The following is a 57,671-nucleotide window of genomic DNA, read 5'->3' as shown; positions in this document are numbered from 1 at the left end:
CCGTCATGAGCGCCTTGGTCTCCGGATCGGCTGACAGCGACACCATGTCTTTCCTCCACGCTTCGGAGAGCAGTTCCTCACGGCCGAAGGTGGAAGCCAGCGCGAATGCCCGTCGCGCCGAGGCGACCGACTCCTCATACCACGCGGTCATCATCTCCTTCCGGATGACTTCATCCACCGACTCGCGCACCAGTTCCAGTTCATCCTTGCGATCGAGCAGTTCAAGCGCCGCCGCGTAAGTCGAGATGCCGATGCCATCCAGGAATTCGTCCGGATTGATCGCATTCATCAGGCTCTCCATCCCGGCCTTGTCCCCGTTTACCAGCAGCGCTTCCATGGTGGTCCCATAGACCGCGAAGCCGAGCCGGCTCATTTTCTTGGCATCGGCGATGACCTGCGGCACGTCCACTGGATCTCCCGGCTTGAAGTCGCGAAAGGCCTTCCAGAAAGCAACCAGGCCTCCCGTCGCTTGACCCTTGTTTGCCTTCAACCCGCTATCGATCACCGCATCCACTTCCTTCCAATTCCCCCCGGCCGGACGATCCAATCCCGTGAGCGCATCACTCAGCGCCAGAGCCGCGACAAAGTCCTCCTTGATCCCCAGCGCCAGCTTGAAGAATTCCAGCGCCTTCGCCGGGTCCGCCGGCTTGCCTCCCGGACAGAACCAGAAGGACGGGGCCTTGAACCAATGCACATTCGCGGTGGCATCATGCCCGGACGGGGCCATCACGATCGCCGCGCGCACACCTTCCGCCTGCCATTCCGTCAGATCATTCAGTCGCTCCGCATCCAGCCGCTGCTCCCAGTCTGCCGGAGCCTCCTTGGCCACCCGTTGGAGCACCGGCAGGAAAATCTCCCGTATCGACCGATCAAGCTCGATCGCTGGCTTCGCGGAGTTCGCCATGCGCATCCAGCTGAGGCGGTTGGTGAGCATGCTCCCGGAGGTCCCGGGAGCCAGCTTCCACGATTTCGTCGCATCGCGCATCGCCTCTGCCTCCTCGATGTCACCCAGCGTGAGGAGCATCGCGTGATACATCGCGGCCAGCCCTACTTCCACGGTATCGAGATCCTTGCCCGTGAAGCGATCCATGATTTCCTTCCGCGCTCCGGCGTCTCCCTTGCGCGCCCGGGCAATGTCCTTCAGCAGCGGATAGTAGCGCTTGGCGTAGGCCTCGTTGTAAGTTCCAAAGACCGGCTTCTCGCCCAACTTCGTGACCAGGTCCACCCGTCCCGAGACCGTCGCCATCACCGCGGCCTTCCACAAAAAGGGCAGGCGCAGCGAGGGAGGCAGCGCCTCGTCATCGAGCACATGCGACCAGATCGCATAGGCCTCCGGCCAGGTCCGCGAAGATTTCGCCGCCTCCGCCAAAGCCTCCCCATACGCCTGCTCGCGCACGGCCGCACTGGCCCGATCACTCAGCGCGATCAGCAGTCGCAAGCGCAGCTGCTCGGCAGGATGGAAGCGGGAGAGGTCACCCGCCAGGATCTTGTCGAGATCCCCGACACGCGGGTCATCCAGATCCTTCGGCCCCACGTGCGCATACCACCGCGGTGCCAGCTTCTCGATGAAGACCTTGACCGACGCCTCCAGTCCTTGCTGCTGGTCGGTCGCTTGGGTCAGGCCATCCAGCTTGGCAGTCACAATCGCCAGCGACTTCTCGTCCGACTTGATCGCCGGATCTGCCGACTTCTCCTTCAGGAAGGTGACTGCCTCCGCCTGCTTGCCGGACTTGATCAGAAGCTCGGCATGCAGCGAAATCCACGAGCCAAGGTTCACGAAAGCCGGTCCCTTTCCGATCACCGCCGTGGTGATGCCAAGCGCATCCGTCAGCCTCTCACCCGTATTCGCCGCCGCCAGCGCGAAGACATAGCCGGAGCGCTCGCGATGCTCGTCATCGCGGCCCGGAGCTTCCTTCCATTGCCCATCGAGCACCTTCAGCGCCACCTTCGGCTCACCCCGGTCCACCGCCATCGCTGCATAGAGCCGCTGGCAATGCGCCATCACCGCAGGCTTGGCGATCGCCACCGCCGCGGCCCCATCCTCTAACAGCCGCAGCTGGATCGAGACCGACTGCGGGCGCAGCGGCCGCACATACGTCGTCACCATGCTCTGCAGGCCGAAGATCTGGCCGGGCAGCCAGCGGAAGGAAAGCGCCACCGAAGCGAAGTCCTTCCCCACCGCAGCTGCATCCTTGTCCGCCACCGCCTTGCGGCACCGCACATCCATCGCCGCCCCCTGATCCGGGAGATAAGGCCGCACCTTGGAGATGTCTTCGAGGCCGAGCGTTTTCAGAACCGGCAGGAAGCGTTCCTTCCACCATCCGTCCATGCGCTTCCATTGCTCCAGCGTGGCCTTCTCATCCCCCGAAAGCACGATCGCATCTGCAATCGCCAGCGCCAGCGGCGAGTCGTCATAGGTCGTCTCGGGGACATCCGCCAGCAGCTTCCACATTGCCAGCGCCTCCTCCCGCTCTCCCGCATGCGCGAGCATCAGCCCGGCACGCAGCAATCCCTCCGCCACCACCTTGAAGCCATGGCGGTCTTCCTTGAACTTGCTGTAACACGCGGCCGCTTCCTTCCACCGCCCTTGAAGCTCGTGCACCTCGCCCAGCGCTTCCCAAGCTGACTTCACAAAGTCCGCCGGGATTCCTGCGTCTTCCGTCATCGCCCGGTCGATCGCCTCGGCCTCCTTCAGCTTGCCGGTATCGCGCAGCTTCCAGGAATGGGTGAAGCGGCACTCCCAGTAGTGGTCATCCGACTTCGGCAGCGCCGCGGTCACTTCCGCCAGCTCATCGAAGATCGCCGCATCATCCTTTCCTTCCGACGCCCTGAAATAACCGAACAATTGCCAGACGACGCGCGAAAACTGCGGCGTCGGCTCGTAGGCGCGCAGATAGGCCGCAGCCAGCGCGATCCACTTCTTGCGATCCTTCCCATACAGGCTGTCCAGCTTGGCCTCGGTCGCCGCCGCGGTTTCAGCCGGCTTGGTTCCATCCAAGTACGATGAACCTAGTTTTCCCAAAACCTCGAGAGTCCGGGTCCTCACCGTGCCATAGGCCTGCCCGCGTCCCACCCAGCTTTCCAGCGCGGCAGCAGCCGTCGCGAGCTGCTTCTTGCGCTCTTCCTCCTGCGCCAGGTCGCGGGCACGGGTCAGCCACGGCAAGAGTTCCCCAGCCTTCTCCAGGGCAGCATCGGTCACCTTCTTGAGAACGGCGTCAGCATCCTCGTCGAAGGAATCCAGCTCATCACCTTTCGCCAGCATCTCCGCCAGCCCCTCTCCCTCCCCGGCCGCAATCATCGCCGGAATCAAAATCTCCAGCGCCTTCTCGCCGGACTCCCCGCCGAGGGCCACCGACTGCTTCAGCAGTTCCAGCGCCTCCTTCGGCACCGGCTTGACCTCCGCCAGCCATTCACCGGCGAAACGAGCCGCCCACCCGCGACGGAATTCCGACACGCTCCCATCCGCCGCCAGTTCGCGCATGATCTGCAATGCCGGTTCTTTCTCGCCGGTCTCGTCCAAGGCCACCGCATGCAGGTAACGTCCCAGCGCGAAGCTGTCCGCATCCACCCCTTCCGGACGACGCGCCGCCAATGGAGCAAACTCCTTCACCGCCGCGGGGTAATTGTTCTCCAGCACCCGCAGATACGCCATCTGCACCCGCACGTCATAAACCGTGCCCGGGTCATTCGGGAAATAACTCAGCACCTTCTCCAAAGCCGCACGACGCTTGTTGGAATCCGACCCCGCCGGGAACAAGCGATTCACCAGGTTCATCTGTCCCTGGCCGGTCGGCATCAATGGCATCTCCACCTGACCCGCAGGCACCGCCGGCTTCTCCGGAGCCTTGCCTTCCGCCTGCGTCAGCATCAGCGGCACGCCCAGCCATGCTGTCAGCGAGCGGTTCGCCTGCGACGGTGCCGCCACCGCTTCCGCGGAAATCACCGATTGCCGGCAATCCAGCAGCAGGCTTGCCGTACACTTGCCATCACCATGGGACCACGATGCCTCCGCGAGATAGGCCGGTGTGTCCAGCTTCAGCGGCGCCGGCAGCGACTCCGGCCGCCAGCCCGCTGGCAAGCGCACCGTCGCCTCCACCCGCGTCCGATCACGCCATTGGAAGTACGAGGATGTCCGTACTTTGCTGTCCCCATAGTCGTTGAATAGCGAGGAGGACGAGGGAAACGGCAAGCTCAGCCGCCCGCCCTGGTCGCGCTGGCGCGCCGGACCGGTGAGATACGCCTTCACCGTCACCTCATCCACCACGTCCTGCTCGGCAGGCAGCACCACGTCCACCACTTCCGCACCATCGATGAACTCCTCCACCAGGCTCGTCAGCCGGTCGCGGGCGCTTTCGCGGTCGACGCCGCGGTAGGCATTCGCCAGCCGCACCGCGTAGTACCCCTTCGAGGTCATCGAAAGCCATCCCGTCAGACGCCCTTCCTCATCCACCGCTAGGTCGAAGTGATAGAAATCCTCGCCCGCCTCCACTTCCGGCGTCTTCAGCCACTGCGCCTTCCCGCCATTGATCGCCAGCACATCCCGGCCTCCGGACGATGGACCTAACAATCCCGGCCGCCCGTGGCGGATCGTCGCATCGCAAAACACCTGCTCCACACCACCGCCCTCCACCGGCAGCTCCGCCACCGCGATCGCATGGTTGAAGTGCCGGAAGTCGGGGATGCCCCGGTGCACGATGCCCGCGTCATCTGTATTGACCAGCACCACCTTCGCCGGAATACCGCGGTCACGCAGCATTGTCACCAGCAGGTTCGCCTTGTCCTTGCAGTCGCCATATTGGTTCTTCCAGACAGTCCCGCACGTGTAAGGCTGCAATCCGGAGACACCAAATTCCAAGCCTTCATAGCGCACATCGTTCGCCACATGATCGTAAAGGATCCCCAGGATCTCGCGCGGCGACTTCGCCTCTTTCGTCCACTCCGCGACCTTCGCCTTCAACTCGTCATCGAGCACGTCCTGGCCGGAAATCAGTCCCTGATACCACGCCGCCATTTCATCCCAGTTCGCAAACGTGCCGATCCACGTCGCCGGGCCCACCTGCGCCGCCGGTGCGGGGTTCGGTTCATAGGCCGGACGCCCCGCAGGCCCCCGCTTCCACTCGCGCCGCAAGCGTCCCTCGGGAGCCGGCAGTTCGGCCGTCTTCACCTCCTTCGCCGCCACCGGATAATCCTTCAGCTTGCCCTTCCATGCCGCGGGGAAATCCAGCACATGGCGGATCTCGCCGACCGGCCAACCCGCCGACCAATCGATCACGTTGCTATAGCCACCTTTGACCTGCGGCTCCTTCCGCTCATACACCACGATCGCCTCGCACAGCACGCCGGGCTTCACATCGGGAAAGATCACCACCAGATCCTGCGCATCGTCATAGGTGCTCGCGGAGGCGCGGTTGCCCTTCTGCAGGAAAGCCGCATTCGGCCCCAGCAGCTTGCTCGTGCCATCCGGCAATACCGTTCGCGCCAGCGCGAGGTGCACCGTCTCCTGCCGGGAATAAAAGCGATAGCGGTCGTTCGCCGCCGCGTCCGCACCCTTCGCCGAATACGGCTGCACCACATAGTGAACCGCACGCAGATAAGTGCCGTCCTCCTCCACACGAGTCACCTGCTCGCTCAGCCGTACCGTCCCCGGCTCATCCTTCCCCGCATGCGGATCCTTCCTCGCGGACAGCTCGTCCAGCGGCGTGAGCAGCGGACGCATCGATGCCTCGTAGGCCGGCGGCGGGGTCGTCGAAACCTCCGCCCGCAGCACTGCCGCGGCGACCAAGTTAATCAGGAGAAATGCGATCCGCTTGCCTCGAGTCATCATGACGGTGCCAGCCCACCGAAAATCCCCTGGCCCGGCAAGCACGCCATTACAGCTGATCCGCCACCGCCTCCGCAATCGGCGCCACCGGATCCGTCGTCTCCTCATGCCGGATCCGCTTTGAGGCACTGAAGTCCGGCTGGAAGATCTTGTTCTCCATCTCCCGGATCGCTCCCGGATCGGAGAAAGCGAGGCACAGCTCCCGGTTGATCCGCATGCTCAGCGTGTCGAGGTTCGCCGAGCCCACCTGCGCCCAGCCATCGCAGAGGATCACCTTCATGTGGTTCATCTTCGGATAGCGATACACCTTCCCACCGGCCTCGATCAGCCCGCGGGCCGTTGCCAGATTTCCCGCATCCATGATCTTGGAATCACCCTTGGCAGGCAGGATCACCCGCACATCCACCCCGCGTCGCGCCGCAGCCTCGAGCTCCCGCGCGATGTCATCATACGCGAAATAAGGGTTCTCGACCCAGATCCGCTTCTTCGCCGCACGAACGCCTAACAGGGTCGCCTTCAGGATCTGCTCCTGCCCTTCCGCCGCATCGGTGCGCAGCATCCGCAGCGGATAGCCCCCATCCACCGGCGCAGGCCTCCGGAAAAACCCCGGCTTCCGGAACAGCGCCAGATCCCCCCACGGCCCCGCCTTCCGCCACGCCCGGCCAAACTCCCGCGACAGGCTCTCCACGATCGGCCCGTCCACTTTCACCATCAGGTCGTGCCACTCCGAGTAATACTCCCGCCCCATGTTCATCCCACCCATCATCGCCACCTTGCGGTCGAACACGACCAGCTTGGTATGGTCGCAGACCAGCCACGGATTGAGCGAACGCCGGACTTCCACCTTCGATCCGCTCTTCAAGTATTTCGCGATATCCGCCGGTGGCGAGAAGCCATCCGGCCGCGGCGTCTCCGGTGCCGCCGTGTGGGCGAAGGCACTCCCCATGTCGTCGAAAAGAATCCGCACCGGCACCGTCTCCGCCTTCCCCTTCAGCCGGTCGGCATACTTCACCGCCACATCGTCGTTGTCGTAGATGAAGAATTGCATCCGCACCGACTCCTTCGCCGCCGCGATCTGCCGGTCGAGTTCGGGGAAGAAACTGCGGCCATCCACCAGCCAGCTCAGCTTCCCGGACTCGCGCCCCGGCAAGCGCCGGCGATCTAGCAGCCGCTCGAATTCCTCCGTGCCCGGCACCTCGGCGGGCAGCGGCGACAAGTCCGTGGGCACCGGGAGAGTCCCGCTCACCAGTCCCAGCGGCCGGTGCCACAGCACCGCCAGACCGGTCCGGATCGTCGTGTAAGGCTGCCGCACGGCGGACAGCCCGGTCGACCTCACGACGCTCGCCACCAGTTGAGTATTCCCCGTGGCCGTGTCACTCGCCTGCGGCAGGCTTCGCGCGGAGCGGTCGGAAAGGGATCCGCAGGCGGAAAATAGCAGCGGAATCACGGGCCACATCATCCGGGTCGCTGCCTGCCGCTTGGGGGTCTCCATGGTTTCGACAATGACGCCGCAGCACCGCTTCTTGCAAGCGACGGATTTTGTTGGAAAACGGACCTCCCGGGAATTTTCGCGTCATTATCGAGCCGATCATCCCCACAGGGACGGGCGGTGACGGCCCTGCCACGCATTCGGCTTCCCGCCCCGGCATCCCGGCTGCTTCACTGGCCGCGCCGATGACCGAACCGCAGCCGACCCGCGAACAGCTCCGCCTTGAGGGCTTCGAATTGATCGATGACACCCTCGCTTTCCTCATTGGCTGCCTCGGCGATGCCTTGAAGAGCCTCGGCGAAGACGACCTCATCCCCTACCTCCCCTGGTCCGGCACCGTCCCGGATGAACATCCGCCCGAGGGCACCCAGCAGCTTTACTCGATCGGCTTCCAGCTTCTGAACATGGTCGAGGAACGCGTCGCCGCCGCCATCCGCCGCGAGCGCGAAAAGGTCATCGGCCCGGATTCCATCCGCGGTCTCTGGCCCCGCGCCCTCGGCGAAATGACCGCCCTCGGCCTCGGCCCGAAGGAAATCCTCGACGTCCTCGCCGATGTCGACGTCCAGCCCGTGCTCACGGCCCACCCGACCGAGGCCAAACGCGCCTCCGTCCGCGAACGCCACCGCGCTCTCTACGAGGAACTCGTCCGCAACGAGTACCCGAAATACACCGACCGCGAACGCCGCCGCATCCGCGAGCGCATCGTCACCGCGCTCGAAACCCTCTGGCGCACCGGCGAGATCCACCTCGTCCGCCCGGACATTTTCCGCGAGCTGCGGGACGCGATCCACTACCTCCGCGACCTCTTCCCGTCCGCCCTCAATCGTCTCGACCTCCACTTCACCGAGGCCTGGCGCGACGCTGGCTTCCCGCTGGAAATGCTCCGCGCTGCCGGAAACATCCCGCGCATCTCCTTCGGCTCGTGGATCGGCGGCGACCGCGACGGCCACCCGCTGGTCACCCCGGAAGTCACCGCCAAGGCCCTCGGCATGATGCGCCGCGCCGCATTCCGGCTCCTCCGGCGCGAGATCGAGCAATCCGCCGGGCAGCTCACCCTTTCCCGCCAGCTCAATGAAATCCCGGATGCGCTGGAGCGACGCATCGATGAACTGACCTTCTCCCTCGCCAACGAAGATCTGACGAATGATCTCCACGACCGCCATCACGAGGAACCCTGGCGTCACCTCGGCGGCCTCATCGCCGCACGCCTGCAAGGCCAGGTCGAGGGCAAGGACGGCTACAAGACCCCGAAGGAACTCGATGCCGACCTCGAGCTGTTAGCCTCCGGCATCCGTGACGCGGGTTGCGTCCACGTTGACGAACAGATCCTCCGCCCGCTCCGCCAGAAGCTGGAAATCTTCGGCTTCCACCTCGCGCTGTTGGACGTTCGCCAGAATTCCGAATTCCACGACAAGGCCATCGCCCTCCTGCTCTCCGCCGCCGGCATCCCCGAAGGCGAAAGCTACGCCTCATGGCCCGAGGAAAAGCGCCTCGCCTTCCTCAATGAGGAGCTCAAGTCCCCGCGCCCCTTCCTCCACGATACCGCCCGCATCGGCGGCGAGGCGGATCTGGTGCTCGACTGCTACCGCGTGCTTGTGAAGCACCGCGCCGAGTGGGGCGATGCCGGTCTCGGCGCGCTCATCGTCTCGATGACCCGCCAGCTTTCCGACCTGCTCGGCGTCTTCCTCCTCGCCCGCGAAGCCGGTCTCATGGAGCACGATGCCGAGGGCTCGTGGTGCGCCCTCGAAGTCGTGCCGCTGTTCGAGACCATGGATGACCTCGACCGCTCGCCCACCATCCTCGGCCCCTTCCTCGATCACCCGATCACCCAGCGCACCAACGCCAAGCGCGCCGGCACCGCCAAGCCGAGCCAGCAGGTCATGCTCGGCTACTCCGACTCTAACAAGGACTGCGGCATCCTCGCCGCTCAATGGGCGCTCCATCGCGGCCAGGAAGCGCTGACCAAGACCGGCAACCAACACGACGTGAAGCTCTGCTTCTTCCACGGCCGCGGCGGCACCATTTCCCGCGGCGCCGGTCCCACCCATTGGTTCATGGCCGCGCTTCCCCACGGCGCGATGAGCGGCGAGTTCCGCATGACCGAGCAGGGCGAAACCATCGCGCAGAAATACGCGAACCTCGCCAACGCCACCTACAATCTCGAACTCCTGCTCGCCGGTGCCGCGATCACTACCGCCACCCATCGCCACACCGCGCCAAAGGCCGACCCCGCCGAGCCCTTCCTCCCCTTCCTCGCGGAGAAGAGCCAGCAGGCCTATCAATCGCTGCTCCGCACCGAAGGCTTCATCGACTTCTATCGTCAGGCTACCCCGATCGATGCGCTGGAAAACTCGCGCATCGGTTCGCGCCCCGCCCGCCGCACCGGCAAGAAAGGCCACTCCATCGCCGACCTCCGCGCCATCCCCTGGGTCTTCTCATGGACCCAGGCCCGCTTCTACCTGCCCGGCTGGTTCGGCGTCGGCTCCGCATTGGAAGCCCTGCAAACCAACACCCCCGGCGAGTTCCAGGAACTCAAGAACGCCCTCCGTCACTCCACCTTCCTCGGCTACGTCTTCACCAACGTCGAAACCAACCTCGCCTCCGCGAACCTCGACCTGATGCACGAATACGCCGCGCTCGTCGAGGACTCCGCGCTGCGGACGAAGTTCATGGACATCATCGTCGCCGAGTTCCACCGCACCCGCGATTTGTTAGAGAGCCTCTACGACGGCCACCTCGACGGCCGCCGCCCCCGCATGGCCAAGACCCTCGCCATCCGCGAGGCCCCGCTCAAAACCCTCCACCGCCAGCAAATCGCCATCCTCCGCGAATGGCGCGCCCTCGTCGCCAACGACAAGGAAGCCGAAGCTGAGTCCATGTTTCCGAAGATGCTCCTCTCCATCAACGCCATCGCCTCCGGCCTGCGCACCACCGGTTGACGCATCTACTTTCCTCTGCTTTTTGCTTTCCTGAAAACTGAACACTGAACGCAGAAGTCGCGTTAGCGACCCTATCTCTCCGGCAAAGCCGCTTGCCGCGTGGACCGGAGGTCAAAACTAGCAAACTTCAAGTCCCACGCATGCTCAGCCTGCCGACACGGCATTAGCCGCCCGCCAAATCCATGGCAGGATGGGCACGTGAAAACAAACACGGACACCGAAACCAACACCGGCCTCACCTTCCGCCGCTCCGGCGAACGCGGCCATGTGGACCACGGCTGGCTCGACAGCCGCTTCACCTTCTCCTTCGCGGACTACTACGATCCCGCGCACATGGGCTTCCGCTCCCTGCGCGTCATCAATGACGACCGCATCGCCCCGCGCGGCGGCTTCCCGACCCACCCGCACCGGGACATGGAGATCTTCTCCTACATCCTCGAAGGTAGCCTCGCCCACCAGGACAGCATGGGGAATGCCCGCACGCTGAAGCCCGGCCAGATCCAGCTCATGAGCGCCGGCAGCGGCGTCACCCACTCGGAGTTCAATCCCTCCGCCGGTGAAGGCGCCCACCTGCTCCAGATCTGGATCCTCCCTCGCCAGCGCGGTCTCCAGCCCCGCTACACCGAGTGGACGCCCACCCCTGAGCAAGAAAACGCCTCCAAGGTGCTCGTCATCTCACCCGATGGCCGCGACCACTCCGCCACCATCGCCCAGGATGCCGACATCTACCGCCTCAAGCTCCAGCCCGGCGAAACCGTCACCCACGCCCTCTCGTCCGGCCGCGGCCTCTGGCTCCACCTCATCCGTGGCAATGCAGAGCTAAACGGCACGGGAATTTTTCCCGGCGATGCCGCCTCCAGCGAGCGCGCCGGCGACTACACCATCACCGCCACCACCGAACCCGTCGAAGCCCTGCTCTTCGACCTCGGCGCCTGATCCCTTCAATTCCAACACCATCTAACACACATACACCGTCACGAATCATGAAAACCAGCATCCTGACCATCCCCGCCGCCCTCTTCGCCTTCGCCGTCATCTCCTGTGAGAATCCGGCCGACAAGACCGCCGCCGCCAACGTGAAGGAAAAGGTCGAGAAGACCACCGACACCGCCTCCGGCACCAAGTATGTCTTCACGCCCGAGTCCACCATCGGCTTCGTCGGCTCCAAGGTCACCGGCTCGCACAATGGCGGCTTCAAGACCTTCACCGGCCACTTCACCGTGAAGGACGGCAAGCCCGTCGGCAACGACCACAAGGTCGTCATCGACATGGCCTCCACCTTCGCCGATGCCGAGAAGCTCACCGGTCACCTCAAGTCCGCCGACTTCTTCGACGTGGAGAAGTTCCCGCAGAGCACCTTCGACGTGACCGAGCTCAAGGCCGGTGAAAACGGCGCTTACACCGTGGCCGGGAACTTCACCCTCCACGGCGTCACCAAGAACATCAGCTTCCCCGCCACCGTCACCCAGGGCACCGACTCCGTGACCATCAAGTCGGAGTTCAATATCAAGCGGAAGGACTTCGGCATCGTCTACGCCGGCAAAGCCGACGACCTCATCCGCGATGAAGTCGTCATCAAGCTCGACCTCACCGCCAAGCCGGAAGCCTGATTCCCCGAAATCATCCCCAGCGTCCGGAGGCCATGCCTTCGGACGCTTTTTCGTGGGGTCATCCCGCGCACTCGACATCCGCCCGCCCTTTCCCCCAGCATCCCGGCAACGGCATGCCCATCGACCTCACCGACCGCGTTCTGCAGTTCCGCCAAGCCGCCCATCAGCTCGGTGCCGCCCCTTCGCCGGAGGACGTGGCCACACTTTTCCGCGCCGTGGTCATGTACCCCCTCCCGGCGGATGCCGCCGAAGTCCCCGGCACCACTGAAGGCGAGGTCCTCGACCGCTACCGCGTCTACCCCGAGAGCCCGCGGATTTCCGCGCTGGTCTCCACCGACATCCCCGCCACCGGCACCTGGGACCACCCGGTCACCCACTTGGACGCCTCCGCCGTCGACCTCCGCCTGATCTCCTTCTTCGACTGGGAAACGGCAGACCTGCGGTATTTCCAATACCTCCGAGTCCGCATCGTCCACGCCAACGACCCCACCCTCGTCGGCCGCGATGCCCTGCTTGAAGCCGCCGATTGCCGGGTCGAGTACGTCGACTGACGGATCTGGAATGGACGCTTGGTCGATCGTCGGCTTCCTCCACAGCGGACTGCTTTGGATCGCCACCGGCGTTTCACTGCTCTGGATTTTCCGCCGGATCGAGGACCCCCACGCCGTCCGCCTCCTCGCCCCGGTCCTGATTCTACAGGCCATCGTCGCCCTGCTCGAGGGCTACGCCCTCGGCATGGAGCCGTTCATTGCACGCTACAGCGGTGCGAAATACACGCCCGGAGCCGAGGCCATGCACCTCCGCCTGACCGGCCCCTACTGGTGGGCCTACGGGCTCTTGGTCGCGGCCAGTCTCGCCCCCATCGCCTTCCTCATCCCCAGGGCCCGGCGCTCGATGCTAGTCGTCACCGGGCTTTCCCTTGCCTGCTTCACGGTCATTTTCGCCAAACAGCTCCTCGCCCTGGCCGTCGGCGCCCCTTCCTGAGACCCGCCCTTTTTCGGGTTTCCGAAGGACTTGGCCAACGGCGCAATCCATGCTAACAGTATTGCCCTCTCCCGTCCCCAGCATGACCACCTCGCTGCTGTCCCGCATCGCCACCGCCACCGCCGGCCTCACGCTGGTAGCCTGTGGCCCCGTCAATATCATCAACAAGGGCCCTCTCGCGCAGAAGGCCGAATACGTCCTCTACCAGTGGCACGACGATGGCGGCCCCGGCGAGGTCAAGGTCCGGATCGACCTCACCGAGCAGCAGGCCCACTACACCCGCGGCGGTCGCGACATCGGCTGGTCCTACGTCGCCACCGGCAAGGAAGGCCACGGCACCCCGTCCGGCACCTTCCGCATCACCGAAAAGCTGGAGGAGAAGTATTCCGGCAGCTACGGCTGGATTGAGGATGAATGGGGCAATGTCACCAATGGCGACGCCACCCCCGGCACCCGCGTCCCTGAGGGCGAGCGCTACGTCCCCGCCCCCATGCCCTACTGGATGCGCATCACCGGCCACGGCATCGGCATGCACGCCGGCGTCATCCCCAAGCCCGGCGAAACCGCCTCCCACGGCTGCATCCGCCTGCCCAAGGAATTCGCCCCCGTCCTCTTCGACGTCGTGAAAGTCGGCACCCCGGTGACGATCTCCCACTAAGCCACGTCCCCGCTTTCCACCACTGATCACTGATCACTGATCACTCGGCACTTTTCTCGTGCCTGAAAACTTCCCACTGAACACTAGCAAACTTCTACATCCTCCCCCCCGTCAGCTTCCACTTCAGCAGCGGCAGGACGACCTTGCTCAATCCTGCCGCTACCGGATGAACCCCGTCCGGGACCCACGACTGGAAAGTGGCAAGGTCGCCCTGCTGCAGCGCCGCCCAGGCCGGCTGATGATCGATCAGCATCAATCCGCGCGTGGCGGCGACGCTACGATACATCTCGTAGTAGGCGGCGAGATTCGGGCGCAGCGTCGCGGACGCATTGCTGCCGGTCGGTGAGTTCCACACCGTGTTCATCGTCTGCAGGATGATCTCGGACTTCGGATTCTGCGCCAGGATCGCATCGATCATCGCATTCAGGTTCGCTCGCGCCTGATCCACGCTGAGCTGCGGCGTCCCATCGCTGTAGAGAAACGCGTCGTTCATCGCAAATTCGATGAAGACCGTGTCCGGATGATGAGCCAGCACCTTCGTCTGGAGCTGCGCCAGGCCCTCCGCCGAGTTCTTTCCGCTCATCCCGCTGTTAATCATCGTCAGCAAGTTTGGATACTTCGCCGATAGCCACTGGCTCATCTGGCTCACCCACGCGCCATTCGCCGTCAGGCTGGTCCCATAGACCACCACCTTCCGCGGCTGCCCCGCCGCAAGCGCCGCGACCAATGCCGTTGGTTCCGTCTGACCCGGCTCCAGCTTCCGCAAGTCGCTGTCATCGCTTTCCGAGGCAGGGGAAAACCCCACCGCATCGGCGACAACATAGCCATTCGCCCCCGCATTTTTCACGATCACCTTTTCCACCCCGTTGAAGGAGCCGAGCAGGTTCCATTTCCCGCCGTCGTTCCGCTGATTTACGGTGATCGTCGTACTTCCTCCGGCACGGACGATCTCTACCGGCACGTTCGTCGCGCGGTTCGCATGAGAGGTCCAGCGCATGAAGACGCGCTGCATCCCCGTCGTCCCGGCCGGCACGGAATAAGCGACCTGTTTGCTCCCTTGGTCCGCATTGCCGTCGTGCACATAGTCCGACCCCACGAAACCCGTAGTCGAGGTCCCGGAAGTCCAGGCACCGGTCACCGCGACGAGCGCGACATCGCTGTTATCCACCACCGACATCGGCGCGGGCATCGCCGCCTCCCCGAGTGCCTGGCTGGCCGCCAGCAATGCCGGGCGGAGCTTCGAGTAGGGAACCTGCTGCACCGGAAGGTTCCCATCGATTGCCAGATCCGCCGCGATCGCCGCCGACTGCGAGAGAATCATGAACACCGGCTCCATCCGGATCGACCCGAAGGCCATGTGAGTGGCTGAAAGACTCCACGGCACCAGCAGGTTCGCGCACTCGCCCGCCTTCGGCACGATCGAGCGATACGATACCGGATAGGGAGTCCCCACCGGCATCTGCACATCCCCTTCGTTTACCACCTGCCCGTTCTTCACATGGCGCTGCGCGTGATGCGAATCCATGTTGTAAGCCGCAAGCCCGATCGAGTCGGGGGCCACCAACGCCCCGCTGCAGTGCGCCTGCCTCATCACATAGTCGGATACCATCCGCCGCGCCTCGCGCACATAGAGCTGCCACGGCCAGTTCCCATTGTCCGTGAATTCATCCGCGGGCAAACCCCACTTGGCATACGCGTCGCGGATCGAAGCCGGCACGCGCGGGCTATTCTGCAGCGCCCAGATCAGACCGCGCTGCCAGTTCTCATGCTCCTTCGCCAGCGCCTGCCGCTGGTCGTGATTGAGCGTCGCCCAATTCCAGCCCGGCCCGTAGTTCTTCCCGATGAAATCCGTCGAGATGCCGCCGGTGTTGTTAGAGTCCGTCTTGCGGTTCGGCATCAGGTCGAGCTTGAAGAAGCCTCCCGTCTGCCCCGCATCGATCGAGCGGAAAAGCAGTTCGTAGTCGGCCTCGTTGTATCCCGGCGGCTTGGCCACCATCACGCGGTTCGCCGCCACGTCCGTCAGCACCATCCGGAAACAATACGCCTGAAGCCGGTCGTCCGCACTCCCATCGCTGCCGCCCGCATCCGCATTCACACCCGGCAGCAGACCGCTCGCCGCATTGCCCGGCGTCACATACGGATCGATGCCGGCACGCAGCTGGTTCTTCGTCGCCCGATCGGACTGGATTCCATTGTAGTTCTCTCCATTCGCCGCATTCGCCTCGCGGCCCACGGTGAAGCTCACTCCCGCACCCGGCAGCAGGTCGCCCTCATAGCTCGCATCGATGAACATCTTCCCTGCGAATTCGCGGCCGTCCTCCAGCTTCAGCCGGTTGATCTTGCCGCCACTCATCACCACGCCGCCATCAAGCTTCAGCCGCCCCGTGATCACCGGCACGTGCTCCTCCGCGATCATCGAGCCAAAGACGGCCTCCGCCACCTTCGGTTCGAACACCGAGGCCACCTGCGTCGTGTCATTGAATGCCGGCCCGCCCTGCCCCGAATTCCCGAAGCTCGCGCGGCTCTGCCAATTCCACGCACCGGCATCCTGATAGCGCTGATAGACCCGGTGGTAGAACTCACGGCTCAATCCCCCAAGAATCGAGCTCTTGCCAAGGTCCGTCCACCCAAGCCCGCTCGTCGTGAGACCGCCGAGATGCACCGTCGGCGAAACCAGCACCACCGATCGCCCCGACTTCGCCACCTGCACCGCCGCAATCACCCCGCCCGAAGTGCCTCCATATACGACCACATCATAGGAAGCAGGCTCGGCAAAAACGGGAAGCACCAGCGCGGCAAAAACGGGAAAAAATCGATTCAAGGTGTATTGAGGTTAAGTCGGAGAAAGTCCCGGCTCCATTGCAAAATTGTCATCCGCCCGAGGGAGACACCGGCGATTTCCTTGGCCGAGTGCAGCGAAACCCATACCGGATTCAACCGCAACTTCGCCATGAAAACCGCCGGCATCTCAGCGGATTGAAGTCACGGATTGGGTTCGGTCTTCACCCGCAGGAATCCCTTGGCGGGGAGACCTTCGGAGGCATTGAGCCGGAAGCGCCGATATTCATATTCCGCGGGGAGTCCACCGGGACCGGTGGCAGGCGAAGCTTCGCTGACTGCACTGGTGGGGAACACCAGATCGAGCGAGCCTTCGATCGTGTATTTTACGCCATCCGAGATGGCTGACAGCGGCGAGCCCGTGAAGACGGGTGAACCGCCGGCCTTGCGAACCGCGAGCGTGATCGTCAGCTCCTTTTGCGCGTTCGCATTGGTGTCCTGGAGAGCCATCACATGATAGCCGCTATCCGCGATGTTGTCAGGCGCACCGTTCATCGCGAACTCGGCGAAGTTGCTGATCCCATCGTGATCGGGATCCGCGTCCTTGCCGACGATGGCAGGATCGGTTTCGCCTGGGAAATAGTTGCCGATCCAATTGTCGAACGGAGCTGCAACATAGGTGGCAACCGAGAGCTTTCCGGTCGATTCGGTGAACGTCCATGCGATCCCGCCATCCACCAATCTCCAGATTCCGGAGTTCACCTCCGTCTCGGCAAAGTCTCCGGCATAGCTAGTCACCGCGAAGGTGCTTCCGTAGGTCACCGTCAGACCGGCGGTATTCACCAGCGTCCATGAATTGCCGGGGGTCGCGTTGGCACCGAAGATGTCGATCCGGAGCGTGCCGTCATATTGAAGGGTTCCGCTGCCGCCCACCGAATTGGTGAGACCGTTGGTCGTCGGATAGCACAGCAGTTCACCGGTCGTGCCGATGGTGAGATGCCCCCCCGCATTGATGGTGGTATCGGCAGTGTAGGTATTGTCACCGGTGAGGGTCTGGGTAGCGGTCCCTCCGACAACGAGTTTGACATTGTCCTGAATGACGCCGGGAAAGCTGCCGGCCGTCGTCGGGTTGAGCGTCAGGGTCGAAAGAGTGAGCCCGGAATTTTTAACGATGGGCGGGTTGAGTCCGTTGGCATTGGCGGCTCCTCCGAGTGCCGCCACGGTTTGGTTGAATCCCGCGAGATCGAAGGTCGGCGAGCCGGTGGCTCCGGCGGTATTCCCGACGATCAGATCGACGGAGGTCGGGAACCTGTCATTGCCGGAAATCATGATGGCTCCACCGTTCGAGTAGAGACGGGTGGGTCCGGTCCACAAGCAGGTGCCCGCGATGGTGATGGTGTCCAAGGCGCTGTCTCCGGCGCGGAAATAAGGACTTATTCCTGCGAGCGCCTCGGAGATCGTTCCGGTTAGAGTGAGGGTGGAGCCGTTCTGCACGCCGATCCGGGTGGTTCCGCCGGTGCCGGTGGTTCCGGACAGGGCGATATTGCCAGCCCAGGTGACGTTGCCCCCCTGCGCTTGGAACGCGCCACGCTGGTTGGCGGCACCGGTGTAGAAGTAGTTCTGGTTGACCTGTCCGGGTCCGGCGATGGTGATGGTCTGGCCACTGCCGTCGGTGATGTTGCCGGCAAGGGCAAAGGTGGCGTCGGTCGCGACCGTGATATTGCCGGTGGTATTGTCCGCAGCTTCCTTGATCACCGCTCCGGCGTTGATGGTGACGTTGCCGGAATACGAACTGTTGGGGGTGGCGAATCTCGCGAGTCCCGAGCCGGTTTTGGTGATGCCGGTGGTACCGGTGATCCCGCCGGCACCAGTGAAGGTATAGGCGGTGGTGTCGTAGTCACCGGTGTTGGTGATATCGATCGAGAATGGCGAGCGATTGGAGTCGAGGGTGACGGTATTGATGCCATCGACCGCATCCGTAATATTGGGGAATGTCACCACGGCTGGCTCGGCATAGGCGGCAGCGTTGGCGTTCCAATTGAGCGAGGAGGTGTCCCAGGTGCCGTCACCTTTCGAGTAGGTGAATGCCACGGCCGAACCGGTGGCCACGGTGATTTGGATGGAGGTTCCGGTATCGACCGGCGGTCCCGTCAGCGTGAGTCCCAGCGGAAGATTGCCAGCGACAGGGGTTCCGGTGCCGTTCTTCGTGGTGTAGTTGAGAAGGGTGATGGTCGTCGATCCACCCGGGATATTGATACCGGTGAGGTCGATGGTATAGTTCGCGTTCGCATTGAGGGTGCCAACAGCGAGCGCGGGCTGGTTGGCCGCGTTGTAGGATCCAAAGTCGAACTCAAGGCCACTTCCCGCATTGAGCGAAACGGCGGGGACGTTTGCCGGAGTGGCCCCGGATGAGTTGATCTTGAGGCGCGCGTTATTGTTGACCGTCGTCGCGCTGATGGAGTTCGGAGCGACGATGGCGAGCTTTCCACCATTGATCGTGGTCGCGCCGGTATAGGTGCTAGCGCCGGTGAGTGTGAGCGTGCCGGTTCCTTCCTTGGTGAGTCCGCCGCCGCCACCGCCATCCAGCAGGGGCTGGGCAATGACCACGTTGCCATTGTTGCCGGTGACTCCGTCGGTATTGATGATGGCCCCGCCGGATTTCACATAGGCAAAATCCAAGCCCGACATGAAGGTGGCCGCCGTCGTGGTGCCGGGTAGCACTTTCACTGTGCCACCGTTGAAATTGAACGTGGAGTTGGTCACACCGGTGCCGGTCTGCGCACCTTGGAAGATGCGGGCGACGGTCATGGTGCCTCCGTCCAAGTTCGCGGTGGCATTGCAAACGGTGCTATTCCCCGCGGTGACCGGACCGAAGCGCAGGCTGCCGTCAACGGTCTGGTTGTTGAGTTCTCCGGCCGTCATATCGAGAACGGAGGTGGAGGTCTGGCCGCTGGTGTTATTGCCGAGCACCAGGGTGCATGCAGCCACGCCGCCATTGGCCATCGTGACCGTGCCACCGGAAATTTTCAGCCGGTGCGTGTTGGTATCCACCACGGTGGAGCCGACGACGCCACTCCGCGCGCACAGCAGAGTTCCACCGGTTTTGACGTCCAGCGTGGTGCCGTTCCGCATTTCGAAGCTGATACCGGTGCCCGGGTTCTGCAGCACGGCTCCGCCGTTGGCGGTGCCTGAACCGACGTTGAGCGTTCCACCACCGAACAAGCCGAGGAGCCCCGGAGTGCCGCCCTTCTTGACGGTTAGATTGTCACCGATGGTGGCGGTCTTCCCGGGAGCGACCCGGATGGAGCAGTCGGTGGTGCCGGTACCCAGCGAGATGGTCTGGGCCGCAGCGGCCCGCAGGGTGTAGCCGGAGTTGTTGAAGGTGAGCGAGGTCACGGACTGGCCCGTCGTGATCGGGTCCCCCACCGTGACGGCGTAAGTTCCAAGATCGTTCGCCGCTTGGAAGGTGGCGGTGTCTCCCGTCGCCCAGGTCGAGTCCGTGGTGCCGTTGTTCCAGTTGGGACCGCCGTTCAGCCAAGTGCCGCTGCCGCCGGTAACGGTGGAACCATCGCCTTGCGTCACATCCCAGATCTGGGCGGCGCCATGGGCACTGGCAGTTAGAACAAACAAGGCAAGAAGTGGAGTTGTTTTGGGTCTCATGGGTCTTGGGTTGGGGAGTGAATCGGGAAACGGTTAGGGAGTGACGTTGAGTCGGAAAAATCTCGTTCCATCGGCCAGCGGAGTGGAGGAGCGGACGGGAATCCGGATCTGCTGGATCTGGCCGTGATCCTCAACCGGGGCGTGCAGGGGCAACCGCGGCGACTCGCTCCAGTGGGACATGTCACTGGATTCCTCGACGACATACTCGAGACCGGCTGCGGCGCGGGCGCGGTCGAACTGGAAGTAGAGGAGATCTCCCTGCGCCAGCAGGGAAGTGCGGGGCATCTTCCCGGTGCCGCTGAAAAACCGGAGGAGATTGACCACGCCGCTGCCATCCGGATCTGCGAACGGGCCGGAGATGGCCGGGTTGCCGAGCTGCGTTGGATTGAAGTGGTCGAAGCGCCAGGAGTCGAAGGCCGTGTCGCGCACGGTGATCGTGACGGAAGTGGTTCCAGCCAGCGAATAGGCGGCGCTGGGGGACAACTGGAGGACGAGAGTCTTCTCGCCTTGCGGAATGGCGGAGGAAACAGCGGCGAGCGGCAGTTCGAATTCACGCCTGCCCGCCGGTATGACGACGGCTCCAGTGGGCTGCGGCGAAAAGCCGGAAGCGCCAGCACTTCCCGACATCTGATAGAAAACCTGCAGCGCGGAAGCAATGTCGCCATCACGGCTGAATACGACGGACCCCGGCACGCTATCGCCGCGGGTGGTGCCGGGGACGGGAGAGAAGATCTGGACTGTGGTCAGCGCGCCGACCGGCGTCCACATCGCGGCGTCGGCGACGACGTATCCATTGGTGCCCGTGTTTGTTAGAAGCAGGTTGCCGGTGGTTCCCGCGGTGAAGTTGAAGACGCCGAGATCGAACCACGTGCCGCCGTTCTGCTGCTGGTTCACCGTCGCGCTGCTGGTGCCGCCGGCACGGGTGATGGTGATCGGAACATTGGTGGCCCGGTTGGCATGGGCGCTCCAACGGAGCGAGACACGATAGTTCCCGGTGGTAGGGATCACGGGAGTGAAACGGACGGATTTCTGTCCCTGCCCCTCATTGCCATCGTGAAGGTAGCTGGCTCCGTTGAAGCCGGCGGTTCCGGTTGACGCGGTCCATGCTCCGGTGATGGTGACGCCGGTGGCATCCTCGGAATCGACGACAATGCCGGAGGCCGCGGACTGGGTGAGCACCTGGCCTTTCACCCTCAGCACCGACGCCAGCTTCGCGTAGGGAACCTGTTGGACGCTGGTGCCATCATTGATCGCCAGTGCGGCGGCCACGGCCGAGGACTCTCCCATCGCCATGAAGACGGGCTCCATCCGGGCCGAGGCGAAGGCCGCATGCGAAGCAGAGAGACACCAGGGAACCAGCAGGTTTTCGCACTGGCCCACCTTCGGGATCAGCGAGCGATAGGAAATCGGATAGGGCGCGGGAACCTCCTCGCCTACACCACCCTCGTTCTTCACCGAGCCGTTGTCGTTGAAGCGCTGGATATGGTGGGAGTCCATGGTATAGGCGCCCATGCCCACGGAATCCGGCGCGACGATCGTACCCGCGCAGTTCTTCGTGGTCATCACGTAGTCCGAGACCATTCGACGCGCCTCGCGCACATAGAGCTGCGGCGGGAAATGGCCGGTATCCGTGAACTCGTCCAGCGGCAGTCCCCAGCCGGAATAGAGACCGCTTGCGCCCACTTTCGCCAGTACACGCGGGTGATTCTGGATCGTCCAAAGCAGGCCGAGATGCCAATAGGCGTGCTCCGCGGCCAGTGCTGCTCTCTGCTGGTGATTGAGCGTGGACCAATCCCATCCCAGCCCCCAATTCCTGCCGATGTAGTCGAGGGAAACGCCGCCCTTGTTGTTGGAATCGGTCTTCGCATTCGGCATCGCGTCCATCTTCAGGAACTGCGTCTGCCCCGCCTCGACCGCACGCAGCACCAATTCGAAATCCTCATCCTTGTAGCCCGCAGGCTTCGCCACCATCACGCGATTCGCCGCATTGTTGGTAAGGCACAGCCGGTAGCAGAATGCCTGGAGCGCTCCATCGCCGGTGCCGTTCGGGGCTACACTGGCGTTGATACCGGGCAGCAAGCCGCTCGCCGGATTTCCCTTCACCTTGTACGGATCGACACCTGCCACGACCTCGTTGGTCACCGGGTTCTGCACTCCGTTGATCGATTCCCCGTAGACCGAACTCGCCTCGCGGCCGACGGTAAAGCTGACACCCGCTCCCGCCATCACATCGCCCTCATAGCTCGCATCGATGAACATCTTCGCCACGAAGACGCGACCATCCTCAAGCTTGATGGAGGTGATCCGCTGGCCGGTCATAGCCACGCCATCGTCGAGATCGAGCAGGCCGGTGAAAACCTCCACCGTCGTCTCGCCAAGCATCTCATCATAGATCTTCGTGGCGACCTTGGGCTCGAAGATATACCCAAGCTGGTTGGTCTGGTCGAAGCCGGAGGTATGCTGCCCGGCCATCGACTTGACCGTGTTCCAGTTCGGCTGCGCGGCGTAGTGAAGATAGACGCGGTGGTAGAAATCCTTGCTGAGCCCGCCGACGATTTTTGTTCCCTGGTTTCTTCCCAGATCCGTCCATCCCAGGCCGCTGGTGGTGAGCCCACCGAGCTGGACGGTGGGAGACACCAGCGCGACTTTCTTCCCCATCTTCGCCGCCGCCACCGCAGCGGTGATGCCGCCGGACGTGCCGCCATACACCACCACATCGAAGTCCTCGGGATGCGCAGATACCGATGCGGCACAAAGCGAAAGAACCAGGAAAATGGCGGAACGGATGGGTGAAACAAGCTGCATGAGAAATCTGGGAGGAGGGCGGGACGCGCCTCCAGTGGCTTCGGGTTGGGAATGGCAGGAGCCGCGCATCACGCGGGATGATTGTGGGTTTTTGCCTCGCCCCCGGTGGGTTCTGCCGGCGAACGATCACGGATGAATGCCCGCTCCCCGCCCGGACTTAGCAGCGGATTTGAAAATTCTCCCTCTTGCTAAGTTTTCTCCGCCCCGGATCATTCTACCCCTGACAGGAACCGATGCCCGCAATGCACGAGGACCCACTCACTCCCGAGGAAGCCCACACCGCCAAGGTGCAGGGCCTTTTCCTGCAGTATCAGCCTGCGGTGCGCGGCTACATCCTCGCCATGATCCCGGATTTCTCGGCCGCAGATGACGTCATGCAGGAGACTTTCCTCACCGTCACCCGCAAGGCCTCCAGTTTCGAAATCGGCACCAGCTTCCCGGCCTGGGTAAAAACCATCGCCCGCTTCAAGGCACTGGAAGCCATCCGCGCGCGCCGCTTCGAGAGTCTCTCGGAAGAAGTCTTGCAGGCCCTCGGCGCCGAGCCACGCGAACTCCGCGGGGATGCCGATGACCGCCTCGCCCTGCTCCGCGGTTGCCTCGATCAGCTCGCCCCCCAGGCCCGCCGCTCCATCGACTACCGCTATCAGAACGACCACCTTCCTCCGCAGATCGCGGACCTCATGGGCTGCACCGTGCAGTCGGTAAACGTCACTCTTTCCCGCGCACGGACTTTCCTTCGCGACTGCGTGCAGCGCAAGATGGCCCCCACCCCTTCCTGACGCCATGTTCGACGAAGCACGACTCGAGCGCCTAATCTCCGCCCACTTCGACCGCGAATTGACGGTGGAGGAAAAGTGCGAACTGGAGGCCATGCTGCTTTCATCGTCAAAAGCGCGCCAACTCTTCCTCGATCACGCCGAGTGGCACGGCCTGCTCCGCGAACAAGCGATGCAAGCCGGTGGGGTCACGCTGTTAGATCAGGTCTCTCGCGCCGAAAAGAAAGTGCTACCCTTCGCCCGCCGCGCATGGATCGCCGCAGGCCTCGCCGCCTGTGTGGCACTCGGCTGGTGGCTTCGCCCTTCGGACAAGCCACCCGGCACCGAAGGCCTCGCCGGGAATGAAGTGATGCACAATGAAGTCGCTCTGCTCGACCGCGCCATTGACGTCGAGTGGGACGGACCTTCCTTTGAAACAGGTTCCGCCTTGCCGAAAGGCCCTATCAAGATCCGCAAGGGCACGCTTCAACTTGATTTCTACAGCGGTGCCCGCGTCGTGCTGGAAGGCCCGGCCTCGCTTGAATTGCTTTCGCCTGACCTAGCCCGCCTCGACAGCGGCAAGCTGACCGCGCGGGTCCCGCCACCCGCTGAAGGCTTCACGGTAATGAACGCCAACCTCCGTGTCGTCGACCGCGGCACCGAGTTCGGCATGAGCGTGACCGGCACGAACGATTGCGAGGTCCACGTCTTCAAGGGCGAGGTGGAACTTCAAGGCGACGTCCCCGAAGCCACCACGCGCGAGCTTTTCGAAGGCCACGCGGTTTCAATCCGCCAGGGCAAGTCGGAAGCCATGACCGCCAACCGTGACTCATTCATCGACTCAACTCGCCTGCTGGAAGCTGCCACTCGCGAGAACGACGCGAATTGGGAGAATTGGAAGACCGCCTCACAGGCGTTCCGCGAAACACCCGGCCTGCGCATCCACTTCGACTTCGAAGACCTCGACCCATCCGCCATGCTCCTTCGCAACCGCGCCGCGGGAGCCGATGAGGATTCAAATGGCACCATCATCGGCTGCGAAGTGCTTTCCGGCCGTTGGGATAGGAAAGGCGCCCTCGGCTTCGCAAAGACCTCCGACCGCGTCCGCTTCCGCAGCGAAGGCACCGCCCCCGCCATCACGCTCATGGCCTGGGTCCGCGTCGATAGCCTGCCGCTCGAACACAATTCCCTGCTCTCCATGGCTCCCGACAAAGTCGGCGAGGTCCACTGGAAGCTCGATCAAACCGGCCGCCTACTGCTCGGCCTGCGTGCCTCCACCGAATACGCCTACAGCTCGTGGGAGCGCCTCGAGAGCCCACCGGTGGTCGGACCAAAGGACTTCGGCCGCTGGCTGCATCTCGCCACCGTCATCGATAGCAGAACGGGAACCATGAGTCATTTCGTAAACGGCAGCCTCGTCGCCACCGGCAAGATGAGTCGCCGCGTCCCCGTCCAACTCGGCCTCGCCAATCTCGGCAACTTCGACGCCTCCAGCCCCGCCTCTCCCACCAACGGACTGGTCCGTGCCTTCAACGGCCGCATCGACGAATTCGCCCTGCTAACCCGCGCACTGACAGCAGAGGAAATCACGTCGATGTTCGAAAAGGGCTTCATCGACTGAAGCCGTTCAACAAGCCTCAGAATTCCTCTCCGCCAAGACGCGCCCAGAGATCATCGAGATTCGTGATGGCCTTGTCATGGGGATATCCTGCTTCCTCCATCACTCTGGCCGCGAGCTTCCTCACCAGCCTCCACTCTTGAGAGCTTCGGAGACCCTGCTTTGTCAGCAATACATCCCTCGGGCTTTCCTTGATCAAATTCAACACCGTGGCCAGGTCGATGACGCTCTTCCAGAATGGGGACCCTTCACGGCCAGCCCGTGGCAAATCGGAGAGACCGGTCCGGAACTGCCATTCATCAACCGCCTCAGATCCCCCAACGTCATCGATGGGAGATATCGAGCGAAAATAGAGATCGATGACCTTCGAAACCCGGTTCTCCCGGGAGAAGTTCCGCTCAGCCGCATTTTCGGGAATGGGATCTAGAAAGCCCGCCTGGGCTTTCCACTCCGCATGCATGAATCTCAAGAGTTCTGCGAAGTTCATGCTCTTAGGATGCGAGAGCCGCAAAGAATATCTCAAGCTTGATCACATCCAGCTGGCCCTGCGTCCTGACACTGCTGCACAAATCGAGACCGAAAGGTTCCACCGCAGCCACCGCCTCGGCAACGTTGTCCGCCTTCAATCCTCCAGCGAGAAACAGCGGCACCTTCACCGACTCCCGGATCTTGCGACTGACCGTCCAATCATGCACGCGCCCCGTGCCACCCAACAGCTTCACCGGCAGCGTCGTATCCCCCGAGTCCAGTAGCAACGCATGCACATGCTCCGCCGCCGCACGCGCGACCTCGATGCTTTCCGGTCCGGTCACATGGATCACCTGCACCAAGGCGATCCCCGGCAACTCTCTCCGCAGCTCACGATACACCGACGCATCCACATAGTCGCACAGCTGCAGCGTATTCGTCCCGCATCGGCGCTGTTGCGCGATGATCGCCTCCGCCGAGGTCTCGCTCGTAAGCAGGAACGTGCCGATCGGCGGCGGAACCCGCCGCGCAATCTCCGCGATGACATCTTCCTCAATCACACCCGGCCCACTCGGCATCGCCGAGACCAGCCCCAGCGCGGAAGCACCCGCCGAGATCGCAGCCTGAGCCTCTTCGAGGGAAGCGATGCAGCAGATCTTGACCCGTGGCTTGGCTTTCATGCGTCGTGAAGAACTCTCCCGAGCTTAGGACCACCCGGTTTCCTTCGTCAAAACCTCCGCGCTGTGCTACACCGAAAGCACCATGAGCGCGATCCCCCAGGGCTATCATTCCATCACTCCTTCCCTCACCGTCCGCGATGGCGCGGCAGCACTGGACTTCTACGCCCGCGCCTTTGGTGCCGTGGAGGTCTTCCGCATGCCGGAGCCTTCGGGAAAAATCATGCACGCAGAAATCACCATCGGTGATTCGCGGATCATGCTCTCCGACGAGTATCCCGACTACGGCTCACTCGCACCCGAGCCCGGCAAGGGCTGCCTCTTCATGATCTACGTGAGCGATGTCGACGCCGCCTTCGAGCAAGCCGTCGCCGCAGGAGCCACTCCGGTGCAGCCGCCCACCGACATGTTCTGGGGCGATCGCAGCGGCAAGGTCCACGACCCCTACGGCTACCGCTGGACCCTCGCCAGCCACGTCCGCGACGTGTCTCAGGAAGACATGGAAGCCGCAGCCAAGGCCTGGGCGGAAGGAAGCTGAGAGAGGAGGCCTTCCTCTTCGCCTCACAGCTTCACCGCATACACCTTCGCGCCCACCACCGGCTCCGCGCGATCCTGCGTCAGATGCGAGCGGCGGTGAATGCCGCACAGCAGTCCCGCCGCGCCGAGGGAGATCATGAGGCTGGTGCCACCATGACTCACGAAGGGCAGCGGCAGGCCGTCGTTCGGCAGCGCGGCCGTGGTCACGGCAATGTTCACCATCGCAGGCACCACCAGCACGCAGGTCATGCCAAGCGCCAGGCAGCGGTCGAAAAGGTTCCCCGCACGGAGCGCGATCGAGCAGCCACACACCGCGATCAGCACATAGGCAAGCACCGTGCCTAGAGTGAAGGCCAACCCAAGCTCCTCACCCACGATCGGGAAAATGAAGTCACTATAGGCAAACGTGAGCGTCCCGAATTTCTCCGATCCATTGCCGAGGCCGACACCCTCGAGACCACCATTGCCGAAGGCGAGCAAGGCCCGCCATTGCTGCTGGCCAATGCCCTGTTGATTGGCCTCCAGATCGAGCCACGCCTGGATACGACCCCAGCGCACCGGATCGGAGTGAATGTACCAGCCTGCTCCGCCCATGCCGGTCAGTGCCGTCGGGATGAGGTAGATCAGCCGAGTGCCCACGCAGAAGAACATCGCACCGATTGCCACGGAGAGCGCCAGCGCCGAACCCACGTCCGTCTCGATCGCGATCAGTCCTGTGGGAATCGCCACAATCATGCCGGGCAGGACGAACCCGCGCCAGAAAGTGTGAACCTCCGTCTGCCATCGCGCGAACCAGCCGGCCATCGCGATCAGAGTCACCACCTTCGCCATTTCCGAAGGCTGGAACTCCCCGATTCCCGGCACATGAATCCACCGGTGCGAGCCAAGGTGATCAACCCCGATGCCAGGCACGAAGCAGAAAACGAGAAGCAGCGAGGCGAAACCGAGTGCCCATGGCCAACCTCGGCGTAGCCAGATAGGGTCCACGCGCGATGCAATGATCGCACCGAAAAATCCAATCACGGCAAATTTCCCCTGACCAATGACAAAGGCATACGGAGTCGCTGCACTCTTCACCCAGGCCCCCGTGCTCGTGAGCATGACCAGCCCGAGCGCGACAAGCGCGGCTACGGCGGTGCAGAGGAGAATGGAGGCGCTGCGGTTCATCGGTCGGGGGCGGGGGGCGTTGGTTTCAGGGACGGCTCAGGGGACCATCAATTGCATGCCGACCTTGAGCTTGCGCGGGTCGGTGATCTTGTTGGTCTTCATGACCACGTCCGCCGTGGTCTTGTGAGCCTTGGCGATCTTGTAGAAGGTATCGCCCGACTTGACCGTATACTTGCGGTTCGCGGCGGGCAGGGCTTTCTGGGGAGCGGGAGTCTCGGCGGAAACAGGCTGCACGGTAGCTTCAGCGCCCGCATCGCGATGAACGCGCGGCTTGATGACCGTGCCTTTGCTCGCGGCAGCGGTCTCCACCATCGGCGCATTGCGGAGGTCATCCGTAGCCACCGGAGTCGGTGCCGGAGCAGCCTCTTCATTGGGGCTTCCATCCGCATCGTTGTTCTCAAGCACCACGCTGCCATTGCGGGAGCGCACAAGCTCCTCCGGCTCCTCGGCCACGATCTTGCGCGGCGGGATCCGCAGGTTGCGGCCGGCGCGGATCTCGACATTGCTGTTCGCCTCGCGCAGCGCCTGCTCGGTCACGCCATTGTCACGGGCGATCGACGCATAGGTGTCTCCGGCCACCGGCAGATACCGTTCGTCGTTCTTGTCGATCTTCGGCACCGATTCACCTGCATCACGTAGCTGCCTGGCCGGCACGATTGCCATCGTATCCTTCGCCACGGCGGCGTCCTTCTCGAACCACTTGCTGTGCGCGAAGATACCCGCGATGGCGACGACATGGATGATCAGGATGACGACCAGGGCACGGGCGATGCCAATGTTCGGCACATCGCCTTCCATGTCCGGCATCGGCGCAGCCACGGCAACGTTCTGTTGCTTGCGGCGCACGTTGGCGAACAGCTTGCGAAATACCGGCTTCTTCGCCAGGCGGCGCTTCACGGAAAGATCGGAGAATTTCATGGGTGAGAATCAGCGGAGATTGAGAACGAGTTCGCGAAAGACATCCCCGCGCTGCTCATAGCCGGAGAATTGATCGAAGGATGATGTGCCGGGTGAAAGCAGGACGGTGCCACCACGTGGTGCGATCTTGCGGGCGGCTTCCACCGCTTCGGCCAGGGTGGTCACCTGCTCCACCGGCACGGCCGCGGAGAAAACCTTGGCGAGCGGTGCGGCGATCTGGCCATAGGTCACGGCGGAGACAGCCTTCTTTTCTAACAAAGGAACCACCGGCGCGTAGTCGAGGCCCTTTTCCTTGCCACCGGCGATGAGCACCACCGGTCGCGTCTGCGAGCGTAGCGCGCTTTCCAGCGCATGCAAGTTGGTAGCCTTGGAATCATTGAGATATTCCACCCCATCGAGCGTGCGCACCAGCTCGCAGCGATGCAGCGGCGGCGCATAGCCATCGAGCGCGGTGCGCGCCGCTTCGAGTGAAATACCAATCGCCTCACACGCAGCGATCGCCGCCATCGCGTTCTCCGCATTGTGCAGCCCGCGCATGCGCGTGCTCACTTCCAGGTCCAGCACTTCCACGCCGCGGCGTGAAATACGGCGTCCATCGGAGAACCAATCCGCCTCCGGATCTTCCGTCGAGAAAGTGACCACCTTCGGCTGGATCGCCGGCAGTTTCTCCCCGGTCCGCACGATCGCAGTATCGTCCGCCGTCTGGTTCATGAAGATGCGGAACTTCGCATCGAAGTACGCCTGAACCGTCGGATAGCGGTCCATGTGATCCGGCGCGAAATTCAGCCAGATCGAAACGTCCGGGCGGAAATCATGGATCGTCTCCAGCTGGAAGGAACTGAGCTCCAGCGACACCGCGTTCGGCATCGGCTCACGCAGCACGATCTCGCACAGCGGATGCCCGTAGTTGCCACACGGCGCGGCATCGTAGCCTCCGGCCTTCAGGATCCGCTCGACCAGTTCTGTCGTCGTCGTCTTGCCATTGGTCCCGGTGATCCCGACGATACGACCCTTATAGTAGCGGTAGCCGAATTCAGTCTCGCCGATCATCTCCCCTGCCCCGGTCGCGTAGGCCGCGACCAGCGGACCGTAGGTATCGATACCCGGGCTGATCACCAGCAGATCGCACTTCACCGAGCTGCCCTTTTCCACCGAGGCGCCCGGATGCACCTGCACCCCGGCAGGCATGCCCTCGATCGCGAAGGCCGCATCGTGCACGTGAACTTCCGCGCCCTCACGCAGGGCGAGTCCGGCGGCAGCGCGGCCACTGCGGCCGGCACCGAGAACAACGACGGATTTTCCAGAAAGGGTCATCAGGCAATCTTGAGCAGGGCGAGTCCGAAGAGCGCGAGCATGATGGAGATGATCCAGAAACGGATGATCACCTGGCTTTCATGCCAGCCGCGGAGTTCGAAGTGATGGTGGATCGGTGCCATCGCGAAGATGCGCTTCTTGCGCAACTTGAAGCTGCCGACCTGGAGCATCACCGACATTGCCTCCATCACGAAGACGCCGCCGATGATCACGAGCAGCAGCTCCTGCTTCACGCAGATCGCCGCGGTCCCGAGCGCGCCGCCGATGGCCAGCGAGCCGGTGTCACCCATGAAAACCTTCGCCGGGTGGCAATTGAACCACAGGAAGCCGAAGCCCGCCCCGGCCAGCGCCAGCAGCAGCACCGCCAGCTCGCCGATGTAGCGGTTGTAGGGGATCACCAGATACTCCGCCGCCATGTAGAAGTGCCCGGCGAGGTAAGCGAGGCACGCATACGCGAGCGCCACCGTGATCGTGCACCCCGTGGCCAGACCATCCAAGCCGTCGGTCAGGTTCACCGCGTTCGAGCAGCCGATGATGATCGCCGCGAAGAACGGGATGACCAGGATGTTGAGGTCGATAATGCCCGTCTTGAAAAGCGGGAAGCAGATCGTTCCGATGCTGATGGCCTGGTCGCCGAGCCGGAAGCCCGCCACATTCCTCGCAAGCTCATCCGGCGTCGCGCCATACCCGCTGATCTCCTTCTTGAAATAGATGAAGCACGCCGCCACTACCGCCACCACCAGCTGCCAGAAAAGCTTCGTCCGCGCGCTCACGCCATCGGACTTCTTCTGCTTCACCTTCTTGTAGTCATCGCAGAAGCCCAGCAGGCCCAGCGCCGCCATCGTGCATGAGCAAACGGCCACGAAGGGATTCAGCGGCTGCGCGCATACGAAGACCGAGATCAATACCGAGCCCAGGATAAGTACCCCGCCCATCGTCGGCGTGCCCACCTTGCCCCCATGCAGCTCGGCAAGCTTGTGAACCTCCGCCGCCGTGCGGATCGGCTGCCCCACCTTCAGCGAGATCAAGCGCCGGATCACGCGCGGCCCGGCCAGAACGCTGACCACGAACGCCATCACACAAGCAAGCGCCGCGCGAAAGGTGATGTAGCCCAGCAGATTGAGGAATGAGAAGCTGTGCGCCCACTCCTGGACGCCGTGCGCCTTCTCCGCCTCGAAAGCGGCCTTCCACCATTCGTAGATCCAGTAGAGCATGTGTTAGTCTTGGGTCGGAAAAGCCTGCTGCATCACCCGCTCCATCGCGGCGCTGCGGCTGGCTTTGAAAAGGACGACGTCACCGGCAGCCGCATGGCTCGCGAGCCAATTGGCAGCTTCGATTTGATCGGGAAAATGTTCGGCAGTGCCCGCTCCCTCGGCGATGCCCTCGGAGCCGGCACCTACGGCAACCACCGTAAGTCCCCGCGCGGCGGCCAGGCGCCCCACCTTGAGATGAGCCTCCGGGCCATGACTGCCCAGCTCACCCATGCGGCCGAGCACCGCGATCCGCTTGCCGCTGCCATTCCGCACCGGCGTCTCCGCCAACGTGTCGATCGCCGCGGCCATCGACTCGGGATTGGCATTGTAGGTGTCGTCGAAAATCACCACGCCACCGCTCGTGAAGCGCCGCAGGCGGCCACTCGTCAGCGTCGTGCTGGAAAGTCCCGCCGCGATCTCTTCCGGCGCAATCCCGAGAAACCACCCGGCACCCGCGGCCAGCAGCGCATTCGTCACCATGTGACGGCCCGCCACCGGCAGGTCCACCTCGGCGGCAGCCTTGCCAGCGATCATCAGCGTGAAGCTCGATCCGCTCTCGCGGGTGATCAGGTTCTCCGCACGGATCTCGCCGCGGCCATTGCCCACACAGATCACGCGGGCCTTGGTACGACGCTTGAAGTAGTCGTGGAAATCACATCCCGCGGGAACGAACAGCGCACCATCCTCCGGCAAGCTCCGCGCCAGCGCACCCTTCTCTTCCGCGATCGATTCACGGCTGCCCATGTATTCAATGTGGGCCGTGCCGATATTGGTGATGATCCCCAGGTTCGGCCGCGCGATCTCGCACAGCGGCGCGATCTCACCCGGATGGTTCATGCCCATCTCGAAGACCGCCGCACTATGCCCATCTTCCAAGGACAGCACGCTCAGCGGCACGCCAATGTGATTGTTCAGGTTGCCGCGCGTCGCACAGACATGAAACGAGCGACCCAGCACTGCCGACGTAAAATCCTTCGTGCTCGTCTTGCCGTTCGATCCGGTGATGCCCACCACCGGCAACTCCCGCTGGCGGCGATACCACGCCGCAAAACGTTGCAGCGCCGCAAGGCCATCCGGAACGCGAACTACCGCCGCGTTCTCCGGGCACTCGCCCTCCCAGCGCTCGACCACTACGATCGAGGCACCGGTCGCGATCGCCTGGCGGGCGAAGTCATTCGCATCGAAGCGCTCGCCCTTCAGCGCGAAAAAGACCGAGCCCGCAGGAATCGTCCGTGTGTCGGTCGAAGCGGACGTCGCAAGCACATCGCCCCGTCCAGCGGCGATCACGCCACCGGCATGCTGGGCCAAGGTGCTTGCATCAATGGGAGTCACCGCTTGCGGGGAGGAAGAGGAGGTTCGGGACGCTCTGCCAAGGCACGGCGCGCTTCGCGACGGTCATCGAAGTCAATCGTGCGGTCAGCGAATTGCTGGTAAGTCTCGTGACCCTTGCCAGCGATCAGGACGATGTCGCCCTTCCCTGCCGCGTGGATCGCAATCCGGATCGCTTCGGCGCGATCGACCACAGCCCGGTAGCGCGTGCCAACCATGCCAGACTCGATCTCCTTGATGATCGTCTCGGGATCTTCGCTGCGTGGATTGTCGGAAGTAATGATGCACGCATCGCTGATCTCAGCGGCGGCCTTGCCCATCAGCGGGCGCTTCTTCTTGTCGCGGTCACCACCGCAGCCGAAGACCGTGATCAGGCGATTCGGATTGAGCTCCTTCAGCGTGCGGCACGCATTCGTCACCGCATCCGGCGTATGGGCATAGTCCACGAAGACGCTGATGCCATCCTTGGTGCCGCAGTGCTCCATCCGCCCGGGCACCTGTGGTGCTTCCGCAATCGCCGTCACCGCGTCGCGCAGTTTGATCTTCATCGCACTGGCAGCAGCGAGCGCGGACAGGATGTTGTAAGCGTTGAAGCGGCCGATAAGCGGCGCGCGGACGAGGTAGGATTTCCCCTTCGCCGTCAGCTCGAATTCCATCCCCCGCGCACTCTGCTTGAAGTTGTTCGCGCGGAAGTCGCAGTGGACGTTGAAGCCGTATTTGATCATCGGCATCTTGTCGCCCAGCAGCGTCACCAGCTTCTCGCCGTAGCCGTCGTCGAAATTGATCACCGCCACCGGCTTCTTGCCCAGCGGATCAGCAGCCAGCGATTCGAACCACGAGAACTTCGTCGCCGCATACGCATCCAGCGTGCCGTGGTAGTCCAGATGGTCCTGCGTGAGATTCGTAAAGATCGCCGCATCGAAGGCAATGCCGCCGATGCGCTTCTGATCGATGCCGTGCGATGACACCTCCATCGCCGCGCCGCGGCAGCCGTGATCCACCATCCGGGCAAGCAGGCCATTGAGCTCGACGGGCTCCGGCGTGGTGAAGTTTGCAGGCCTTGTCTGCTCACCGTCATCCACGATCACCGTACCGATCACGCCAGCCCGGTGCCAGACGCGCTTCATGATGTGATGGATCAGGAAAGCCGTGGTCGTCTTCCCATTGGTCCCGGTCACACCGGCCAGCCGAAGCTTCTTGGAAGGATCGCCAGCAAGCAAGCGGGCAAAGGCGGCGAGCGCATGACGCGTGTCGCTCACCTGAATGTAGGGCACCTCGGCCGGATGACTCTCGTCCGGAGCTGTATCGCAGATGATCACCGCCGCCCCGCGCTCAAGCGCCTTCGGGATGAATTCCCGCCCGTCGCGGCTTTCCCCGCGGACAGCCACAAAGGCCACCCCCGGCTCCACCAGGCGCGAGTCGGAGGTCACCGCCGTGATGTCGGTGTCGAGGGGACCGGAGTGCAATGGCCGGTCAAGATGGGCGATGAGATCGCGTAAAATCACTGTTCCTTGGTTCCAGCGAGCTTGTCTTTGTCCTTCTCCTCCACCGGCTCGTCAGGTGTGAGGTTCATGTGGGCGGCGAGGCGCGCACCCACCTTGGAAAAAACGGGGGCGGCGATCGTTCCGCCGTAGCGGGTGACCTTGTTCGTGAGAGGATCGTCAATAACGACCACACACACAAATGCGGGATCCTTCGCGGGACACATTCCGGCGAAGGAAACGGTGTAGTGACCCGCTTGGTAGCGGCCCTTCTCGATGCGCACCGCCGTGCCGGTCTTGCCCGCGGTGCCGTAGCCCGGCACCTTGGCTTGCACTGCGGTGCCCTTGGGATCCACCACCTTCTCCAGCGCTGCCCGCATCGACTTGGCCGTCTCGGGGCGGATCACCTCTCTCACCACTTCCGGCTCGTAGCGCTCCACCACCGTGCCGTCATTCGCGATGACCGACTTCACGATGTGCGGCTTCCGGAGCTTCCCATCGCTCGCGATCGCGCAGTAGGCCGTGGCCACCTGTAGCGGCGTCACCGCCAGCGCATAGCCATAGGTCGTGCGCGAGAAATCCAGCGGGTTCTTCGACCGCGGCACGATGCCACGGCTCTCGCCGCTCAGCAGGATGCCTGTCTTCTGCCCGAAGCCGTACTTCTCTAGATAGTCGTAGTAGCGGGGTGCCCCCAAGGCCATCCCCAGCTGGTAGGCGCCGATGTTGCTCGATTTCTGCAGGATGCCTTCCACCGTCAGATAACCGTAGGGAAAGTGGTCGGGCACCGTGATCTTGCCCATCTGGTAGTGACCATTGTAGCAGAAGAACTGGGTCTGCGGCGTGACCAGCCGCTCGTTGAGCGCGGCGGACGAGGGCACCATCTTGATGGTACTACCCGGCTCGTAGATCGCTTGCGTAGCGAAGCACGGCTCCTTCAGGCTCTCCTTGTCGAGGTGATTGAGATTGAAATGCGGGCGGCTGGCCATCCCCAGGATCTCCCCGGTCTTTGGGTCCATCACGATGATGCAACCGCGCTTGCTCTCCCATTGGGCTAGGCCGGCATCCAGCTCTTCCTCCACGATCGACTGGATCCCCATATCCAGCGAGAGTTGCACGTTCAGTCCCGCGCGTGGCGGCTTGAGCGTGGACGTGTCACCCGGGATCCGGGCTCCATTCGGAGCACGGCGCTGCATCTGCCAGCCATCGCTGCCAGCCAGATATTCTTCCAGTGCCGCCTCGATCCCGTATTTGCCGATCGGACGGAAAACCTCCTCGCCATCTTCTCCAGTATCCTTGCCCTCACTCGTGTAACCGACGATATGGGTCGCGAGCAGTTCGGACGGATACCAGCGCTTGTAGGATTCGTTGAGGCGGAAGCCTTCCAGCCAGTTCTTCGAAATCAGTTCACGGACGCGCTCGATGTCATCCGCAGGCCGCTCCTTCACCAGGCAGAATTCCCCGCCCGGCTTCTTGAGCCCCAGCTTCACCGCACGCTTCTTGGCATTCGCGAGTTCCTCGCGGAGCTTGGAGTACATCTCCTCACGCTTCAGTCCGAGCGGCCGTGCCAGCAGGCTCACCGCTTGGGCCACGCCTTTCTCGATCAGGGCATCCGGCGAGTCTTCGGACTCTTTCAAGATCACCCCGCGCATCCCCAGCACCCGCTGCTTCTGCTCCTGCGGATTGAGCAATTCCCAACCCGGCTCGCCGCTCACGCGCTCGTAGGCGAGCGGAAAGGAAACCAGCAGCGGATCCGACAAATGCTGCAGATCCACCACGATGGAGGCCACCGGCATGCTCTTTGCCAGCACCTCTTCGTTGCGATCCACGATCGTGCCCCGCAGGCCGACCAGCGGCTCCTTCGAGTCGAAGGTCCTGCTGGACTTGCCCGCCATGTCCTTGCGGTTCCAGACTTGGATCTGGATCAGCCGCACCGAAAGCGCACTGAGCCCGGCCACTAGGACCGAGCACAGTAAGACACACCTTGTCTGAAATTGGCGTCGGGTCATGGTTCGTCGCGGACGTCGGCGACCTCCGAGCCGTCCTGCGCCGCGGGCAGCGGCCGGACTTCCTCGATGTCGGCGGGGGTGATGGACACCAGACCTGAAGCGGACTGCTTGAGCCGCTCCTTCATTTCAAATCGGTCGAGCATCTTGTCCGTCCGCACTTCCACCATGCGGATCTGGACCTTCGTCTGCTCAATGCGCTTCTGCGCCTGGTCGATCTGACGCTCGACCTGCACCTGCGAGTTTTTCGCGACCGCATGCATGATGCCACCGGCGATGACAACCAGGGCTGCAAGGATCAGCGTGATGAAAACGGAAATGTGAGTGGTAGGCTCGGAACGGAGACGGTTCATGGGCGTGAAACGGTAGGGTCCAGAAGCTCGGCGACCCGCAGTTTCGCACTGCGGGCCCGGGGGTTGATTCGAATCTCTGCGTCGCTCGCGGCGATTGCCTTTCTAACAGGAAGCGTCAGGCACCAGTCGGGATTCGGCCGCGGTGCCGGCCAGTCAGGTTGGTCCAGCCAGGGCTTCGCGCGGTGCTGCATGAAGCGCTTCACCATGCGGTCCTCCAAGCTGTGGAAAGTGATAATGAGTAAGCGCCCCCCTGGCTTCAGCACTTCGAGCGACGCTTCCATCGCGCGCTCCAGTGAGCCCAGCTCGTCATTCACCGTCATGCGGATCGCTTGAAATGCCTTCGTCGCCGGATGGATGCGTCCATGGCGGCCGATCACCTTCTCAATGCAGTCCGCGAGATCGATCGTCGTCGTGAACTCGCGCTCGGCGCGGCGCTTCACGATCGCCGCGGCGATGCGGCGCGCCTTCGGCTCTTCACCGAGTTCGAAGAAGATCCGCACCAGCTCCGACTCCGCCCACGTGTTCACCACGTGCGCGGCATCGAACGGACAGGCCGGGCCCATTCGCATATCCAGAGGACCCTCACCTCTGAACGAGAATCCCCGTTCCGCGGCGTCGAGTTGCCGGGAGGAAACCCCGAGGTCCAAAAGCAGGCCATCGGCCTTGCTTTCCCCCCGGACCTCGGGGATGTCCCGGAGATCTGCGAAATTGCCCTGCCAGGTGCGAAAACGGTCGCCGTAGGCAGCGAGCCGCTTCGAGGCGAACGCGAGCGCTTCAGGATCGCGGTCGATCCCGATCACGGAGGCACCGGCTTTCAGGAAAGCCTCGCTGTGCCCGCCGCCGCCGAGGGTGCCATCGATGATCAGCTTGCCCTCTTGCGCAGCCATCCACTCCACCGTCTCGGCAGGGAGCACGGAGAGGTGATAGCCGTTCGACTCGTCGGTCTTGTTCGTCTGTTGGAAAATTTCCGACGGCCGCCGTCCCGCCAACCAGCCATGGAATGCGGGGCGGACAGCCGTTTGGATATGGCCGGAGAGGCGCGCTGTCCCGAGTGCGCCGGTCCGTGCCGATGGAAAGTGTCCGGTGACCCGCGCGCACAACCAGCCAGAAGTCGCGCGGATCACCGGTTCAAAAAGCGAAAGGGGTACTGTCCCGAGAAACCCCTTCCGCCCAGCCAGGAAAGCCATCGGCCGCCGACCCGCCAACCAGCCATGGAATGCGGGGCGGACAGCCGTTTGGGTATGAATCGAGAGGCGCGCTGTCCCGAGTGCGCCAGTCGCTTCGCAAGGAAATTGATATCGAAAGTCTCCGGCGACCCGCGCGGACAACCAGCCAGAAGCCGCGCGGATCACCGAGGTAATTGGCGAAAGAGGTACTGTCCCGAGTAACCTCATCCGCCCAGCCAGGAAAATCTCCGGCCGCCGCCCCGCCAACCAGCCATGGAATGCGGAGCGGACAGCCGTGTAGGGATGACCGGAAGGGCGCGCTGTCCCGAGTGCGCCGGTCCGTGCCGATGGGAAAACATAGCCCAACCCTGACACCCGGCTTTCTCCCGCGGTGGGTGCCGCGAGTCCGCCATGTGCGGATGCCAGGGTTGGAGGGGCGAACAGCATGTTGTCGCTTTCGGGTGTGGGTGTGGGTGAAATCTGTTGGAGGGGGTGTCTGTCACAGCACGCCCAGGTCGCCGTCGTCCATGCCGAGTTCGATCTCGGTGATGCGTTCGAAGGTCTCCTGCGTGCACAGCATGTAAAAGGGACCACGGCCGGCCAGGATCACCGGACCGTCTGCCTTCAGCCCGACTCGCTCGCTCCAGTCCTTCGGGACGGTGAGCTTGCCCTGGCTGCTGACGTTGGCCTTCTTCGACATCATCCGCAGGTGCCCGACGATCTGTTGCTTCTTCGCAGGGGTCAGATCGCTCTGCTCCACTTGCTCGAACTTCAGGTCGAACTCCGCCTCGCCGTACACCTTGATCACCGGCAGGTCGTGCTCCTTCGAGAGCTGCAACCGGATCGGCGTCTCCTCGGTCTCGGGGCGCCATTCGACAGGGACGGAAACCCGGAATTTCGGGTCCATCTTGTAGTCGAAGTGACTCTCGTGGACTTTGGACATGGAGGACATCGAGGGCGGTAACACCCGCGGAATGCCCTAGAGTTCACCAAAGTACACCAAAATGGTCAAACCAAATTCAGGATTCCCGAAATAAAATTTTAAATTGCTGATTATCAGCAGTTTAGTCAGTGAATTTGGCTGTATCGACCCTTCCATTTTGCCACTTTCAAACACCTCGATAGCCCGTTTTTTGAAATTTCAGCCCGAAAAACCGGCCTCAAAGCGCTCACCGAGGACTGTGGTGCATCTGAGGTGTACTTGGAAGCCAATTTGTGTGTTCCAGTGTACTGATCCGCCTCATCCGACCCCAAACCATGAGTCCCAAAGCCTGCGTCCGAGGCCCTGCGCACCAACGGGAACTTATTCTTCGTCCCAACGGGACGGCTCATAAAAGCCCGGCACGCAGTGCCGGGGTAAGCCCACGCAGCTCCCCGCGTCCTGAAAGGACGCCTCATGCTTCTCGCGGCCACCGGCTAGGCCCGCTCGCAATCAACCCCCAAAGACCATTGCACCCATCCGCGACCGTTCCGTGCCTTTCACGGATCACCCGGCACTTCTCTCACTTCACCTCCAAAACCAATCTCCCCTTCCCCTCCGGATCCTTCCCCGCATCCGCCTTCCAATTCAGCGAAAACCCCTCGCTCAACGGCGCGATCCCCTTGTTCCAAAGCTCAAACGACGCCCCCGCACCCGCCACAAATTCAAACCGGTTGTCCTTCAAGCCCGACATCTCGATCTTCGCCTCCGCAATCCCCGGCCCTGTCACCTCCGCCGTCTCCCCATCGATCGCAGTCCGCGAGCCGAATTTCAGCTTCTTCCCATCCGTCCGCACCAGGTCGATCCGGTCATCCTTCGCCTTCGCATCCAGCTTCGCCGCATCCTTGTCGTAGAAATAAACATTCGGCACCGACACCCGCAGCACGAACCGCGGATTCTTCAGCTCCCCCTTCTCTAACAGCTTCCCTCCCGCCCGCACCCCGTTCTTGTCGAACTCCAGGTTCACCTCGAACTTCGCATTCCCCGCCATCCCGCGATACGTCACCTTCTCCGGATCGATCGCCGCTGGCGTCACCGCTTCCCAAGCCCCCTTCTCCGCGTATTTCGCGAACACCTTCCCATCCGCCGAGACATCTTCCACCACCGCCTGGAACTTGATCGCATTCCTCCCGCTGATCGGCTTGCCCTTGTCCAACGGGATCAACTCCCCCACCCCTTCGGTATTCACCGTGAACTGGAAGCTCTTCGCCTCATAGCCCGCATAAAAGGCCACCCACGGCTTCTTGTTCGTCGTCGGCAAGGCATCCGCCAACACCGGACCTGCGAGCAAACCGAGAACGAGAAGCGAAGGAATTTTCATGGCAGCTACAAGAGACACAAGTTCCCCCTCTTGTTCCAGCCAATCCCTCACTCATGGAACTCTCCAGACTGGGCGAAACCGACACAAACGAACAACACCACCATCAGCCGCAACCAAGGACTGCGGACAACTCCAACCGTAGGCGCGTTGGTGACAACGCGTGCCTTTGGCTGTTTCGCCTATCATCAACCATTCGACACTCGCCTCCCCTTCCTGAAAACTGAACGCAGCAGTCGCGATAGCGACCATTCTCCCTCCGCAAAGCGGCAAACCGCGTAGCCCAGAGGGCAACACTTCAAACTAACAAACTTCATCACAACCATGGACGCCGTCACCCTCGCCAACTCCGCCCGCACCGACACCACTCCACCCGCCGACCTCTCCCCCACACTCAAGACTCTCTGGCTAGCCCGCGCCGGCCAATGGGACGCCGCCCACGACGCCTGCCAGGACCTCCCCGACCCCGCCGGCGCCTGGATCCACGCCTACCTCCACCGCGAGGAAGGCGACTACGGCAACGCCTGCTACTGGTACTCCCGCGCCAACAAACCCGCCCCCTCCCGCAACGCTCCGTTAGAAGACGAGTGGATGCAGATCGCCCGCGCGCTCTGCTGAGCCCTGATCACACGATCATGGAACGCGCGGAAGTCATCGCAGGGAGTCGCTCTGCTACTTGGCCTCTTTGGACTTCGCCCGCTCACCGCCAAGCTTCGCCAACGCCACCTGAGGCGTGAACGCCATATTCTTTTCAGCCCGCTCCTTGTTCTCCTCAAGGTAGTAGCGATCGCGGGCATCCAACTTCAACTGGGTCGAGTCCGACCATTTCGCCGTCGGATCGCTCAGGTAATCCGCCAGCAGGATCACCTCCGTTTTCGGAAGCCTCTTCTCATAGTCCTGGCCAAGCCGCCTGTCTTCTTCCTCGCTGACCCACGAAAACGCCTCTTCAATCTTGGGGAACGCGAATCTGTAGCGATATACCTCGTAAGGCTTGGGATCGCTGACTCGCATCCGCTCCTGGCTAGGACCAGGTAGGTACAATAAACAAGTCTTCCCGTCCTCCTTCACCGGCAAGGCCGAATCATGCCGCAGCGTCTTCCCAAAGGGCCTCATGATTCCATCAGCCGAAACATCGAAGACGTGCCAGATGTGCCCGTACTTGTCGGATTCAAGCGTGGAAGCAATGAAGGCTTCCGAACGACCGTCGCCCGTCACATCCATCCACCTTCTCAAGAGATAGCCTCCATTCCAATTCCGCTCCCACTCCCACCCTCCAATATTCGGAGCGGCCGCGATTTTGGAAACGATCGGTTTCAGGAAGCCGTCGATTGCCGCGACTCGCTGGGCGGAGGCCACGGAAACACACGCGAAAAACAGCACCGGCACGACGACTCTACTTCTTGGCATACTCGATCTGCGATCTACTCGGCAGAAGCGTTCATCGTTACGTCGCAAATGAATCACTGCACGCATGCAATGCCGCGACCTTACTTTCCTTCGCAACCCACCGGCAAAGCAGCGGTTATTCACCTCGTATCCCTCAGCGGAAACATTGGTGACCATGCAAGCGGAGCCATCCCCCGATCCGGAAAAGCTAGTGCGCGACTTGCTCGCCCTCTTCCAGCCCCTCCATGACATGGAGCAGCGGCTGGAGCGCTTGGAAATGCTCCACCCATCAGGCTTGCGAAGCCAGCCTTCCACACTCGCTCCATCCGTGGCTTGGGATTCCACGCCCCCGCGCGGATGAATGGCTAGCAGCGGTGCCGCTGCCCTGGCTCCGGCAATGAATCGGCATCCCGGCGAGCCGTTGGCGGCCCCCGTCAGATCGCCCGTCTCGAAGCCCCGGCAGCCTGGGACCACGCAGCCGTTCCCCAAGGAAAGCTGTCGGACGAATTGAGGCACATCCCCCTCGGCAAACGGCCTCCGCGACCCCTTCCGGTCTCCTGACAGCCCTGCTTCCTGGCAGGAAAACCACGCTTTCACGTGGTTAGGCAGCTTCAAACACCAAAGAACAAACGTCATTTATTCCTCATTCTCATTCAAATACCTACGTGGAAATACGTCACTTCACTCAATAAACATCATTTTTACTAAGCTAAAACAATTTTTCTTACCAGACTCCTCTTACGGTGGCATGGATGTTGCAGACCTCGAGTTCCTTGATCATGAGCATTCCGACCTCGTCACTGCGCACCACGCTGCTTCACGCAGCCCTCTTCACCGCCACCGTCGCTTCCGGCGCGGAGGTGATGTTCAATACCACCGCGCTCACCACGAGCGAGGTGACCACCGCCGCCAACTGGGTGGGCGGCATCGCCCCCACCACCGCCGACATCGCCGCCTGGAAGACCGACGTGGATACGGTCACCGCCGGTAATCAGGAATCCCGCGGCGGCACGCTCACCATCGCCTCGCCCGTCTCCTGGCTCGGCCTGCGCCACGAGGACTCCGTCGGCACCATGACCCTCACCGGTTCGGACATCACCCTCGGCGCCTCCGGCATCACCGAGGTGCGCTGGGAAAACCTGAACATCGCCAATAACATCGTCCTCGGCGCATCCCAGACCTGGACCGCCACCACCACCGTCACCACCACCGGCGTCATCTCCGGCGCCGCCGGCCTCACCAAGTCCGGCTCCGGCACCTTGGTCCTCGGCAATGCCGACACCTACACCGGCCCCACCGCCGTCGCCCAGGGCACCATCATCGCCACCTCGCTCAACAAGGTCGTCGGCGGCACTGCCAGCAGCTCGCTCGGCGCACCCACCACCGTCGCCGATGGCACCATCGCCCTCGGCGGCGCGGGCAACCAGGGCATCCTCACCTACCGCGGCCTCGGTGAAACCACCGACCGCGTGATCAATCTCTCCGGCACCACCGGCGGTGCCACCATCACCGCGGACATGGGCGGCCTGCTCAAGTTCACCAGCCCCGTCACCGTTACCGGTGCAGGTGCCAAGGGCGTCACCCTCAATGGCGGCGGCCTCGGCGAACTCACCGGCATTCCCAGCAGTGGCGGCCTCACCAACCTCACCAAGAGCGGCGTCGGCAAGTGGACCCTCACCGGAGCCAGCACCCAGACGCTCGGCGCGGTGAACATGACCGGCGGCACCCTCGCCTACACCGCCACCGCCTCCAAGACCGACGGCCCCATCAACCGCGCCTCCGCCGCCACCGGCGTGCTGGAAATCGCCAGCGGTGCCAGCATCGTCACCTCCACCGGCAATACCAATGGCATCCTCGGCGGTTGGGCCACCGTGAGCAACAGCACCTTCGCCGTGGCCAATGCCGCCAGCCCCATCATGGGCCTCGCCACCTTCACTGCGGACACCTGGGCCCCCGGCACCAATACCAACGTCACCGTCGCCGGTGCCAACCCCGCCTCCGCTGCCGTCACCCATTCGCTGCGCTTCAATGATCCCGGCAGCAAGACCCTCACCCTCGCCGGCACCAATGCCATCACCTCGAATGGCATCCTGATCACCGCCGCCGTCGGCGCGAATCCCACCACCATCACCGGCGGCACCATCGCCACCTCCAATATCCTCAATAGCGGCGGCGCCACCGGCTCCATCAATGGCAGCATCGTCGTCCACCAGCACGATACCGCCGGCGAAGTCACCATCGCGTCCATCATTGCCAATGCCGTCACGCCGTTCGCACGCACTGGTTCCACCACCAGCGGCACCGCCATCGTCACCGGCCTGAGCAGCACCGCTGACCTTGTGGCCGGCATGACCGTCACCGGCACCGGCATCGCGGCGAACTCCACGATCTCTTCGATCAATAGCGCCACCCAGATCACCCTCAGCGCGAATACCACCGCCACCGGCACTCCTTCGCTCACCTTCGGCACCACCGCCAACCCCCTCGTCAAGGCCGGCGCCGGCACGCTCGTCCTCAGCGGAGCCAATACCTACACCGGTGCCACTAACGTCAACGAAGGCACGCTGAAGGTGGATGCATACGGAACCGCCAAGATCTACAACGTCAGCCCGCTCGGCACGCTCCAGCTCGGCTACAATACCGGCAACAGCGTCTACAACAACGGCGTCAACCTCAATAGCGCCAGCGCCGCTGCCACCACCGGCCTCTACCTGAAGGGCGGCTTCAGCTACTGCCTCCAGAGCGGCCTGAATATCATCGGCGCTCCCGCGACCATCCGCACCGTCCCTTCCACCGGCACCGTGGTCCTCGCCGGTTGGGATTCCAATGGCACCCACCTTTCCGTGCCCACCGCGGCTTCCGGCTCCGTGCTTGACCAGGACATCAGCTTCGCTCCCGGCAGCTACGGCTACGTCATGAACATCGCCGCCGGCTCCGCCACCGCCACCGGTGACGTCACGCTCCAGGGCCCGCTCACCGGCGCCACCAATGCCAATAGCACCCACTTCCGCAAGGTCGGCACCGGCTCGCTCCGCCTGACCGGCACCAGCTCGAATGGCGCACCGCTCGATATCCGCGACGGCACCGTCTTCCTCAGCGGCGGCGCGGATCGCCTCGGCACCGGCTCCGCCGTCTTCCTTGGCAATGGCACCACCAGCGGCAAGCTCGTGCTGGAGGGCATCGATCAGACCCTCGCCAACCTCTACACCGTCGGCACCGGCACCACCAATACGGTCGTCGGTGGCAGCTCCACGCTGTCCCACCTGACGATCAACTACACCGGTGCCGGCCAGACCCTCTCCGCCGTCATCGGCGGCACCGGCACCAATCAAAACAACCTCGCACTCGGCAAGGGCGGCACCGGCACCTACACCCTCACCGCCACCAATACCTACACCGGCGGCACCACCATCACCGATGGCATCCTGTCCCTCGGCAGCGCTGGCGCCATCGGCACCACCGGCACCATCTCGCTCGCTGGCGGCACCCTCCAGTTCTCCGCCGCGAATACCACCGACTACAGCTCGCGCATCCGCATCGAGGATGGCTTCCCCAGCACCATCGATACGAATGGCCAGAATGTGACCCTCGCTTCGACCTTGCAAACCGGTGTCGCTGGCGACGGCGGCCTGACCAAGGCCGGAGCCGGCACCCTGACCCTCGGAGGATCGAACAACTACTCCGGCACTACTGCGGTCAATGCCGGCATCCTCAAGCTCGACTACGCCGCCTCGAACACTTCCAAGATCAACAACAACGCCCTCCTCAAGCTGGGCGGCGGCAGCGTCGAACTCTCCGGTGGCAGCCACGTCGAACTGATCAATAGCACCGAGCTCTCCGCCGCAGGAAACGTGACCATCACCCGCTCCTCCGGCAGCTCGATCATCAATCTCGGCTACCTCTACCGCAGCAGCACCGGCTCGCTCGACCTCTCGGCCGCCAGCATCGCCCGCACCAGCCTCACCAATGATGGCACCGGCAAGCTGCCCGCCTGGATCACCGTGGCAGGCCAGCCCGCCGCGGTCGATGGTTCCGGCAATATCGTCGCCTTCTCCGGCTTCGCCGATGTCACCCGCCTCGGCGGCAAGCTGCCGAATAACGTCAACTCGAACGTCCGCATCGTGAATGGTGGCACCACCGGCAATATCACTCCGCTGGTCCCCGGCTTGTTCAATATCTCCACGCTCCTCCAGAATGCGAATGCGGGCCCGGCCATCATCGACCTCGCTCCTTCGGACACGATGCGCCTCGGCATGGAAGGCGCGGTCCTCGTGCCAGCCACCTCCGGTGCCCTGACCATCCAGGGCGGCGCGCTCACCGCCGGCAGCTTCGATGAGGTTCCCGGTGAAATCGCAGTCGACGCCGACGGCACCGCCGCCATCGCCTCGGACATCCTGGATAACGGCGCCGCACCGGTGACCCTGTCCAAGTCCGGCTCCGGAGCCCTCGCGCTTTCCGGCAGCAGCATCTACACCGGCGGCACCGTCCTTACCGAAGGCACGCTTCAGGTGAATAGCAACTTCGCCCTCGGCCTCGGCCCCATCACCATCGCCGGTGGCGCGCTCGACAATACCTCGGGTGCACCAATCGATGTGACCGATAACCTGCCGCAGACTTGGGACGCTGACTTCAGCTTCACCGGCACCAACAACCTCAGCTTCACTGCTGGCACCGCCACCCTCAGCGCCGACCGAGCTGTCACCGTCGCCGCCGGCCAGATCGGCTTCGGCACCGTCGCTGGCGGCTACAACCTCGCCAAGAACGGCCCCGGTGCACTCTACATCGGCACCAGCACCATCAGCGGCACCACCACGGTGAATGCCGGCGTGCTGGAAGTGCAGGGCCGCACCGGTGACGCACCCTACGTCATCACCCCGACCGGCACGCTGAAGATCGGCTACACCACCGGCGGCGGTTACGCGAACACCAACCTCAAGATCAACGGTGCCGGCGTCGCAGCCACTACCGGTCTCTATCTGGAAGGCGGCACCACCTACAATGGCAGCGGCACCATCCAGCTCCTGACTGCTCCCACCACCATCCGCCAGTTCGGCACCGGTAACGCGGGCATCGGCCAGTTCGATATCAATGGCACCGCCCTCAGCGTTCCCGCCGTCGCCTCCGGCTCGGTCATCGATTCGCAGGTCGAGTTCGTCAGCCGCGGCTACGGCATGTCGGTGGACATCGCCGTCGGCACCGCCACCACCACCGGTGACCTGGTGATGAACGGCCCGCTGAACATCAACCAAGCCACCTTCGGCCTCTACAAGCGCGGTGCAGGCTCCATCGCCCTCAATGCTCCGGCCACCACCGTCAACGCAGGTGTGAAGATCCTCGCCGGCAGCGTCATCACCGGCGTCGACAACGCCCTCGGTGAAAACGCCATCCTGCCGATCTCCAGCGGAGCCAAGCTGGTCCTCAACGGTCACAACCAATCCGCCGCCGATCTTTCCGGCGCAGGTGCGGTCACCAACGGCAACGCCACCCCGGTCGAGCTCATCATCAAGCAAGTCACCGATCAGACCTTCAGCGGCCTTCTCGGTGGCGGAGGGATCAATGATGCCAACTTCGGCCTGCACAAGACCGGCGTCGCCAAGCTGACCCTCGCTGGCGCGAACAACTACATCGGCAACACCACCGTCGATGGCGGCACGCTGTCCGTCACCACCGCCTTCTTCGCGGATGGCGCGGACATCTCCATCATCGGTGCCAGCACCCTGGATCTCGCCACGGGCACCACCGATGTGGTTGACCAGCTCATCGTCGATGGTGTCGTCCAGTCTCCCGGCATCTACGGAGCCCTTGGATCGGGCGCGCAATTCGAGCGCTCCTTCATCACCGGCACCGGCAAGCTGTCCGTCACCACCGGCGCAAGTGGCGACTACAACTCGTGGGAAACCACCAACGGCATCGCCGGTGCAGGCTCCGGCACTGACTCGGACGCCGATGGCATCTCCAATGGCATCGAGTTCGTCATCGGTGGCGATCCATCCGGTCCCGCCTCCAGCTCGGCCGCACTGCTGCCCACCGTCACCAGCGATGCGACCTACCTGAACTTCGTGTTCCGCCGCTCCGATGCCTCGGCCTCCTACAATCCATACGTCGAATACAGCTCCACCATGACAGGTTGGACCCACGCCATGCCAGGAGTCGGCGGCGTGATCATCACCGAGGAAAACGACGCCTTCGGAGCCGGCACCGACCGGGTCACCGTGAAGATCCCGCGCTCCCTCGCCGTGAGCAACCGGATCTTCGCCCACCTCCGGGTCGACATCCCTTGAGACTGACTTGAACCAAGGCCGCCCGGATCTCCCGGGCGGCCTTTTTCAGGTTTCCCCGCTTTTACCCGGTGCCCTCCGCACCACCCCGCCTCTCCCCGTTCCCTCCATGTCCCTTTCCCGTGCCTCCCTGCTTCGCGTCGCCTTGTTGACTGCGTCCGCCCTGCCATCCATGGCAGCGGAAATCTCCTTCAATACCTCCGGCACCACCACCGCGGAAGCCACCACTGCCAGCAACTGGGTCGGCGGCATCGCACCCGGCTCCGGCGACATCGCGGCATGGAAAACCGACGCGGACCCGGTCGCAGCCGGCAATCAGGAATCCCGCGGCGGCATCATCACCATCGCCTCGCCCGTCTCATGGCTCGGCCTGCGCCACGAGGACTCCGTCGGTGCCATGACTCTAACAGGGGCCGATATCACCCTCGGCTCTTCCGGCATCACTGAGGTGCGTTGGGAGAACCTGACCATTCAGAACAATATCATCCTCGGTGCCAACCAGACGTGGACGAACACCACCGCTCTGAATGTCTCCGGCATCGTCTCCGGTGCCTTCGGCATTACCAAGTCCGGCACCGGCACGCTCACACTCACCGGTGCCAATACCTTCGACGGCCCCGTCACCGTCTCGCAGGGCACGCTCTCCATCGCCTCGCTCAATAGCGTCAGCGGCGGCACCGCCAGCAGCAATCTCGGCAAGCCCACCACCGCCGCCAATGGCACCATCTCGCTAGGCGGCACGAGCAACCAAGGCACCCTCATCTACACCGGCACCGGTGAAACCACCGACCGCATCGTCAATCTCTCCGGCACCACCGGCGGCGCTACCATCACGCAGGACGGCACCGGCCTGCTGAACTTCACCAGCGCCACCACCGTCACCGGCTCCGGCGCGAAAGGCGTCACCCTCAGTGGCGCGGGCAGCGGCCAGATCTCCGGCTTCGGCAGCAGCGGCGGCCTCACCAATCTAACAAAGAGCGGCATCGGCACCTGGACCCTGACCGGTGCGAGCTCACAAGGCGGCGGCGCCGTCACCATCAATGGCGGCATCCTCGCCTACACCTCCGCAGCCAGCCGCACCTCCGGCACCTTCGTCCGCAATGCCACCGGCGCCGGCATCTTGAAAATCGGCAGCGGCTCGAACGTCATCACCTCGACCACGAATACCAGCGGCATCCTCGGCGGCTGGGCCACCTATGGCGACACCACCTGGGCCGTCGCCAATGGTGCCAGCGCCATCACCGGTCTCTCCACCTTCGCCACCGACACCTGGGCCGCAGGCAACAACACCGACGTCACCATCGCCGGCGCCAATCCCGCCACCGACTCCACCACGAATTCACTCCGCTTCAATGAAACCGGAGTCAAAACCCTGACCCTCGCCGGCACCAATACGCTCACCAGCGGCGGCATCATGGTCACCTCGAATGTCGGCGCGAATCTCACCACCATCACCGGCGGTACCCTTGTCGGCGCGGCCAATTCCGATCTCGTCGTCCATCAGAACAACTCCTCCGGCGGCCTGACCATCGCCTCGATCATCGCCAACAACACTTCCACCGGCCTCACCAAGACCGGCACCGGCCTGCTCACCCTTTCCGGCGCGAACACCTACACTGGCAATACCACCGTCCTCGAAGGCACGCTCGAAGTGACCAACAAGGGCACTGGCTCCGCCAACTACATCGTCGGCCAGAACGGCACCCTCCGCTTCGGCTACAATGTCGGCCAAGGCTACACTGCCGGTGTCACTGTTTACGGTGCCGGCGCTTCCTCCACCAACGGCCTCTACCTCCAGCTCGGCCGCAATATCAACTTCCAGAACAACGGCGGCATCGTCCTCGCCGCCGCGCCCACCACCGTCCGCACCTACGGCACCGGAGCAAATGCCATCATCAGCGGCTTCGATACCAATGGCACCCACCTCACCGTCCAGAGTGCCGCCTCGGGTTCCTCGTTCGTTTCCACCATCAATCTCGCCGGCGGCTCCTTCGGCTATGTCATGAACATCGCCAGCGGTGCCAATACCACCACCGGTGATATGACCATCAATGGCGTCCTCACCGGCAGCACCGCCTACCGCAAGGTCGGCGCAGGATCGCTCTTCCTGACAGGTGCCAGCACCAATACCGGCTCGCTCGATCTTCGTGAAGGCAGCGTCACCCTCACCGGCGGTGCCAATCGCCTCGGCACCGGCTCGAATGTCATCCTCGGCAATGGCACCACCAGCGGCAAGCTGGTGCTCGATGGCGTCGCCCAGACCCTCACCAATCTCACCAACGTCGGCACCGGCACCGACAACCGCGTCGTCGGCAAAGGCGCCACCCTTTCCACCCTGACGCTGAACTACACCGGCGCCGGCCAGAGCTTCGGCGGCATCCTCGGTGGCACCGGCACCAATGAGAACAATCTCGCACTGGCGAAGACCGGCACCGGCACCTACACGCTCACCGGCACCAATACCTACACCGGCGGCACCACTCTCACCGGCGGCCTGCTTTCCCTCGGCAGCGCCGGCGCCATCGGCACCACCGGCACCATCTCGATGAATGGCGGCGGCCTCCAGTTCTCCGCATCGAACACCACCGACTACAGCTCGCGCATCACGCTGGTCGATGGCACCACCTCTATCTTCGACACCAACGGCCAGAACGTCACCTTCGCCAATGCCTTCGGCCTCGGCACGCTCGGCACCGGCGGCTTCACCAAGACCGGCACCGGCACGCTCGTCGTGAACTCCGGCGCTTGGAAGGGCAACACCGCCGTCAACGCCGGCACCCTCGAGGTCCTCGCGAAGACCAACAACGTCAACTACACCGTCGGCCAGGGTGCCACCCTCAAACTCGGCTACTCCACCGGCGGCGGCTACACGAACGCCGTCACCGTCAATGGCAATGGCGTCAACGATGCCGCCGGCCTCTACCTCAAGGGCGGCGTCAACTATCAGACCAATGGCGGCCTGCTCCTCCAAACTGCCGCCACCACCGTCCGCGCCTACGGCACCGGCAATGCCACCACCCAGGGCTTCGACGTCAATTCGAACTACTTCCTTCGTAGTACTGCCGAAGCTTCAGGCTCGGTGATCGACTCCACCATCAACGTCAACACCGGCACCTACGGCTACAAGGTGCAGGCCGACCTCGGCGCGAACACCGCCACCGGTGACCTCGCCATCAAGGGCGTCATCTCTGGCACCGGCAGCGCTGCAGTCGGCGGCGAAGTCATCGCCACCGGCCTCGACAAGCGCGGCACCGGCAGCCTCCTCCTCACCGCCGCCAATACCTACTCTGCCGGCACCAGCATCAATGGCGGCGCCATCATCCTCAGCGGTGGCGACAACCGCCTGCCCGTCGCCACTGGCGTCGCCCTCGGCAATGGCACCGCCAGCGGTCGCCTTGTGCTCGATGGCATGAACCAAACGGTCACCGACCTGCTCACGAATGGCACCGGCACCGACAACCGCGTCGTCGGCAACTCCGCCACCACCTCCACGCTCACTCTCAACTACACCGGCGCCGCCCACAGCTTCACCGGCACCCTCGGCGGCAGCACTGCCAACGAGAACAACCTGAACTTCGTCAAAACCGGCACCGGCACCTTCGCTCTCAACGGCACCAACACCTACACCGGCACCACCACCGTCAATGCCGGCACCTTGGCCGTGAATGGCTCCATCGGCAGCGGCGACGTCACCGTCGGCACCAGCGGCACGCTCGCCGGCGGTTCGGCCACCGCCGGCCTCATCGGTGGCAATGTCACCATCGCCGGCACCCTCGCCCCCGGCAGCAGCCCCGGCACCCTCAGCCTCGCCGGAAACCTGATGCTCCTCTCCACCGCCAACCTGAACTGGGAACTCGATGCCTCCGCCCCGCTCACCCTCGGCCTCGGCACCAACGACCTCGTCACCGTCGGCGGCAATCTCACGCTCGATGGCCTCCTCAATGTCACCGGCATCGGCTCCTTCGACAGCGTCACCAATGGCACCCGCTGGACCCTCATGACCTACAGCGGCACCCTCACCAATAACACCCTCGACCTCGGCCTCTTGCCCACCCTCAGCGGCGGCCTGTCTTGGCAGATCGACACCAGCACCGCTGGCGAAATCGGCCTCATCGCCATCCCCGAGCCCGCTCACGCCTTCATTGGCTCCCTCGGCCTGCTGCTGATCCTGCGTCGTCGCCGGTAGTTCTCAGTCCACTCGATCCTCGCCGTTCCAAACCGGAGACTAGCTCCATTTCATTGGCAAGGGAATGGCCCAGCGAAAAGACCGCTTGGGAGACGGCACCGCCCGCGGCACGAAATCGCCCTGCAATAGCATCGAGGCCGCAGCGAGAACCCGCGACAAGTTCGCATCCCCCGCCAAGCCCTGCGCCTGCTGAAGCGCAAAGGCCAGCTCACGATCGGATCGACCGCGGTGCATCCGCCGCAGACGCCTCATTCCCTTCTCATTGGCGAAAAGGAATTCCGCGCTTGGACTATAGTTGGCCGGGGGAGACATGGCATGTCCCCAAGCAGGCAAGCGTGTGCGAATGCATCACGCTGCCTTAATGCCCGGGGGGGACGAGCGGCGACACTACGTAAAAACGCGGTGGACTCCAGCAGGTAAATTTTCACTTCAGTGCTCCTTCGCAAGGCACCGCCAAAGCTTATCTCCGCCTTTCATGGATCACCCGGCACTTCATCCCATCCCGTTCATCTGTGGCTGATTCACGACCTCAAAATCGGACAATAAATCCGACAGGGCATCTGAATAAAATAACCTTCCATATCCACCAAAGCAGACGAGATTGATACAGCACCAAAAGCCGTTTCCCCCGTGAAACGGCGCGGCGGAGATTTCCCGGGTAAACCAAACTCCAACCTCCTCCAGCCATGCTCCACTACGCCATTGTCTTCATCATCATCGCCCTCATCGCAGGGTTCCTCGGCTTCGCCTCCCTATCCGGACTCGCAGCCACCATCGCCAAAATCTGTTTCGTGGTCTTCCTCCTCTTCGCCTTGTTCTCCTTCGTGAAGAAAAGAGCCTGACCCAAACCAGACGAAGCCAGACTCGCAGGCCGCCCGGAAATTCCTGGCGGCCTTTTTCACGCGATCCATCACTTCCGGCCGATCGACCCCGCCAGCTCCTGCAGCGCCCGGTTGATCTCTGACAGCGACGAGGCGACATGGGATGCCTCCGTGTCGCCCTGGGTCATCGCCTGGCACCAGGTATTGGCCACAAACATCGGAGCACCCACCAGCTTCCATCCCTCGTCGAGTTTCCTGCGAACGCGGGTAACGAGGTACTCGGCGGAGACAGCATCAATGATATCGTAATCCAAGGCGGGTGATTCCATCGCCGGGATGATAGATAAGGTTGCGACTCCATAGCAGTGGAAAAATCTCCCCCGTAAGTAACGCAAAGGCCCCAAAGAAACCCTTCTTTGCGTCCTTTACGCCCTCTGCGGCTAAAAAACCTCGTCCAATATCCCCCGAAACCACCCTGTCGCGTTCTCCCCTTGGCACCGCCGCTCCCTCACGCCACGTTCCCCGCCGTGACCGACCTCGAACTCACCGTCCACGCCGCCAAGGAAGCGGGCAAGCTGCTCAAGGCGAACTTCGGCCTCGAAGCCGCCGTCGATGAAGCCACCCACCACGATATCAAGCTCGCCCTCGACAAGGAGTCCCAGAAGCTCATCGAGGACATCCTCCTCGGCGCACGCCCCGGCGACGCCCTCTACGGCGAGGAAGGCATGGGCGGCAATCCCGACAGCGACCGCGAGTGGATCGTCGACCCCATCGATGGCACAGTGAACTTCTACTACGGCATCCCCCACTTCTGCGTCTCCATCGCCCTCCGCGAAAAGGGCGAAGTGACCGTCGGCGTCATTCACGATCCCATCGTCGGCGAAACCTGGACCGTCGAAAAAGGCGGCGTGCCGATGCTCGATGGCCGCCCCATCTCCGTCAGCAAGCGCACCAAGCTTGAGGAGTGCGCCCTCTTCGTCGGCTGCGGCAAGGACGAGGAAGCCCTCCGCACCGGCCTCGAGCGCTTCCGCAAGGCCTCTCTGAAGGCCCGCAAGATGCGCATGATGGGCAGCGCCGCCCTCGGCATGGCCTACATCGCCAGTGGCCGCCTCGATGGCTACATCGAGTCCCGCATCTCCCTCTGGGACATCGCCGCCGGCAAGCTCCTCGTCGAAGCCGCCGGTGGCAAGGTCGACCTCGAGCCCGCCAAGGACGCCGACGCCTGGGCCATCGTCGCCACCAACGGCAAGATCCCGATCGAAGAGATTCTCTAACACACCGCCATGGTTGGTTTCGGCTACGACGTTCATCAGTTCAAGCAAGGCCGCCCGCTCATCTTGGGCGGCGTGGAAATCCCCCACACCCACGGCCTCGACGGCCACTCGGATGCAGACGTGCTCTGCCATGCCATCGCCGATGCCGTCCTCGGTGCCCTCGGCCTCGCAGACATCGGCCACTACTTCCCACCCGGCGATCCCTCCTGCCACAACATCTCCTCGCTCAAGATCCTCGAGAAAGCCGCCGCCCTCTGCCGCGAGCAAGGCTTCACGCTGGTGAACATCGACAGCACCCTCGTCGCTGAAGCCCCGAAGATCCTCCCTCACCGCGAAGCGATGAAGGCCAACATCGGCCGCGCCCTCGGCCTCGATCCCGCCCGCGTCGGCATCAAGGCCACCACCAACGAGACCATGGGCTTCATCGGCCGCCGCGAAGGCATCGCCGCCATGGCCGTAGCGCAGGTGGAGTAAGCCAACGCCCACGCAATAAGGAGCAGCGAGACTCCTGTCGCTGCCCCATGGCCCTGCCGCGCATCAACACCCTCAGGCCCCTTCGAGTCACAAGCGGCGCGCAACACCCGTTGCCAAAGTGGTCCGCACACTCCGTGTGCGGAAACCGAAGCCACCCCGTGGCAGGAAACCCAGCGCCTCTATCTGCAGGGAAGAAGCACTCCAGTAACTCCAGCATCCCTAGGAAACTGGAGTTACTGGAGTGCCTCCTTTTGCCACCAGCCCGGTAACCGGCACGTAGGTGCAGCGCGTTCCATTTTTCCGATATTCCAATATCCCTACGACATCGGAATATCGGAAAATCCCCGCTCAATTCACCTCCGCCAATCTCTCGATCTCCTCCGCCACCTCCTCCGCATTCGCCTTCAGCAGCCGGCTCTCCTGAGCCGTCAGCCTGCGCGGCTCGGTATCCATCAGGCACAGCGCTCCGATCGTCTGCCCATTGCCCACCCGGATCGGCGCACCCGCGTAAAAGCGGATCCCATGCTCCACCACCAGCGGGTTCTTCGCGAACCGGCGGTCGCGCTTCAGGTCTCTCACCACGAATACCTCGTCGGACGCGACCACATACCCGCAGATCGAAAGATCGCGTGGCGTGCCACCTTCCTCTGCCAACTCGTCCGGCAAGCCAAGGTGCGCCTTGAACCACTGCCGGTCCCGGTCCACCAAGGTGATCGCCGTCATCGGCACGTCGAAGACCCGCGCCAGCTTCGCCGTCACGTGATCCAGCACTGGTTCGCGTTCCGGATTCACCAGTCCGAGTCCCTCCAGTGTGATCAAGCGCTCGTCCTCATCCTCCGGGATTGATGCCGGCACCGTCTCCTCCGCCAGCGTCGAAGCAAAGCGCCCTGCATATTCGAGCAATCCGGCGAGTTCCGTGAACACCTCGTCCGCTCCCGCATCCCGCAGCACTTCCATCTCTTCCTCCGGCACCTCGTCCTCCTCTTTTCCCCACAGGCCCACCACGATCTTCACCTCCGGCCTCGCCTCCCGCACCTTCCGGCACAGCGTCCGCGCATGGCCCGTCGTCGACGGCGCCACCACCGACACACACACCAGATCCGGCTGCTTGTACTGCAGCGCATCGATCAATTCACTGACCACCCGCTGCGCGGGCAGTTGCTCCGCTTCGAAGCCTTCTTGCCGCAGCACGTGCACCAGCATGCTGCCCGCCATCTCGTCCCGCTCGGCCCGTGCCGCCAGGCAGCAAACATGGCAATCCACCTCGGCTGCCTTCTCCCCGTTCTCTCCCGGCAAGTGCCGCTCGCCCAGCTCCTCCACCAGATCCCCCATCGCATGAATGATCTGGTCCCGCTGCTCGCGGTCGATCGATCCCGCCCGCTGGTCCCGCTCCGCCGCGATCATCACCGGGATCAGCATCGAGTCATAGAGCTCCACCAGCGGCTTGTTCTGCAGGAACGACTCCGCCAGTTCCATTTCATCGTGCTCACCGCGGCGCAACAGCCGCTGGTAGCAATCATCCGCCGGAGTCAACGCCTCCTCCTCGCCTAACAGCACGCTGAGAAACGCCAGCTGCGGGATGTGCCGCCCCATCACCACCAGGCACACCGTGAAGGGCGTGGACAGCACCAGTCCCGGCGTGCCCCACAGCCACGTCCAGAATACCGCCGTCACGATCAGCGCCACCGGCGAGACACCCGTGCTGGTTCCATACAGCCATGGCTCCAGCACATTGTTGCTCACCAGCTCCAGCAGCACGAACAACCCGATCGTCATCAGCGGCGCCATCCAGTCTGGCGATACCGTCAGCGACAGCATCACCGGAAACGCCGCCGCAATCCACGGCCCGATGTACGGGATGAATCGTAGCACCGCCGCCAGCGCTCCCCATAGCACCGCATTCGGCACGCCGATGAAATACAGCCCGATCGCCAGCGGGATGCCGTAGGTCACATTCACCACCAGCTGCATCAGCAAATACTTCCGCACCCGCATCCCCGCCTCATCCAGCGCCTTCGTCGTCGTGCTGATGCGCCCCTGACCGATCAGCCGCAGCAGCCGCGCCCGCAGGTCTTCCCGTTTCAGCAGCATGAAGGTCGCGAGCAGCAGCACCAGCGCCGCCGTACCCAGAGGCCCGGCCACCTGACCGATCATCGACTGCACCGTATCCATCGGGCCCGCATCCGTCGTCCCCTTCACCACTTCCACCGGCATCGGCTGCACCTCAGCGGCTGCCGCCTCACCCTCCTTCCCCTTCTTCCCGGGGAGTTCTTTTTTCAAATCTTCCACCGTTTCGGAGAGCTTGCTGAGCACCCCGCCGCTCGGGATCTGGAAGGAGCGCAGCTTGGTGCGGATGTTCTCCTTGTAGCCCGGCAGCTGGCCCGCGAGATCCACGGCCTGCGTGCCCACGATCCAGCCCATCGAAAGCGTCGCCACGAGGATCAAGGACATAGCGGCGAGGACCGAGGTCACGTTCCCCACCCACCGCTGCAGCTTGTTCACCAGCGGCGTCAGCAGGAAGGTGATCAGCCCCGCCAGCGCGAACGGAATCAGCACCTCACGGCCGAAATAGATCCCCGCCAGCAGGGCAGAGGTAAGGCACACCGCGAAGATCCCCGAGAGCGAGTCCGCGGCAGGGCGACGTTTGCGGGGAGGAAGTCGGACAGGGCGGGAGGAGGACATGGCTCGGTTTAGCTGCTCTTTGCAGATTGGAGACCCATTTCAAAAGCCCCCGCACTCAAGGGACTTTGCCAGCACAACCCCATCGACCCCAAGGTCGAATGCACGGTGCACGATTCCACGGCAATGCATTATGCACTTGTCACCTCGCCTTGCGAATTCCGCCATTTCCCGCTACGCACGGCCCGTGTTTCCCGGCAAACCGGATCGCCCGTATTTCGAAAATTGGCTGAATCGAACCCGCAAGCAGCTCGCGGCAAGCGGTCGCCTCAGCGAAATCGCGCTCATCTTGTCCCGGGAAGAAGGCCGCACCCCGCAGGACTGGAGCAGTTATCTCCGCGAACTCCTCGAAGAAGAGGCCACACCCTCCCTCGACCTTCTCACCAGGATCGACGCCCTCCTCGCCAGGCCCGTCCAGGCCGAGATTCCCCATCAGACACCCCCACTCCTCTGAGAGCTTGCTAAGATAAATTAATTATCAATATTTTTAAAA

At 63.2% G+C, this 57,671-nt stretch carries 38 protein-coding genes (1 of these 38 running past the window's edge); 17 read left to right on the top strand and 21 right to left on the bottom strand.

Annotation, left to right across the window (positions count from 1 at the left end):
• Positions 1–5,824: the 5' portion of a DUF3857 domain-containing protein gene (locus WKV53_RS12785; RefSeq protein WP_341404989.1), read on the bottom strand. It extends 245 nt beyond the left edge of the window; the window shows 5,824 of its 6,069 coding nt (coding positions 1–5,824); it begins with the start codon at positions 5,822–5,824; its stop codon lies off the left edge, out of view.
• Between the two features lie 46 nt (positions 5,825–5,870).
• Positions 5,871–7,313, bottom strand: a complete 1,443-nt coding sequence (locus tag WKV53_RS12780; RefSeq protein WP_341404988.1) for a phospholipase D-like domain-containing protein — start codon at positions 7,311–7,313, stop codon at positions 5,871–5,873.
• A 182-nt stretch (positions 7,314–7,495) separates the two neighbouring features.
• On the opposite strand from WKV53_RS12780, the gene WKV53_RS12775 reads away from it, so the two are divergent.
• The 6 genes from WKV53_RS12775 (at position 7,496) to WKV53_RS12750 (ending at position 13,501) form a co-directional block, all read left to right on the top strand.
• Positions 7,496–10,249 carry a phosphoenolpyruvate carboxylase gene (locus WKV53_RS12775; RefSeq protein ID WP_341404987.1) on the top strand — a complete coding sequence of 918 codons (2,754 nt, stop codon included), beginning with the start codon at positions 7,496–7,498 and terminating at the stop codon, positions 10,247–10,249.
• Between the two features lie 198 nt (positions 10,250–10,447).
• Positions 10,448–11,185 (top strand): pirin family protein, encoded by a 738-nt coding sequence (locus WKV53_RS12770; protein WP_341404986.1) that lies wholly within the window; start codon positions 10,448–10,450, stop codon positions 11,183–11,185.
• 47 nt (positions 11,186–11,232) lie between these two features.
• Positions 11,233–11,859 carry a YceI family protein gene (locus tag WKV53_RS12765; protein ID WP_341404985.1) on the top strand — a complete coding sequence of 209 codons (627 nt, stop codon included), beginning with the start codon at positions 11,233–11,235 and terminating at the stop codon, positions 11,857–11,859.
• Positions 11,860–11,972: 113 nt separating this feature from the next.
• Positions 11,973–12,410 (top strand): hypothetical protein, encoded by a 438-nt coding sequence (locus WKV53_RS12760; RefSeq protein ID WP_341404984.1) that lies wholly within the window; start codon positions 11,973–11,975, stop codon positions 12,408–12,410.
• A gap of 10 nt (positions 12,411–12,420) precedes the next feature.
• Entirely contained in the window at positions 12,421–12,843 is a 423-nt protein-coding gene (locus WKV53_RS12755; protein WP_341404983.1) for a hypothetical protein, read from the top strand.
• Between the two features lie 82 nt (positions 12,844–12,925).
• Positions 12,926–13,501: a L,D-transpeptidase gene (locus WKV53_RS12750; RefSeq protein WP_341404982.1), complete on the top strand. Its 576-nt coding sequence runs from the start codon at positions 12,926–12,928 to the stop codon at positions 13,499–13,501.
• Positions 13,502–13,595: 94 nt separating this feature from the next.
• Here WKV53_RS12750 and WKV53_RS12745 read toward each other — a convergent pair whose 3' ends face one another.
• From WKV53_RS12745 to WKV53_RS12735, 3 genes are all read right to left on the bottom strand, one after another.
• Positions 13,596–16,322: an FAD-dependent oxidoreductase gene (locus tag WKV53_RS12745; protein WP_341404981.1), complete on the bottom strand. Its 2,727-nt coding sequence runs from the start codon at positions 16,320–16,322 to the stop codon at positions 13,596–13,598.
• Between the two features lie 161 nt (positions 16,323–16,483).
• Entirely contained in the window at positions 16,484–19,939 is a 3,456-nt protein-coding gene (locus tag WKV53_RS12740; RefSeq protein WP_341404980.1) for a beta strand repeat-containing protein, read from the bottom strand.
• Positions 19,940–19,972: 33 nt separating this feature from the next.
• Positions 19,973–22,744, bottom strand: a complete 2,772-nt coding sequence (locus tag WKV53_RS12735; RefSeq protein WP_341404979.1) for an FAD-dependent oxidoreductase — start codon at positions 22,742–22,744, stop codon at positions 19,973–19,975.
• A gap of 242 nt (positions 22,745–22,986) precedes the next feature.
• On the opposite strand from WKV53_RS12735, the gene WKV53_RS12730 reads away from it, so the two are divergent.
• Both WKV53_RS12730 and WKV53_RS12725 read left to right on the top strand, forming a co-directional pair.
• Positions 22,987–23,523: a sigma-70 family RNA polymerase sigma factor gene (locus tag WKV53_RS12730; protein ID WP_341404978.1), complete on the top strand. Its 537-nt coding sequence runs from the start codon at positions 22,987–22,989 to the stop codon at positions 23,521–23,523.
• Between the two features lie 4 nt (positions 23,524–23,527).
• Positions 23,528–25,120, top strand: a complete 1,593-nt coding sequence (locus WKV53_RS12725) for a LamG-like jellyroll fold domain-containing protein (RefSeq protein WP_341404977.1) — start codon at positions 23,528–23,530, stop codon at positions 25,118–25,120.
• Positions 25,121–25,136: 16 nt separating this feature from the next.
• Here WKV53_RS12725 and WKV53_RS12720 read toward each other — a convergent pair whose 3' ends face one another.
• Together WKV53_RS12720 and WKV53_RS12715 are read right to left on the bottom strand one after the other, a co-directional pair.
• Complete coding sequence (locus WKV53_RS12720) at positions 25,137–25,604, bottom strand: hypothetical protein (protein WP_341404976.1); 468 nt, start codon at positions 25,602–25,604, stop codon at positions 25,137–25,139.
• 4 nt (positions 25,605–25,608) lie between these two features.
• Positions 25,609–26,265, bottom strand: a complete 657-nt coding sequence (locus WKV53_RS12715; RefSeq protein ID WP_341404975.1) for a phosphoribosylanthranilate isomerase — start codon at positions 26,263–26,265, stop codon at positions 25,609–25,611.
• A gap of 82 nt (positions 26,266–26,347) precedes the next feature.
• Between WKV53_RS12715 and WKV53_RS12710 the strand changes: the two genes are divergently transcribed.
• A complete protein-coding gene (locus WKV53_RS12710) occupies positions 26,348–26,800 on the top strand; it encodes a VOC family protein (protein WP_341404974.1) in 453 nt (150 codons plus the stop codon).
• A gap of 23 nt (positions 26,801–26,823) precedes the next feature.
• Here the strand turns inward: WKV53_RS12710 and WKV53_RS12705 are convergent, their stop codons facing one another.
• From WKV53_RS12705 to WKV53_RS12655, 11 genes are all read right to left on the bottom strand, one after another.
• Entirely contained in the window at positions 26,824–27,966 is a 1,143-nt protein-coding gene (locus tag WKV53_RS12705; protein ID WP_341404973.1) for an FtsW/RodA/SpoVE family cell cycle protein, read from the bottom strand.
• Between the two features lie 36 nt (positions 27,967–28,002).
• Positions 28,003–28,884, bottom strand: a complete 882-nt coding sequence (locus tag WKV53_RS12700) for a LysM peptidoglycan-binding domain-containing protein (RefSeq protein WP_341404972.1) — start codon at positions 28,882–28,884, stop codon at positions 28,003–28,005.
• A 9-nt stretch (positions 28,885–28,893) separates the two neighbouring features.
• Positions 28,894–30,198: a UDP-N-acetylmuramoyl-L-alanine--D-glutamate ligase gene (gene murD, locus WKV53_RS12695; RefSeq protein WP_341404971.1), complete on the bottom strand. Its 1,305-nt coding sequence runs from the start codon at positions 30,196–30,198 to the stop codon at positions 28,894–28,896.
• Positions 30,198–31,412, bottom strand: a complete 1,215-nt coding sequence (mraY, locus tag WKV53_RS12690; RefSeq protein ID WP_341404970.1) for a phospho-N-acetylmuramoyl-pentapeptide-transferase — start codon at positions 31,410–31,412, stop codon at positions 30,198–30,200. Before mraY ends, murD begins: the two co-directional genes overlap by 1 nt.
• A gap of 3 nt (positions 31,413–31,415) precedes the next feature.
• On the bottom strand, positions 31,416–32,783 hold the full coding sequence (locus tag WKV53_RS12685) for a UDP-N-acetylmuramoyl-tripeptide--D-alanyl-D-alanine ligase (RefSeq protein ID WP_341404969.1): 1,368 nt from the start codon (positions 32,781–32,783) through the stop codon (positions 31,416–31,418).
• Complete coding sequence (locus WKV53_RS12680; RefSeq protein WP_341404968.1) at positions 32,780–34,285, bottom strand: UDP-N-acetylmuramoyl-L-alanyl-D-glutamate--2,6-diaminopimelate ligase; 1,506 nt, start codon at positions 34,283–34,285, stop codon at positions 32,780–32,782. The genes WKV53_RS12685 and WKV53_RS12680 overlap by 4 nt, the downstream gene beginning before the upstream one ends.
• On the bottom strand, positions 34,282–36,267 hold the full coding sequence (locus WKV53_RS12675; protein WP_341404967.1) for a peptidoglycan D,D-transpeptidase FtsI family protein: 1,986 nt from the start codon (positions 36,265–36,267) through the stop codon (positions 34,282–34,284). The genes WKV53_RS12680 and WKV53_RS12675 overlap by 4 nt, the downstream gene beginning before the upstream one ends.
• Positions 36,264–36,617: a hypothetical protein gene (locus WKV53_RS12670; RefSeq protein WP_341404966.1), complete on the bottom strand. Its 354-nt coding sequence runs from the start codon at positions 36,615–36,617 to the stop codon at positions 36,264–36,266. The genes WKV53_RS12675 and WKV53_RS12670 overlap by 4 nt, the downstream gene beginning before the upstream one ends.
• Complete coding sequence (rsmH, locus tag WKV53_RS12665; RefSeq protein WP_345789661.1) at positions 36,614–37,582, bottom strand: 16S rRNA (cytosine(1402)-N(4))-methyltransferase RsmH; 969 nt, start codon at positions 37,580–37,582, stop codon at positions 36,614–36,616. Before rsmH ends, WKV53_RS12670 begins: the two co-directional genes overlap by 4 nt.
• 700 nt (positions 37,583–38,282) lie before the next feature.
• Positions 38,283–38,726: a hypothetical protein gene (locus WKV53_RS12660; protein ID WP_341404964.1), complete on the bottom strand. Its 444-nt coding sequence runs from the start codon at positions 38,724–38,726 to the stop codon at positions 38,283–38,285.
• A 559-nt stretch (positions 38,727–39,285) separates the two neighbouring features.
• Complete coding sequence (locus WKV53_RS12655) at positions 39,286–40,083, bottom strand: hypothetical protein (RefSeq protein ID WP_341404963.1); 798 nt, start codon at positions 40,081–40,083, stop codon at positions 39,286–39,288.
• A gap of 321 nt (positions 40,084–40,404) precedes the next feature.
• Here WKV53_RS12655 and WKV53_RS12650 point away from each other — a divergent pair, with 321 nt between their 5' ends.
• Positions 40,405–40,698, top strand: coding sequence for a hypothetical protein (locus WKV53_RS12650; protein ID WP_341404962.1), 294 nt, complete (start codon positions 40,405–40,407; stop codon positions 40,696–40,698).
• 54 nt (positions 40,699–40,752) lie between these two features.
• Here the strand turns inward: WKV53_RS12650 and WKV53_RS12645 are convergent, their stop codons facing one another.
• Positions 40,753–41,643: a hypothetical protein gene (locus WKV53_RS12645; RefSeq protein ID WP_341404961.1), complete on the bottom strand. Its 891-nt coding sequence runs from the start codon at positions 41,641–41,643 to the stop codon at positions 40,753–40,755.
• Between the two features lie 602 nt (positions 41,644–42,245).
• On the opposite strand from WKV53_RS12645, the gene WKV53_RS12640 reads away from it, so the two are divergent.
• From WKV53_RS12640 to WKV53_RS12625, 4 genes are all read left to right on the top strand, one after another.
• Positions 42,246–47,747 (top strand): beta strand repeat-containing protein, encoded by a 5,502-nt coding sequence (locus WKV53_RS12640; RefSeq protein WP_341404960.1) that lies wholly within the window; start codon positions 42,246–42,248, stop codon positions 47,745–47,747.
• 106 nt (positions 47,748–47,853) lie between these two features.
• Positions 47,854–51,930 carry a beta strand repeat-containing protein gene (locus WKV53_RS12635; protein WP_341404959.1) on the top strand — a complete coding sequence of 1,359 codons (4,077 nt, stop codon included), beginning with the start codon at positions 47,854–47,856 and terminating at the stop codon, positions 51,928–51,930.
• A gap of 64 nt (positions 51,931–51,994) precedes the next feature.
• Positions 51,995–52,123, top strand: a complete 129-nt coding sequence (locus tag WKV53_RS12630; protein ID WP_341404958.1) for a hypothetical protein — start codon at positions 51,995–51,997, stop codon at positions 52,121–52,123.
• A gap of 493 nt (positions 52,124–52,616) precedes the next feature.
• Positions 52,617–52,772, top strand: coding sequence for a DUF1328 domain-containing protein (locus tag WKV53_RS12625; RefSeq protein WP_341404957.1), 156 nt, complete (start codon positions 52,617–52,619; stop codon positions 52,770–52,772).
• Positions 52,773–52,840: 68 nt separating this feature from the next.
• Here WKV53_RS12625 and WKV53_RS12620 read toward each other — a convergent pair whose 3' ends face one another.
• Positions 52,841–53,080: a DUF1737 domain-containing protein gene (locus WKV53_RS12620; protein WP_341404956.1), complete on the bottom strand. Its 240-nt coding sequence runs from the start codon at positions 53,078–53,080 to the stop codon at positions 52,841–52,843.
• A 198-nt stretch (positions 53,081–53,278) separates the two neighbouring features.
• Between WKV53_RS12620 and WKV53_RS12615 the strand changes: the two genes are divergently transcribed.
• Together WKV53_RS12615 and ispF are read left to right on the top strand one after the other, a co-directional pair.
• The gene (locus WKV53_RS12615) at positions 53,279–54,025 is read left to right on the top strand and encodes an inositol monophosphatase family protein (RefSeq protein ID WP_341404955.1); all 747 of its coding nucleotides are present in this window, start codon (positions 53,279–53,281) and stop codon (positions 54,023–54,025) included.
• A 9-nt stretch (positions 54,026–54,034) separates the two neighbouring features.
• A complete protein-coding gene (gene ispF, locus WKV53_RS12610; RefSeq protein WP_341404954.1) occupies positions 54,035–54,499 on the top strand; it encodes a 2-C-methyl-D-erythritol 2,4-cyclodiphosphate synthase in 465 nt (154 codons plus the stop codon).
• 348 nt (positions 54,500–54,847) lie between these two features.
• Here ispF and WKV53_RS12605 read toward each other — a convergent pair whose 3' ends face one another.
• On the bottom strand, positions 54,848–57,181 hold the full coding sequence (locus WKV53_RS12605; protein WP_341404953.1) for an AI-2E family transporter: 2,334 nt from the start codon (positions 57,179–57,181) through the stop codon (positions 54,848–54,850).
• Positions 57,182–57,365: 184 nt separating this feature from the next.
• Here WKV53_RS12605 and WKV53_RS12600 point away from each other — a divergent pair, with 184 nt between their 5' ends.
• A complete protein-coding gene (locus WKV53_RS12600) occupies positions 57,366–57,632 on the top strand; it encodes a hypothetical protein (RefSeq protein ID WP_341404952.1) in 267 nt (88 codons plus the stop codon).
• Positions 57,633–57,671 lie beyond the last annotated feature (39 nt).

Source organism: Luteolibacter sp. Y139 (genome assembly GCF_038066715.1).
Lineage (GTDB): Bacteria > Verrucomicrobiota > Verrucomicrobiia > Verrucomicrobiales > Akkermansiaceae > Haloferula > Haloferula soli.
This window is presented reverse-complemented; position numbering and strand designations above follow the sequence as displayed.

Bases quoted from the DNA above. Each gene is read 5' to 3' on its own strand.
- WKV53_RS12780 (WP_341404988.1), bottom strand. From the start codon at position 7,313: ATGGAGACCCCCAAGCGGCAGGCAGCGACCCGGATGATGTGGCCCGTG.
- WKV53_RS12775 (WP_341404987.1), top strand. From the start codon at position 7,496: ATGACCGAACCGCAGCCGACCCGCGAACAGCTCCGCCTTGAGGGCTTC.
- WKV53_RS12765 (WP_341404985.1), top strand. From the start codon at position 11,233: ATGAAAACCAGCATCCTGACCATCCCCGCCGCCCTCTTCGCCTTCGCC.
- WKV53_RS12760 (WP_341404984.1), top strand. From the start codon at position 11,973: ATGCCCATCGACCTCACCGACCGCGTTCTGCAGTTCCGCCAAGCCGCC.
- WKV53_RS12755 (WP_341404983.1), top strand. From the start codon at position 12,421: ATGGACGCTTGGTCGATCGTCGGCTTCCTCCACAGCGGACTGCTTTGG.
- WKV53_RS12750 (WP_341404982.1), top strand. From the start codon at position 12,926: ATGACCACCTCGCTGCTGTCCCGCATCGCCACCGCCACCGCCGGCCTC.
- WKV53_RS12740 (WP_341404980.1), bottom strand. From the start codon at position 19,939: ATGAGACCCAAAACAACTCCACTTCTTGCCTTGTTTGTTCTAACTGCC.
- WKV53_RS12735 (WP_341404979.1), bottom strand. From the start codon at position 22,744: ATGCAGCTTGTTTCACCCATCCGTTCCGCCATTTTCCTGGTTCTTTCG.
- WKV53_RS12730 (WP_341404978.1), top strand. From the start codon at position 22,987: ATGCACGAGGACCCACTCACTCCCGAGGAAGCCCACACCGCCAAGGTG.
- WKV53_RS12725 (WP_341404977.1), top strand. From the start codon at position 23,528: ATGTTCGACGAAGCACGACTCGAGCGCCTAATCTCCGCCCACTTCGAC.
- WKV53_RS12720 (WP_341404976.1), bottom strand. From the start codon at position 25,604: ATGAACTTCGCAGAACTCTTGAGATTCATGCATGCGGAGTGGAAAGCC.
- WKV53_RS12715 (WP_341404975.1), bottom strand. From the start codon at position 26,265: ATGAAAGCCAAGCCACGGGTCAAGATCTGCTGCATCGCTTCCCTCGAA.
- WKV53_RS12710 (WP_341404974.1), top strand. From the start codon at position 26,348: ATGAGCGCGATCCCCCAGGGCTATCATTCCATCACTCCTTCCCTCACC.
- WKV53_RS12705 (WP_341404973.1), bottom strand. From the start codon at position 27,966: ATGAACCGCAGCGCCTCCATTCTCCTCTGCACCGCCGTAGCCGCGCTT.
- WKV53_RS12700 (WP_341404972.1), bottom strand. From the start codon at position 28,884: ATGAAATTCTCCGATCTTTCCGTGAAGCGCCGCCTGGCGAAGAAGCCG.
- murD (WP_341404971.1), bottom strand. From the start codon at position 30,198: ATGACCCTTTCTGGAAAATCCGTCGTTGTTCTCGGTGCCGGCCGCAGT.
- mraY (WP_341404970.1), bottom strand. From the start codon at position 31,412: ATGCTCTACTGGATCTACGAATGGTGGAAGGCCGCTTTCGAGGCGGAG.
- WKV53_RS12675 (WP_341404967.1), bottom strand. From the start codon at position 36,267: ATGACCCGACGCCAATTTCAGACAAGGTGTGTCTTACTGTGCTCGGTC.
- WKV53_RS12670 (WP_341404966.1), bottom strand. From the start codon at position 36,617: ATGAACCGTCTCCGTTCCGAGCCTACCACTCACATTTCCGTTTTCATC.
- WKV53_RS12660 (WP_341404964.1), bottom strand. From the start codon at position 38,726: ATGTCCAAAGTCCACGAGAGTCACTTCGACTACAAGATGGACCCGAAA.
- WKV53_RS12655 (WP_341404963.1), bottom strand. From the start codon at position 40,083: ATGAAAATTCCTTCGCTTCTCGTTCTCGGTTTGCTCGCAGGTCCGGTG.
- WKV53_RS12650 (WP_341404962.1), top strand. From the start codon at position 40,405: ATGGACGCCGTCACCCTCGCCAACTCCGCCCGCACCGACACCACTCCA.
- WKV53_RS12645 (WP_341404961.1), bottom strand. From the start codon at position 41,643: ATGGTCACCAATGTTTCCGCTGAGGGATACGAGGTGAATAACCGCTGC.
- WKV53_RS12640 (WP_341404960.1), top strand. From the start codon at position 42,246: ATGAGCATTCCGACCTCGTCACTGCGCACCACGCTGCTTCACGCAGCC.
- WKV53_RS12635 (WP_341404959.1), top strand. From the start codon at position 47,854: ATGTCCCTTTCCCGTGCCTCCCTGCTTCGCGTCGCCTTGTTGACTGCG.
- WKV53_RS12630 (WP_341404958.1), top strand. From the start codon at position 51,995: ATGGCCCAGCGAAAAGACCGCTTGGGAGACGGCACCGCCCGCGGCACG.
- WKV53_RS12625 (WP_341404957.1), top strand. From the start codon at position 52,617: ATGCTCCACTACGCCATTGTCTTCATCATCATCGCCCTCATCGCAGGG.
- WKV53_RS12620 (WP_341404956.1), bottom strand. From the start codon at position 53,080: ATGGAATCACCCGCCTTGGATTACGATATCATTGATGCTGTCTCCGCC.
- ispF (WP_341404954.1), top strand. From the start codon at position 54,035: ATGGTTGGTTTCGGCTACGACGTTCATCAGTTCAAGCAAGGCCGCCCG.
- WKV53_RS12605 (WP_341404953.1), bottom strand. From the start codon at position 57,181: ATGTCCTCCTCCCGCCCTGTCCGACTTCCTCCCCGCAAACGTCGCCCT.